This window comes from Pseudonocardia sp. Ae717_Ps2, assembly GCF_001932475.1.
Lineage (GTDB): Bacteria > Actinomycetota > Actinomycetes > Mycobacteriales > Pseudonocardiaceae > Pseudonocardia.
In genome coordinates, this window is the sequence record NZ_MCIS01000001.1 from 5,937,659 (window position 1) to 5,993,475 (window position 55,817).

The following is a 55,817-nucleotide window of genomic DNA, read 5'->3' on the forward strand; positions in this document are numbered from 1 at the left end:
CGCCGGATCCACCCACGAGGTCACCGCCGGGACCGAGCTGCGGTTCGCCGCGGGCGCCCCGGTGCCGGTCACACGCGGTGCCCCGACCGACGACGAGAGCTGGCTGCGCCCGTTCGCCGGCTCCGATCAGCACCAGCTGCTCGCGACCTACTCGCTGATCCTCGCCACGTTCCTCGGGACCATGGGCCTGCCGCACGTGCTCGGCCGCTTCTACACCAACTCCGACGGCCGGGCGGCGCGTCGCAGCGCCGTGCTCGTCCTGGCGATGCTGGGCGGCTTCTACGTCCTGGTGACGCTGCTCGGCGTGCTGTCGCGGGTCTACACCCCGCAGCTGCTGGTCACCGGCCGCACCGACGCGGCGGTCCTGCTGCTCCCGACCGCGATCCTGGGCAGCGGGCTGCTCGGCGCGCTGGTGGGCGGCCTCGTCGCGGCGGGGGCGTGGGCCGCGTTCCTGTCGACGGCGTCGGGCCTGCTGGTCAGCCTGGCCAGCGTCGTGTCCACCGACGTGCTGCCCCGGCACGGCCGGATGACCCGGCGCTTCCCGCTGGCGACGGTGCTCGCCGGGGTGCCGCCGACGATCGTCGCACTCGTGCCGACCGGCCTGAACTTCGCCGAGGCCGTCGCGCTGGTGTTCGCCGTCGCCGCGTCCACGTTCTGTCCGCTGCTCGTCCTGGGCATCTGGTGGCGCGGGCTGACCGATGTCGGCGCGATCGCCGGGGTGGTCGTCGGCGGGGTGGTGTCGGCCGGTGCGGTCGTCGCGGCGCTCGCCGGGGTCGACGTCTCCGGGCTTGGTCCGCAGGCCGACTGGATCGGGGTCCTGCTGTACCGGCCGGCGATCGTCAGCGTGCCGCTGGCGTTCGCGACGATGGCGCTGGTGTCCCGGTTCACCCGGGCGCGCCGCCCCGTCGACGCGGGCCAGGTGCTCCTGCGCCTGCACGCACCCGAACGGCTGGGTCTCATGCGGGACCGATTGGACGACAGGGCCTGACGGGTCTCCGCCGAACGGGTCTACACAGCGTCACCGTTCGGACGGGTGGGTTCGTCCGGACCGGGGTTCTCGTCGGTATCGGCACGCAACGACGTTCCCCGACGCGATACCCGGTCGTTGTTCCGGGTGAAGTGTGTCCCCCGGGGACGCGCCGCGGTCCCCCGGCCACGACGCGGCCCGGCTCCCCGCAGCACGACCCGAAAGGAACCGGCGCCATGAGCAGCCCTGCAGAGCGCTCGGCCGGCACGATCTACCAGCAGGTCCAGGCGAGTCCCGAGTTCCGGGCGTACCGCAGCCGCCTCCGGCGCTACGTGTTCCCGATGACCGCGATCTTCCTCGCCTGGTACCTCGCCTACGTCGGTCTCGCCAGCTACGCCCCCGAGTTCATGTCCATCCGGGTCGTCGGCACGATCACGGTCGGGCTGCTCGTCGGCCTCGGCCAGTTCGTCTCCACCTTCCTGATCACGACCCTGTACGTCCGGTTCGCCGAGCGTGAGATCGACGGCCCGAGCGCCGAACTGCGCGCTCGGGTCGAGCAGGCGGAGGTGCGCGCATGACCACGTCCGTACTGGCCCAGGCCGAGTCGGTCGGCTCGGTCACCGCGAACCTCGGGTTCTTCCTGCTGTTCGTGATCGTGACGCTGATGATCGTGCTGCGGGTGAGCCGCACCAACGCCACCCGCGCCGACTACTACACCGGTGGGCACGCCTTCACCGGCCCGCAGAACGGCACCGCGATCGCCGGTGACTTCCTGTCCGCGGCCTCATTCCTCGGCATCGCCGGGGCCATCGCCCTCTACGGCTACGACGGCTTCCTCTACTCCGTCGGCTTCCTCGTCGGCTGGCTGATGGCGCTCCTGCTCGTCGCGGAGCTGCTGCGCAACACCGGCCGCTTCACGATGGGCGACGTCCTGGCGTTCCGGATGCGTCAGCGCCCGGTCCGCGCGGCCGCCGCGACCTCGACGCTGGTCGTCTCGCTCTTCTACCTGATCGCGCAGATGGCCGGGGCCGGCGGGCTGATCTCGCTGCTGCTGCAGATCCCGAAGACCGACAAGCTCTCGCAGGCGCTGGTGATCGTCGTCGTCGGCGGCCTCATGGTCGTCTACGTGCTGTTCGGCGGGATGAAGGGCACCACCTGGGTGCAGATCATCAAGGCCGGCCTGCTGCTCACCGGCGCCGCGGTGCTGACCACCTGGGTGCTCGGCCGCTACGGGTTCAACCTGTCCGCGGTGCTGGAACAGGCCACCCGGAACTCCGAGCGCGGCGAGGCCATCCTCAACCCGGGCCTGCAGTACACGAACAAGATCGACTTCATCTCGCTCGGTCTCGCGCTGGTGCTCGGTACGGCGGGCCTGCCGCACATCCTGATGCGCTTCTACACCGTGCCTTCGGCCAAGGAGGCCCGCCGCTCGGTGGTCTGGGCGATCTGGCTGATCGGCATCTTCTACCTGTTCACGCTGGTGCTCGGCTACGGCGCGACGGCGCTGCTGCCGCCGGGGACGATCACCCGCGCGAACCAGAACGACGCCGCGCCGCTGCTGGCCTACGCGCTCGGCGGCGAGATCATGCTCGGCCTGATCTCCGCGGTGGCGTTCGCGACGATCCTCGCCGTCGTCGCCGGTCTGACGATCACCGCATCGGCCTCGTTCGCCCACGACGTCTACGCCAACGTGCTGCGCCGTGGCACCGCCACGCCGGACGCCGAGGTGAAGGTCGCCCGCACGACCGCGCTGGTCATCGGCCTGGTCGCGATCGGCGGCGGGATCGTCGCCAACGGGCAGAACGTCGCGTTCCTGGTGGCGCTGGCGTTCGCCGTCGCCGCGTCGGCGAACCTGCCGACGATCCTGTTCTCGCTGTTCTGGAAGCGGTTCAACACGACCGGCGCGCTGTGCAGCATCTACGGCGGCGTGATCGTCTGCGTCGGCCTCATCGTGATCTCCCCGGCCGTGTCCGGGTCCCCGACCTCGATGGTGCCGAACGTGGACTTCGCGTTCTTCCCGCTGTCCAACCCCGGCCTGGTGTCGATCCCGGTGTCGTTCGCGCTGGGCATCATCGGCACCTTCCTCGGCGGCCGCGAGCGCTTCAACGCCGCCCGCTTCGCTGAGATGGAGGTCCGCTCGCTCACCGGTGCCGGTGCGGTCCGCGCGACCACCGCGCCGAAGGAGGCGCCGAAGCCGACCGCGGTCCCCGCCGAGGACCTCATCGGGATCCCGCGGCGCGAGACCGAGGGCTCCGGTCGGCACCGCTCGCAGCCGCGTCCGCAGCCCCGGCCGAACCCGGGGCAACGGCCGCAGACCAGCCGCCAGGCCGGCGAGCTGTTCGGCAACACCGGTCTGACCGGTGTCCAGCCCGTGGTCGGCGCCGACGGACGTCCGGACCGGTACGGGACGGGCCGCCCGCCGGGACCGCAGGGCACCGGCGGGTACCGGCCCGCGCAGGCCACCGGCGGGTACCGGGCCGCGCAGCCGCCGCTGGACCCGAACGAGGTGACGATCCCGCACGGGTCGCTCTACCGCGACGACGGCCGCTGAGCCACGCCGCTCACGGCGGGTTGACGGGGTGGCGTGGCAGGATGGCGCCATGTCCGACCCGGTTCCCGCCGTGAGCGTGTCCGCTCTCCCCGCCGACGCCCCGATGCTGGACGTCCGCGAGCTCGACGAGTGGACCGCCGGGCACGCCCCGCACGCCCGTCACCTGCCGATGTCCGAGCTGGCCGCCCGGATGGGCGAGGTCCCCACCGACGACCCGCTCTACGTCGTCTGCCGCTCCGGCGGCCGGTCGGCCCGGGTCGTCGCCTACCTGACCCAGCAGGGCTTCCCGGCGGTGAACGTCGAGGGCGGCATGCAGGACTGGGCCGCCCAGGGCCGCACGATCGTGACCGACGACGGCAGCGCCCCCCGGATCGCCTGACCCGTGTCCGCGCCGGCGCCCCGACGGCCGGGCCCGCCGTGCCCACGCTGCGGCCGGACGGCTCCCCCCGGTGGGGGCGCGTTCTGCCCGTGGTGCGGTCGCTACCTGGCCGCCCTCGACTGGGTCGCGACGACGCCCGGTGGCCCGGCCGCCGAGCCCGCCGCCCGTCGGGACCGCTACACCGGTCCGCCCCGCTACCGCGCCGTCCCGCGCTGGGGCCTCCCGGTGGGGCCCTGGCGGATCGCGCCGGTACCCGGTGAGGGCCCGCTCCGGCCGGTCGACCGGGCCCGCGCGCTGGCCGCGCAGCTGGTACCCGTGCTGTGGGTGGTGGTCGTCGTGTCGGGGATCGCCGCCGTCGCCGAGGTGTGGCGGTACGTGCTGCTGCTGTTCAGCCGGTCCGACGCGTTGTCCCCGGAGGCCGTCGGAGTGTCCGACGCGCTGGTGTGGTTCGGCGGCTGGTCCTCGGTGGTGGCGACGATCGCCGCCGGGGTGTTGATGATCTCGTGGAGCCTGTGGACCTACCGGGCGGCCGCGGACCGTGCGGGGACGCGCGCCTGGCGGAGCCGCCGGTGGGTCGTCGCGGGCTGGGTGGTGCCCGGCTGGAACCTGGTCGCGCCCGGTTCGCTGCTGGCCGAGACCGAGCACGCCGCACTGGACCTGCCACCGGAACGGCGGCCGTCGCCGTCGCGGGAGCTGCTGGTCTGGTGGGCGCTGTGGGCGGCGTGCGTCGTGCTCGGCGCGGTGGTCCTGGTCTGGCGGTTCCGCACCGGCACGCAGGCGCTGGCCGACGGGGTCGTCCTGCACGCCTGGGCCGACGTGCTCGCCGCGGTCACGGCGTGGCGCACGATCCGGGTCGTCCGCATGCTCACCGCTCTGCTGGAGACGCGGCCGCAGGGTCCCCGGCAGCTGCTGGTGTCGGTGCCGGCGGGAACGGCGGGCGCGGCGACGGCGGTCCCGATTGGGACGGCGGCCCCGCAGGCAGCGCCGACGGCGGCATCGGGCCCGACCGGGGCGGCGGACCCGGCGGGCTGAACCCGGGCGGGCCCGGCGGACCGAACCCGGACGGGCCCGGCGGGCCGAACCCCGGCGGACCCGACGCCGGGGCGGCGTCCGGCCGGACCGCAGGAGTGGGCGACGGAACCGGTGCCGGGTGGTCCGGCGCGGGCGCGGAGGTGGTCGGCGTGGCCGCCCAGCCCGCGGATCCGGGGCGGACCGCCGTCGACGGGCCCGCGGTCAGCGCCGCGTCGGAGACCTCCTCCAGCAGCTTGCGCACCCGCCGCACGGCCCGGTCGGGGCCGCGCACGACCACCGACAGGGCCAGCCGCCCGCCGTGCGGGTCGGCGACGGTCCGCAGCACGTGCCGGTCCGGGCCGGCCTCCAGGACGAGCCCGAGCCGCCCGCCCGCGTTGGGGGCGAGGGCCAGCGCGATCCTGACGAGCTCGGCGTGCGCCGCGCCGCGGACCTCGTCGCGGTGGTCGTGAGCCGCGGGGACACCCCGGCCCGTCCGCCCGACGGCGGTGTCGGGCCCGCAGACGTCGAGCACCATTCCGCTGTCCACGTCGAGCAGGGCCGCCGAGCGGATCCGCGGGTCGAAGAACAGCGGACCCAGCACGGCGGCCAGCCCGTCGGTGCGCACGGCGACGGCGTGCCGGTGACGTCCCATGGGAGGCGTGGTCGCGGGGGCCTCAGCGCTGCTGGGCGGGGAAGAACGCCTGGCCCTGCGGCTGCGGCGCCCCGGCCTGCGGCGAGGTCATCGCGAACTGCTGCTCGATGACGCGCAGGTCGCGGCGGGCCATCGCCAGGTTGGCCTGGGCACGGTTGAGCACGAGGTAGAAGAACAGCTGCTCGTCGGTGCCGCGGATGATCCGGATCAGGTGGTACTGGGTGTCGAGGGTGATCAGGATGTCCTCGATGTTCTCGCGCAGACCCAGCTTCTGCATGACCTCGAGCTTCGTGCGGACGACCTCGGAGTTCCCGGGCGCGGCGACGTCGAGGTCGAACTCGGGGCTTCCCCCGCGCGATCCCAGCGTCATCCCGCTCTCGAAGTCGACGATCGCGACCGCGAACGCGCCCTTGATGTTGGCGGCCATGTCGAGGGAACGATCGATGTTGTTCATGTCAGGAGCCTTCCGCGCGGCAATCGCCGCGACGATCTCGGGGGAGTCTGCGCCGCGATCCGTTCCGCATTTCACGAAGAATGATCTCGGATCTTTCCGGCGCCGGGGCCGACAACGATAACGCGCAATTCCGGAGCGTCAACACCCCGACGCCGACGACGGGTCCAGCCGGCGCAGCGCGGCGAGGATCCGGGACATGGTGCCCAGGTCGTCGGCCCACCTGCCGCCCTCGGGGGTGGCTCCGGCGTGCGCGTCGTCACCGTCGGCCGTGTCGGGGGGATCTGCCGCGTCGGAGGTCTCGGCGGGTCCGGGCGCGCGCCGGGGGAGCGGGACGGCCGGAGCCGGGGTGCGCTCGGCGCCCGGCACCGGCGTGGGCGACGGCACCGCGATCGTCGCCGGTGGGGTGTCCACCCGCCCGGGAGGTGACGTGGCGGGGGTGACCGGCCGGACCCGCATCACCGGGCGGGTCGCGACCGGCGCCCCGATGGTGGCTTTGACCTGCTGATCAGTCGATGTCGATGTCGCTGTCGGTGTCGGTTCCGGCGTTCGTGCCGGTGTCGCGCCGGCCGGACGCAGGGCCCGGCGGGCCAGCGCGACCGGGCTGCCGGACCGGTCGAGGTGGGCGTAGGCGAGCAGCGGGGCCGCGCCGTCGCGGGGCAGCGCCCGCAGGAGGTGGTGATCGCCCTCCCGGGTGGTGACCACCGCGTCCTCGAACACCGGTCCCGGTCCGCCGACCTGCGCGGCGCCCCAGTCGAGCACCTCCGCGAGGCCGGGCACGGCCCGCTCGCCCGCGGCCGCGACGAGCTCCCCCGTGGCGGGGTCGGCGACGCAGGCGTAGCCCGTCCCCGGCACGCCGAGAACGGTGCGCAGAAGTTCCGACCACGATTCCATTGCCGACGATTCCACCACGTCCGCGGGTGGCCGTCGACGGCGGTGCGCGTCTTTTCCGATGCACCTTCCCGTCCGTGATTGCGCGGCGCCGTCGACAACGATCCGACGGCTTCCAGGAATGGACCGTTCGGCTCTGGAATTGTTACGGCATTCGGTTCACCGGGTGCTGCCCGTGGTCAGCCGCAGCTCCGCCCAGCCGCGCATGACGAACCGCGGGCGCCGGACCGGCTCGCCGTCGACGGCGGCGTCGGGCAGGCGTTCCAGCAGCGCGCGCAGCACCTCGGCGATCTCCAGCCGGGCCAGCGGGGCGCCCAGGCAGTAGTGCACCCCGGCCCCGAAGCCCAGGTGGGGGTTGGGGGAACGGCCGACGTCGAGGCGGTCGGCGTCGTCGCCGAAGACCGACGGGTCGCGCCCGGCCGCGCCGAGCAGCGTCGCGATCCGGGTGCCCGCGGGGACCACGTGGCCGGCGATCGTGGTGTCGACGACGGCGGTCCGCTCGAACAGCTGCAGCGGGGCGTCGAAGCGGATCAGCTCCTCGACGGCCGTTCCGACCAGTCCTGGGTCGTCGAGCAGCCGTCGCCACTGGTCCGGGTGCCGGAGCAGGGCGTGCACGCCGTTCCCGACGACGTTGACCGTCGCCTCGTGGCCGGCCATCAGGAGCAGCACCGCGGTGCCGACCAGTTCGTCCTCGTCGAGCCGGGTCCGCTCGCCGGTCTCGTCGTCGCGCACCGCCAGCAGGTCGGCGAGCAGGTCGCGGCGACCGGCCGGGTCGGTGGCGATCCGCCCGGAGCGGCGCTCCTCGACCAGCTCCCGCAGCAGGGCCGTGAAGTCGGCCGACGCCTGCTCGGCCGCGCGCCGGCCGTCGTCGCCGGGGTCGGGCTCGTACATCCGCACGATCGCGTCGGACCAGTCCCGCAGCGGCGCCCGGCGGTCCTCCGGTACACCGAGCAGGTCGGCGATCACGGCCACCGGCAGCGGGGCGGCGACGAGCTCGACCAGGTCGGCGGGGGCGCCGTCCCGGACGCGGGCCACCAGATCGTCGACCAGGGCGCCGGCCCGCGCCCGCACCAGCGGGGCCAACCGCTCGGTGTGGCCGCGGGCGAACGCCGAGGCCACCAGGCGCCGCAGCCGGGTGTGCGGCTCGCCCTCCCGCTCCAGCAGCGAGTTGCGGTGCAGCAGGTTGAACGCGGCCAGCTCGGCCGCGGGCTCGGCGTCGGACCAGATCCGGCCCAGCCCGCGGTCGCGCAGCACGGCCGAACAGGCCGCGTGCGTCACCGCGACCGGAACGCCCAGACCGGGGTGGTCGTGGACCGGTCCGGCGGCGCGCAGGGCCGCGTAGGTGGGGTAGGGGTCGGCGAGGAAACCGGGGTCGGCCGGATCGAAGGCATGCACGACCCGCTACCTTGCCCGGCGATGGGTAAGAAGACGCGCAACCGTGCCAGCACCGCCGACGCGGGGGACAACCCCCGCCGGCCGTGCCCCTGCGGCTCCGGCAAGCGGTACAAGGCCTGCCACGGCGCCGGTGACGACGTGATCGTCATCCGGCCGTTCGAGGGCCTCGCGGCAGAGCCCGACCTCGTCGCCATGCGGGAGTTCCTCCCGTCGGCGACGGCGCCCCTCCCGGTCCGTACCGGCGGGCCGGTCACGCTGGCCTCGGTGCTGCCGGGCGCGTCCGCCGCGATCGTGCGCGACAACGGCGAGGTCCTGCTCGGCATGCAGGTCCAGACCCGCTCCGGTGACCTCTCGGCCGACCTGGCCGGGGCGCTCGCCTGGGCGCGCTCGGCCGAGCCGGGATCGTCGCTGCCGGTCGTCGGCGCCGGGCGCCACACCGGTGAGCGGCTGCAGGACGTGCTGGAGCCCGGCACGCCGCTGGAGCCGACGGTGCACGCCGACTTCGCGTGGTGGCTGCCGTCGGAGAGCCCTGACCCCGAGGCGCAGGCGATGCTGGAGCGCGCCAACTCGGTGATCATGCCGACCGAGGCGGTGACCGCAGACGGCGTGCGTGGGGCGTACTGGGTCGACACCGGCTCGAAGGCGCACGTGCGCTGGGTACGGACCGAGGACGAGACGACCCTGATGGCGGCGCTGGCGCGGCTGTCCGGCGAGGGCGGCCTGGAGCTGGGCGAGGGTTCCCGCTACGCCGGGTCGTTCCGGGCGCACGGGCTGCTCGTCCCGGTCTGGGACGTCGACCGGGAGATGCACTCCTCGGAGTGGGCGGGTCCCGCCGCGGAGTTCGCGAAGCGACTCGACGAGGCGGTGGCCGGGCTGGACGCCACGCCGCTCACCGAGTCCGAGCACCGGGCGCGCGACGTGCTCGCGGGCAAGCAGATCACCCTGCGGTAGTCGTGCGGACGCTCCGGCGCCCCCCTGCTCGGGGGCGCCGGAGCGGCGCTGCGGACCGACGGACGGGCGCTTACAGGGCGCCGCCGGCGACCGGCGGGGTGGCCGGGTCGCCGCCCCCGCCGTTCGTCATCTCGCGGGCGACGAAGTCCTCCACGTGGAAGAGGTCGTCCCCGGCGCGGCGGACGATGGTGAGCAGCGTCGTCATCGAGGCGACCTCCTCGACCTGCTCCTTGAGGAACCACTGCAGGAACTGCTCGCCGAGGTAGTCGCCCTCGTCGCGGGCGGTACGGGCCAGCGTGGTGATCTGCTCGGTGACCTGCTTCTCCTGGGTCAGCGCGAGCGAGACGAGCTCCTCGACGGAGGAGAACTCGTTCTGCACCTCACCGACCGGTGGGATGGTCGGGGTGAGGTCGTTGTCCATCTGGTACTGGACCATCATCAGCGCGTGGTTGCGCTCCTCGAGCGACTGCGCGTAGAAGTGCGCGGCGAGCTGCGGGAGGTCGGCGTCGTCGAGCCAGACGGCGATGGCCAGGTACTGCTGGCTCGCGGTGAACTCGCTGCGGACCTGGTCGCGCAGCAGGGCGTGGAACTTCGATTCGTCGGTCATGACATCCAGGTTACCGACCGTCGGCGTTTCCTGGAACGGCTCCAGAAAGGGCGTCCGTCTCAGTTGGACAGGGTCACCTTTCCCCTGGTGAGGGCCGCTTTCCTGAGTCAGAACGGGAGGACGCCACCCAGCAGCGCGTACCCCACGAACGCCACGACGTCGATCAGCAGATGGGCGCCGACGAGCGGCCACAGCCGGTTCGTCCGCTGCCAGTAGCGGGCGAACACCAGGCCCATGACCAGGTTGCCGACGAACGCGCCGATCCCCTGGTACAGGTGGTAGCACCCGCGCAGGACGGCGGCCGCGAACGCCGAGCGGTTCTCCGACCAGCCGAGCCGCCGCAGCCGGGTGAGCAGGTAGCCGATCATGACGACCTCCTCCGCCCAGGAGTTCGCCGTCGCGGACAGCACCAGCACCGGGATCCGCCACCACTGGTCGGTCAGCGTGCTGGGCGCGACGTCCGGGGTGATCCCGGCGAGCCGTCCGACCAGGTAGAGCCCCAGCCCGGGGATGCCGATCAGCGCGGCGAGGCCCGCGGAGTGCGCCGCGTCGCGCCACGGCCGCCGCCCGTCGAGCCCGACCCGGCCCAGCGCGATGCCCGCCCGCAGCAGCAGGTACGCGGCCAGCGCGCCCCATCCGGCCAGCTGCAGCGCGCGGACCAGCTGGAACGCGAGGTCGATCCACGCGTCGGTGGACGCCGGCGCGTTCAGGGTGACCTGCTGGTCGGCGAGCGGGGCGGGGTTCAGGAGGGCCTCGAGCAGCGACAGCGCGCTGCGCACCGCGGAAAGGCCCAGCGTCACGGTCAGGACGACGGCGATCTCCAGGCCGATCAGCCGTCGCTCGCGGGGGTCGGTGGCGACGCCCGGGAAGGACGGGGGCGCCGGGCTGAGCCAGTCCCGCAGGGACCCACGCGGTCGTGCCGGGGCCGGTCCGCTCGTCATGGGCCGATCATCGCACCGGGTGCCGGACGGCTCCGGGGGCCGAGCCGTCGGGCGGCGGTCGGTGCGTGCCGCAGCCCGGCGACGCACGGTGCGCGCGGTGATCGATGGCCCGTGATCCACTCCGCGCGCGGTGATCCGTTGTTCGCGCGTGTCCGGACGCGCGCGGGCCGCGAATCAGCGCGCGCCCTGCGGATCACTGCGCGGGCTGCGGATCACTGCGCGCCCTGCGGATCAGCGCGCGCCCCGCGGATCACCGCGGGCTGCGGATCACTGCGCGGCCGGGGACCGCGGGCGGGTGGCGGGCGGCGTGACCGGGCGCTCGTCGGGGCCCGGCCGTGGCCATGCCGGGGTGCGTACCCTGGTCCGCGTGATGCGGCTGCTGCTGTCCCCGAGGTGGATGGTCTGGCACGTCCTCACACTCGGCGCGATGGTCACCTGCACCTGGCTGGCCATCTGGCAGTGGGGACGAGCGGGTTCGGCGATGGGCTCGGCCCTCAACGTGGGCTACGGCCTGCAGTGGCCGCTGTTCGCCGTCTTCTTCGGCGTCATGTGGTGGCGCTTCCTGAGCATGGAGATCGCCGACCTGCGCGCGGCCTCCGGCGGCTCCGCGGGGGCGGCGGACACGGATCCGGCGCAGCAGGCCGCAGGCGCGGCCCCGTCGCCGGTCGCCGGGACCACCCCCTCCGCGCTCACGACGACGGCCAGGACGACGGCCAGGACGACGGTCAGGACGACGCCCGCTGCGCCGACGGCTACGACACCGGCCGCGACGACAGCCACCACACCGGCCAGCACGCCCGCTGCGCCGACGGCTACGACCCCCGACGGGACGACCCCCGACGGGACGACGGCCGCCGCCGAACCGGCCGGGACGACGGCCGCCCCGGCCGGGCCGTCGCCGTTCACGTCCCGCCCGGCGAACGCCGTCCCGCCCCGCAGCACCGACCCGCAGCTGCGGGCCTACAACGAGGAGCTGGCCCGCCTGGCGGCCCGGCACCGGGAGGAGTCCACCCCGTGACCGTCGCGACCGCCCTGAAGGCCTACCGGATCTCCGCCTGGGTCACCGGCGTCGGCCTGCTGCTGCTGACCTTCTACGCGATGCCGGCGAAGTACTTGTTCGGCGATCCGCGCCCGGTCGCGCTGATCGGGATGGTGCACGGGTTCCTGTACATGATCTACATCGTGTGCACGCTGATCCTGGCCGAGCGTTGCCGCTGGAAGCCGGTGTTCGCCGTCGTCATCCTGGCCGCGGGCACGATCCCGGTCGCCTCGTTCGTCGCCGAGCGCAAGGTGACCCGGAAGGTGCAGGCCGAGCACCTGGCACCCGCCGGGCCCTGAGTCCGGCTCAGCGGCCCCCGGCCGGGCAGCCCACCAGCTCGGCGAACCGGCGTTGCAGCTCCTCGGGGGTGTCGGCGGGCGCGGAGAACGCCAGCCGCACGTCCTGGGTGCCGGTCGCGGTGGGCACCCGCACGCGGAGCCCGAATCGGTCCACGCCGACCGGACGGATCCGGCCGCCGACGAACCCCAGCCCGTCGGGCAGGTGACGGCGCAGCGCGCACAGCATCTCCGGGTGGGCCCGGTCCAGGTGCTCCAGCCATGCCTGCTCGACCCGGCAGAACGGGTCGGGCTCGGCCGCCGCGAGCTCGGCCGGCGAGACCGGTGCGCAGCCCTCGGCGTCGGAGTACACCGCCGATGACGGGCGCAGCCGCAGCAGGGTCGCGCCGCGCCCGGCGTCGAGGAGGTTGGGGTGCGGAGCCTTCTCGGCGAGCCGCAGGGCCCGCTCCCGGCCGGTCGTCGGGTCCGGCTCGTGCAGCGTCCCGACCAGCCACAGCAGCTCCCGGACCGGCTCGTCGAGCGGAACCGGCGTGCTGCCGGTCAGCTCGAGCATCACCGGGAGCCCGCCCGCGGTGAGCCGGGTGCGCTCGCGGAGCACGTGGTCGTCGGGCAGCAGCAGGTCGGTTGTGCCGTCCGGCCAGGTGTAGTGCATCAGCGGCGCACACGGTTCCGGCTCACCGGTGCCGACGAGTGCCGCGCGGCCACCACGGGTGACGAGGCTGCGGGCTCGCTCGGCGACGGCGGGCGTCGGGGGGCGGCGCACTCGGGTCGTTCCCACTCTCACCTCCGATTAGGTAACCCTTACCTAAGCAGGAGGAAGTGTCGCCTGTCCAGTGCCGCGTGACACAGGGGGACAACCCCCTCTGCGTGCGCTCCGTGACCCGACCGTTAGCGTCTGTCGACGTGATGACCGTGCCCTCGGGTTCCTCAGCCGACCCGTGGCCGATCCGTCCGCTGCTCGCCGCGCTGGTCGACGACACCAGCCTGCTGCAGCCGAGGACCGTCGCACCGGGCGTCGACGCCGTCGTGTCGCGCTATCTCGCCGCCCGCGACGGCCACTACGGAGGCCTCGTCGGACGGCTGGTCTGCCCCGCGTCGCAGCTGCCCGCCGTCGTCACCGAGCTCGCCCGTTCCGCGCCGAGCCGGCCCGCGGAGATGGCCCTCGTCGTCGACACCGGGCTGGGCGCGGTGCCGAAGGCGCTGTCGACGGTGTTCTCGCGCTCCAGCCTGCTCACCCCGAGCACCGTCGAGTGCGTCGCGCCGCCGGACGTCGACGGGGTCTGGCTCGAGCGCGTGTCGGAGTTCGTGCCGGACGAGGTGACCCCGGTCGTCGAGCCGCGCCGCCCCGTCGAGGGCGACGCCGACGGCACGCTCGCCTGGCTCGCCGCCGTCCGCAAGGTCGCCGAGCACGGCTGCACCCCGAAGATCCGCCTCGGCGGGCCGCGCGCCTCCGACGTGCCGGAGATCGTCGACGTGCACAAGTTCCTGCTGGCGGGCCTGGAGAGCGGCACCGGCGGGATCTCCGCGCAGGGCATCGACCGGATCGTCCGCGAGGACCCGTCCGCCTCGACGCCCCGCGGCCGCCACGGCCTGCTGAACCTGATCGCCGCCGTCGCGCGGATGACCGGGGTCAGCGCCTCGCCCGACCCGGCCGAGGACGCCCTGTCCTGCACCGACGGCGAGAAGCTCGCCCGGGAGCTCGACGAGCTGCCCGAGGCCGCCGTCGAGCAGGTCCGCACCGTCCTGCCGCGCTGCGGGGTCGACCCCGATCCGGTCCCGATCGCCGACCTCGTCGCCCTCGGGCTGCTGGACTGATCAGGACGCATCGGATGCGGATCGGATTCCTGGGGCCGCACGCCACGTTCACCGAGCAGGCCCTGCTGACGCTGCCCGAGTCCCGTGGCGCCGAGCTGGTGCCGCTGCCCGGCGCCCCCGCGGTGCTGGCGGCCGTCCGCGACGGCTCCGTCGACGCCGGCTGCGTGCCGATCGAGAACACCGTCGAGGGCGCCGTCCCGCCGGTGCTCGACGGGCTCGTGGCCGACCCGCCGCTGGTGCTCGCCCGCGAGGCCCGGATCGCGGTCCGGTTCTGCCTGATGGGCCGCACGGGCACCACGCGGGACGCGATCCGCTCGGTCGCCTCCCACGGCCACGGCATCGCCCAGACCCGCGGCTGGCTCGCCGAGCACCTGCCCGGCGCCGAGGTCCGGGTCAGCTCCTCCACGGCGGAGGCCGCGGCCCAGGCCGCCCGGGGCGAGGTCGACGCCGCCGTCGCCGCCCCGCTCGCCGCCACCCAGCACGGGCTGGAGGTGCTGGCCGACGACATCGCCGACAACGCGGGCGCCGTCACCCGGTTCGTGCTGCTCACCCGCCCCGGCCCGCCGCCGCCGCCGACCGGCTGGGACCGCACCACCATCGCCGCGACGACCACGAACCGGCCCGGAACCCTGCTCGGCCTGCTCACCGAGATCGCGGTCCGCGGGATCGACCTGACCCGGATCGAGTCCCGCCCGGTGAAGGACCGCCACGCCGAGTACTGGTTCCACCTCGACTGTTCGGGCCACGTCGCCGACCCGGCGATGGGGGAGGCCCTGGCCGCGCTGCACCGTCGCTGCGACCGGCTCATCTACCTCGGGTCGTTCCCGCGATCCGATCCCGCACCGGCCGCCCCCGCGGCCGGGGTGGGGAGCCCCGTGGCGGCGCTCGGCGTCGCCACCACCGACGACTACGCCGCGTCCGAGCGCTGGCTCGCCGCGGTCCGACGGGGAGCCGACACGTGAGCCACCCGACCGACGACGAGCACGACGGCGCCGCCTCCTTCGCCGCCGTCGGCACCGGCAGCCGGACCGCACAGGTCCCGCCGGACGACGGCACGCTGCGCCTGGTGCTGGTCCGGCACGGCCGCACCCCGTCCAACGTGCGGCACCGCCTCGACACCGCGCTGCCCGGCCCCTCGCTCGACGAGCTGGGCCGCGCCCAGGCCGAGGAGGTCGCCGGCCTGCTCGCCGGCTGGCCCGTCCGGGGCCTGTACGCGTCACGGGCGACCCGCGCGCAGGAGACCGCCGCCCCGATCGGGCGCGCGCTCGGCCGCGGGGTCACCCTGCTGAAGGGCCTGCACGAGGTGTCGGTCGGAGACCTCGAGGGCCGGGAGGACGACGACGCCCGCGCCGCGTTCGACGAGGTCTTCGAGGCCTGGTGGGACGGCGACGTCGACCGCGCCATGCCCGGCGGCGAGTCCGCCCGCGACGTGTGGGACCGGGCGCTGCCCGACCTCGCCGCGGTGACCTCCGGCGTGTCGGAGGGCGCGGTCGTCGTCGTCAGCCACGGGGCGGCGATCCGGGTCCTGTCGCTGGCGCTGCTCGGCGGGCACGACGGCTCCGGGCCCGGCCACTCCGACGTCACCTACGGCCGCGAGCGCCCCGTCCCCAACACCGGCCGGGTCGTGCTGCGTCGCGACCCCGACGGCTGGGTCCCGGAGTGTGGGACGCGATGCCCGGCGGGCGGCGCGCCACCCACCGGTAGCGGCCGGGCGGCTCAGCCCCAGCCGAGCTCGTGCAGCTTCTCCTCGGAGATGCCGAAGTGGTGCGCGATCTCGTGGACGACGGTGATCGCGACCTCGTCGACGACCTGCTCCTCGTCGTCGCAGAAGTCGAGGACGGCGTCGCGGTAGACGGTGATCCGGTCCGGGAGCTCGCCGGCGTAGTCCGCCGTGCGCTCGGTCAGCGCGACGCCCTCGTAGAGCCCGAGCAGGTCCGGCTCGTCGGGGTGGCGCGGCTCCACCAGCACCACGACGTTGTCCATCGCCGCGGCGAGCTCGGCGGGCACGAGGTCCAGCGCCTCGCCGACCAGTTCGTCGAACCGGTCGGCGGGCATCACCACCGGCACGTCAGTTGTCCGACAGCCCGGGCAGGCCGGGTGGGATGTCGAGGTCGGGCCGCCCGGCACCGCTGTCGGGCGCGGCGGGCTGTTCGGCGTCGGGCTGCTGGACCGGGGCCTGCGAGCCGGGGGCCGGAGTGGCCGCACCGTCGGTGGGTGCGCCCCCCGGGGTGCCGGGCGTGGACGGCGCCGGGCCGGCGGGCTGCCCGGACACGACCAGGTTGCCCTTCACCGAGCCGGTGATCGAGGCGAAGCCGCTCTTGTCCGGCAGCAGGGTGCCGATGTTGCAGTTGACCTTGCGGCTGCCCGCCTTCCAGGACTCCTCGGAGAGGTTGCCCCAGTAGACGATGAGCCCCTTGGCGTCGATCACGGTGTCGTTTCCGGCGAAGGTGTTGGCGGCGGTGGTGCAGGCGGGCTGGAGGAACTTGTCCTGGTCCTCGACGGTGGGCCAGGCGTCCGGGAACTGGGTGCCCAGGTCGACCAGCCCGACGGCCTCGGCGGCGTGCGGACCGGCGCAGTCGGTCGGGTCCCCGACGGTGCGGCCGTCGATGGCCAGGCAGGTGCCCACCGGCTGGACCGCGGACTGGTCCTGCGCGGCGACCTTCCCGGTGATCGGGAACATCTCCCCGCTGCGCGAGGCCATCTGCAGGCCGCAGCGCATGCCCTTGTCGCCGCCGTCCCAGCGCTGCTGCGACGGCTTGAGCGCGCCCACCCGGAACTTCCCGTCCGGGTCGAACTTGCCGTTCAGGTACTTCGTGACCACCGGGGTGCAGCGGTCGGCGACGAGCTTCTGCCAGGCCCCGTCGGCCGGGAACGTCGGCTGGTCGGTCAGCACGACCCGCCCCGCCTGCTCGAACAGGTGCGGCCGGGCACAGTCGACGGCGGCGGTGTCGGTCGCGTCGGACCGGGTCCAGTTGAGGCAGGTGCCCGGGGTGTCCGGTGGGGGCGGCAGCGGCGGCGGCTCCTCCACCTTCGGGACCCCGGAGGACGCGAACGACCCCAGGACCGGCACCTCGGCGCCGAGCAGCGAGTCGACCGACGCGACGGTCAGCATCAGCAGCGCGCCGACGAGGATCCCGATCCCGACCCGGCGGGCCCCGAGGAACCCGCTCCGCCCGGTGCCCGCCCCTCCGGAGGCGTCCGACGACCGTCGCCGACGGGTCGGGACCACCGGGGTGGCCGACGGCCGGGACAGCACCGAGGTCGTGCCCTGCCCGCCGTGGACGGCGGTGCGGCCGGTCGCGTCGGGCCGGTCGGAGCCGGCGGGGGAGCGGGAATCCATGACGTCCCCATCATGCAGCCGGGGTCGGTCCGGCTTCACCCGGCCGGTGCCCCGGCGCGGCGGTCGGTCGGCCGGATGCTGTGAACGAGCAGGTCCGTCCGGTGCGACGGGGTGGCGCGACCACTCGTCCGGGTGGTCGTGGGCGAACCGCCGCCGAATCGTCATCCGGGAACGACCGGTGGTCGTCGGTCGGTCCCGGTACGGTGCGCGCGGGGGGACAGGAGTGACGATGGGGGACCAGCGATGACCGACGGACCGCGCACCGCCGGCGGCCCGGACGACAGCACGCCGCCCGCCGGTACGCCGAGTGCGACACCGGGCGGCGCGCAGCCGTCGGGCTCGCAGCCGGCGCCGGCACCGCAGACCGACGGATCGGCGCCGGCGCCGTGGGCGAACCCGCCCGCCGAGCAGCCCGCCGAGGCCCCGCGCGGCCGGATCCGGCAGCAGGACGGCAGCACCACGCCCCGCGAGCCCACGCTCGCCGAGAAGCGGGCCCGCGAGCAGAAGCTGCGCGCGGACCGCGAGGCGGTGCGGCTGAAGGAGGCCCGCTCCAAGACCACCAAGCGGGTGCTGATCGGCGCCGGCGCGACCGTCGGTGTCGTCGCCCTGATCGCAGCGGTCTACGCGGGCTCAGGTGGGGCCTCGGAGGATGAGCGGGTCGCCGACGCGCGCTGCGTCGACGACCAGGGCGTCGTCGTGCCGGACGAGAACTGCTCTGGCACCCAGAGCCAGGGGCAGGTGTCCACCGGTGGCGGCGGTTTCGCCTTCGTGCCGATCTTCCTGGGCGGCGGCGGCCGTCAGTACCACTACAACTACGGCGGCGCCGGCGGAGTCGGGCAGGTCGCGACCGGAGGGACCGTCTCCCCGCCGCCCAGTGGCACCACGGTCCGCAGCGGCACGACCGGCTCGACCATCGGCTCGGCGACCCGCAGCGGCACGATCTCCCGGGGCGGTCTCGGCGTGGGCGGCGGATCGTCGTCGTCCTCGGGCGGGTCCGGCTCGTCCAGCGGGAGCTGAGGGCGTGCGACGCGAACGCGGCACCCCCCGCCCGGACTGGCAGCGCACCGTCGCCGAGCAGGGGCTCGCCTTCGGTACCCCCGGCCGGGACGGCTCGGGCAACGAGCGGCCCTACTGGGACGAGTCGGTGCACTACGTCTTCGAGATGGACGAGATCCTGTCCCTCGAGGCCGACGTCGAGGTGCTCCAGTCGATGTGCCTGTCGGCCGTCGACCACGTCGTCACCACCGAGCGGTTCCGGGACTTCGCGCTGCCCGAGTGGTGCTGGGAGCAGGTCGCGCAGTCCTGGCGCCGCTCGGACCCGCACCTCTACGGCCGCTTCGACCTGCGCTACGACGGCTCCGGACCGGCCAAGCTGCTGGAGTACAACGCCGACACCCCCACGTCGCTGCTGGAGGCCTCGATCCTGCAGTGGCACTGGCTGCAGGACGTCCACCCCGGCGACGACCAGTGGAACTCCCTGCACGAGAAGCTCGTCGAACGCTGGGGCGAGCTGAAGGGGCTGCTGCCGTCGTCGGAGGTGCACGTCACCTGGTCCGGCGCCGAGTCCACCGGCGAGGACCACATCACCGTCGGCTACCTCCAGGAGACCGCCGCCGAGGCGGGCCTGGACACCGTCGGACTGTCCATCGAGGACATCGGCTGGGACTCCGCTCTGGACCGCTTCGTCGACATCGAGGAAGCTCCGATGTCGACGGTCTTCAAGCTCTACCCGTGGGAGTGGATGCTGACCGACGAGTTCGGCAAGCACGTCACCCGCAGCCTCCCCGAGACACTGTGGCTCGAGCCGCTGTGGAAGACCCTGCTGTCGAACAAGGCGCTGCTCGCGGTGCTCTGGGAGATGTACCCCGGGCACCCGAACCTGCTGCCCGCCTCGCTCGGCAACCCCGGGATCCTCACCGAGTACGTCCGCAAGCCCCTGCTGGGGCGCGAGGGCGCCAACATCGCGATCGTCGCCCCCGGCTACGAGACCGCCACCGGCGGCGTCTACGGCGACGAGGGCTTCGTCTACCAGATGTTCGACCCGCTGCCCGAGTTCGACGGGTTCCGGCCCTGCCTGGGCGCCTGGCTGGTCGGTGACACCGCCGCCGGGCTCGGCATCCGAGAGACCGCCGGCCTGATCACCGACGACGGTGCGGCCTTCGTGCCGCACCGCATCCCCGAGTCCTGACCGTTCCGCTCTGCTCCGCTCCCTGCACACCCCCGCTCCCGGAGGTACCTCCCGTGATCCTCGCCCAGGCGTTCGACGCCACGTACTGGGGCTTCCTCGGCCGCGGTGTCGGCGCGATCCTGCTCTACGCCGTGATCGGCACCCTGCTCATGCTGATCGGCTTCTGGGCCATCGACCTCACCACGCCCGGCAAGCTCCCGGCGATGGTGCGCGGCGGCCTGCCGAACGCGGTGACCATCACCTCGGCCGGCATGCTGTCGATGGCGTTCATCATCGTCACCGCGATCTACGGCTCCTACGGCTCGCTGCTGCAGGGTGTCGTGTCGTCACTGGTGTTCGGCCTGATCGGGATCGTCGCCCAGGTCGCCGCGGTGCGGCTGCTGGAGTGGGTGACCGGCATCGACATCGGCGAGGTCATCCAGTCCGACGAGCCGCGGGCGGTCGCGAAGGTCGTCGCGGCCGCGCACGTCGCGCTCGGCCTGATCGTCGCGGTCGCGGTCTTCTAGACGCCCGTCCCGGCCGGGCCCGCGTCCCGGCGCCGCTCAGGCCAGGGCGGTCAGCACTTCGACCCTGGCCTGCGGCGGCGGCATCGCGGCGATCTCCGCGCGCACGTCGCGGGCGGCGGCGGCGAGCTCGCCGTCGTGCAGCAGCCTGCGCAGCGCGTCGGCGGTGAACGGGCCGCCCAGCCCGGCGCCGCGGGCCGCGACCAGCTCCGCGTTGTGCCGTCGGTCGCCCGGACCGGGCAGCGCGAGCTGCGGGACGCCCGCCGCCAGCGCGGCCAGCACGTGCGCGGCGCTGCCGTCGTGCAGCACCGCGGCGCAGGCGGGCAGCAGCTCGTCGAGCGGGACCCGCCCGACCGTGCGCACACCGCGTCGGCCGTGGCGCAGCAGCCGCGCCGGGGGCCGGACGAGCACGAGCTCGCAGTCCGGCCCGTCGTCGCGCAGGTCGTCCAGCGCGCGGACCGCCGAGGCCTGCAGATCGCCCCGCAGCGGCCCGCCGCCGCGCAGCACCAGCACCCGCGGCCGCACCGAGGGGCCGCTCAGCCACGCCGGCAGCGCCGACCGGGCCGAGCCGCGGGCCCGGCCCGGCCGCACGGCCAGCGCGTCGCGCGCGCCGACCAGGCTCGACGGGGCGATGGTCAGGGCGATCGCTGGCGGCGGGACCCCGCGCAGCCCGTGCCGCAGCCGGGCCCGCTGCAGCGGTCGGGAGTCCAGCAGCGTGCGGACCAGCGCGAACCCGTCGAGCAGACCGTTCTCGTGCAGCACCGCGGGGACGTCGTGCCGGGCGGCCGCGAGCGCCCCCGCGACGGCGAGGGGCTCGTAGACCACGACGTCGGGCCGCCACTGCTCGGCGACGGTCACCAGCGCGTCGGTCAGCTCCTCGTTCACCGGGCCGAACAGCGAACGCACCCCGGCGTCGCCGCCGCGCCCGGCCAGCTCGGCCCGCGCGGTCACCGGGTGCGCGACGAGCGAGCGTGCGGCGAGCCTGCCCACCCGCAGGCTGCGGGCGACGTCGATGAACGGCAGCGGGTCCGCCCCGGGGAGCGGGTGCGCGTCGCCGCCGCCGGCGAGCAGCACCTCGTGCCCGGAGTCCCAGAGCGCGTGGGCGAGCGGCAACAGCGGTGTCAGATGCCCCGACAGCGGGGCCGCCACCACCAGAACACGCACCGTCCGAGGGTAACCGCCACGCGGTCGTCCGGGGGCCGTCTCCGGGCGGTTCCGTACGCTCTGGGTGTGATCGTCGAGAACGCGCCCCGGCTCGTCGCCACCGACGTCGACGGGACCCTCCTCGACGACGGCGGCGTGGTCACCCCGCGCACCGTCGCCGTGCTGGAGCGGGCGGTCGCCGCCGGCGCCGGGTTCGTGCTGGTGACCGGCCGCCCGCCGCGCTGGATCCCGCCGGTGCTCGCGCGGCTGCCCGAGGGCCTGGTGCGGCTGTGCGTGTGCGCGAACGGCGCGGTGCTCTACGACGCCGTCGACGACGTCGTGCTCGGCACGCACACCCTGGATCCGGCCGCGATCGGCGAGCTCGCCGCCCTCGCCGCGGAGCTGTTCCCCGGATGCGGGTTCGGCGTCGAGCGCGTCGCGAACGCCGAGGGTGACGACGGCGTTCGGGGCGTCGTCGACCAGTTCCTCACCGACCCCGGCTACGTGCACGCCTGGGGCGAGCACGACGGCGGCTCCACCAGCCGCGAGGACCTGCTCGGGCACCCGGCGACGAAGGTGCTGATCCGCTCCCCGGAGCTGACCAGCGAGCAGATGATGACCGCACTCGCGCCGAAGGCGGGCGGGCTGGCCGACCTGACGTTCTCGCACCCGTCCGGGCTGATCGAGGCCTCCGCGCCCGGGGTCACCAAGGCGACCGGCCTGGCCGAGGTCGCCCGCCGGCTCGGCGTGACCGCGGCGGACACCGTCGCGTTCGGCGACATGCCCAACGACCGGGAGATGCTGCGCTGGGCCGGGCTCGGCGTCGCGATGGGCAACGCCCACCCCGACCTGGCCGGCCTCGCCGACGAGGTGACCGCCTCGCACACCCACGACGGGCTCGCCGAGATCCTGGAACGCTGGTTCTGAGCGCACCCGGCGGCGTTCACCTGCCTGTCGACGAGCGGTCATGCGCGGTCCGCCACCCCGCCCCGGCCCGTCCCACCACCCCGCCCGCGCGTACCATCACCGGCTGTCATCGCCCGCGAGCCGGGTGCCAGCGCCCGCGCCAGGAGGCCCCCACCCGTGGCTGACACGGCAGACACCCTGGACCGGTCCGGTCCGCAACCGCCCGCCGACGTCCCGCCCACCGGCGAGGTCGCCGTGCTGGCGTCCGTGCAGGGCGTTCTTGCGAACGACACCACCGTGCGGGTCGCCCGCGGGATGTCGCTGTTCGGCGAGCACGCCGCCGGCTGGCTGGCGATCGGCGTCCTGGGTGCCGCGCTGGACCGTCCCCGCCGTCGCGAGTGGCTCGGCTCCGCCGCCGCCGTCGCGTTCGCCCACGGCGCCTCGATCGGGATCAAGCGCGTCGTCCGGCGCCGCCGACCCGACCACCCCGCGGTCCGGGTCCTGGTGGGCACCCCGAGCCGGCTGAGCTTCCCGTCCTCGCACGCCACGTCCACCACCGCCGCCGCCGTGCTCTACGGCGGCCTGCTGGGCAGGCGCTCCCGCCCGGTGGCCGCGGCGGGTGTGGGCCTGATGGCGCTGTCGCGCCTGGTCCTCGGCGTGCACTACCCGACCGACGTCGCCACCGGCACCGCGCTCGGCGCGGCCGTCGCCGGTACCGCGCGACGCGTGATCTCACGCAACCCCACCACCGGAGGGTGAGCGCATGACCAGCACCGACCCCACGAAGGTCGACCACGACGACTCCGAGAAGGAGAAGGTCGCCCGGGCCGCCGACCCGCAGACCCCCGTCGTCCCGGACGCCCCCGACGACGCGGGCGCGCCGGAGGGTCACGAGGACGAGGCGGCCCCGACCGCCGTCGCCGCCGAGCACGCCCCGCACGTGCCGATGGACCCGTCCGAGCGGACCACCGCGATGGTCGCCCGCGGCCTGCTGAAGACGATGCGCCCGCGCCAGTGGGTGAAGAACGTCCTGGTCTTCGCCGCACCGTTCGTCAGCGGCCAGCTCTTCGACGTGCCGGTCCTCGTCGACTGCCTGATCGCCTTCGTCGCGTTCTCGCTGGCCGCGTCCGGCGTGTACCTGGTCAACGACGCGCTCGACGTCGAGGCCGACCGCGCGCACCCGACCAAGCGCCGCCGCCCGATCGCGTCCGGCATCGTCCCGGTGCCGCTGGCCTTCGTCGCGGCGGGTGTGCTGTTCGCCGGCTCGATCGCGCTGTCGTTCGCGGTGACCTGGCAGCTGATCATCGTGCTCGCCGTCTACGTGGCGGTGCAGCTGTCGTACTGCCTGTGGCTCAAGCACCAGCCGGTGCTCGACATCTGCATCGTGGCCTCCGGCTTCCTGATGCGGTCCATCGCCGGTGGTGTCGCCACCGGGATCCCGCTGTCGCAGTGGTTCCTGCTGGTCACCGGGTTCGGGTCGCTGTTCATGGTCGCCGGCAAGCGCTACGCCGAGATCAACCTCGCCGAGCGCACCGGCGCGAAGATCCGCAAGTCGCTGGAGAACTACACGGCGTCCTACCTGCGCTACATCTGGTCGCTCTCGGCCACCGTCATGATCGTGATGTACGGGCTGTGGGCGTTCGAGATCCGCGAGGACCACAACTCGGTCTGGTCGGTGCTGTCGATCGTGCCGTTCGTGGTCGCGGTGCTGCGCTACTCCGTGGACGTCGACCGGGGGACCGGCGGCGAGCCGGAGGAGATCGCGCTCGCGGACCGGGCGTTGCAGGTCCTGGCGCTGGCCTGGATCGCGATGCTCACCCTGGCCGTCTACAGCTGACGCCGACGCCTCCCGGGCCCGGTTCCCCGCACGGGGGCCGGGCCCGCGGTGCGTCAGTACGCGGGGTGTCGGCGCCCGGTGTGCCAGGACCAGGTGTGCGCGAGGCCCTCGGCCAGCGGGGTCGGTGCGGGCAGGCCGAGCGCGGCGATCCCGCGCGACGGGTCGAGGCAGCTGCGGCGCAGCTCCCCGGGCCGGGCCGGCAGGAACTCGGGGGCGAACTCCTCCGGCGTGAGGCCGGCGATCGTCCCGATCGTCGCGGCCAGCTCGACGATCGTGGACTCGGTGCCGGTGCCGACGTTGAACACCTCACCGGCCAGCTCCCCGGCCGCGAGCCGGTCGGCCGACGCGAGCGCCGCCCGCGCGACGTCGCCGACGTAGAGGAAGTCGCGGGTCTGACCGCCGTCGCCGAACACGGTCGGCCGGGACCCGGTGCGGGCCCGGTCGCAGAACAGCGAGACCACACCGGCGCCGCCGGCCGGGTGCTGGCGCGGCCCGTAGACGTTCGCGAACCGCAGCACCAGTGCCGGCAGACCGTGCGTCCGGACGAAGAACCGGGTGTAGCGCTCCGCGGCCAGCTTGCTCATGCCGTACGGCGACTCCGGCTCGGCCGGCTCCGCCTCGGTCGTCGGCAGGGGGGCGCCGTCGCCGTAGATGGCTCCGCCGGTGGAGCACACGACGACCGCGCCCGCACCCGCGTCGCGGGCGGCCTGCAGCACGCTCAGGGTGCCGAGGACGTTGACCGAGGCGTCGTGCGCCGGGTCCGCCATCGAGCGGCGCACGTCGATCTGGGCGGCCAGGTGGAACACCGCGTGCGGGCGGTACTGCGCGCCGAGCGCGGTGAGCGCGGCGGTGTCGCGGATGTCGAGCTCGGCCACCGTGACGCCCGGGGCGAGGTTGTCCCGCGTCCCGGCGGAGAGGTCGTCGACGACGAGGACGTCGTCGCCGCGGGCGAGCAGGGACTCGACCAGGGTGGAGCCGATGAAGCCGGCTCCGCCGGTGACGAGCGCGCGCATACCTGCCTTCCTCCGGGGCGGACGGTGTGTGCACCCGGCTGCGGCACACGGTAACCGCGGGTGCCCCGGGCGCCTCAGCCGGTGGAGCGGGCGGGCTCCGTGCCGCAGGCGGTGATCCGGTAGAGCGTGCTGCCGCCGCCGGAGAGGACGGACTCGAACCCGGGTGCACGGTCGATCTCGGACAGCCCGGGATAGGTGTCGGCCCGCGCGTCCCACGGCCACCAGGTGACCGGGCCGTCGATGACGTAGCCGACGCCGGTGGCCCGCACCGCGGGACAGACGACGGGGTCGCGGGCGGCGTCGTGCAGCCGCAGCCGGATCAGCTCCTGGTCGGGCGTCCAGGTCCCGGATAGGTGCGGGAAGAGCACCCCGCGCCCGGTCAGCGGGTAGAGCAGGCCGTTGCCGGTCCACGGGTTCGCCGCGACGATGGCGCCCGGTTCGGTCGCCCGGCCCGCCGCCTCCAGGAACTCCCGCTGGCCGGGCTGCAGCACCCGGCCGGTCTCGTAGCGGTAGGCGTCGGCGATCACGGCGGCGTGCACGCCGATGCGGAACCCGTCGGTGAGCAGGACCAGCGCCGCGGCGAGGACGGCGACGACCGGGACGGCCGTCAGCTGTCGTCGCTCCGGGGTGGTCTCCGCCTGCCGCACCGCGGTCACCGCACGGACCACCAGGCCCGCCGCGCCGAGCACACCCAGCGTCGCCAGCGGCACCCCGGTGATCGGGACCATCGCGGCGAGCCGGTGCGAGTCGTTGTACCAGGCTCCGGTCAGCGCGGTGACCAGGTCGCCCTCCCGGGCGACGGCGAGGGTGTAGAGCAGCGCCGAGGTCAGGTGGGCCGGCACCAGCCACGCGGTGCGGGCCTGCCGCAGCGCCAGGACGGCGCCGACCACGACCAGCACCGACACCACGACCAGCTCGGGCCGCTTGTTCGTCCCGTTCCACAGCACACCGGTCAACGCCTCGCGAGCCCCCATCGAGGCCTGCCAGTCGAACATCCGGACGCTGGCGAGGAAGGGCGACCACGCCAGCAGCCACACCACGGCGGCGACCGCGGCGAGCGCACCCGCCGGGCCGAGGGCCGCCGTGGCGAACCGGCGCTCGCGCACGTGCCGGACCGCGCTGACCCCGGCCGCGACCGCCACCGGGGACAGGCCCAGCACGAGCAGGCTGACCGCGGCGTTCGGATGGGCGAGCGCCAGCGCCGGGACGGTCGTCGCACCGAGCAGCAGCGCCCGGGCCCGGCCGACCACGCTGTCCCGGGTCAGACCCAGCACGGTCACCACGGCGGCCAGCCCGGCGGGCACCAGCGCCAGCCCGAGCAGGTTGGGCCACAGGACGCCCCAGTTCATCAGCAGCCACGGCATCGCGGTGAACGCCGTCGCGAGCACCGGGGTGACCAGCAGGGCACCGGCCCGGCGCCCGACGATCTGGCGGACGAGCAGCGTGCAGGACAGCGGCCACACGACGGCCGCGGCGGCGAACGCGGCGAGGTTCGACGCGGCCGGGATCGACGCGCCGGTGCTCGCCACGACGAGCGAGACGACGTCGTGCCAGGCGGCGGGGTAGGCCGACGGCACGCCGGGGCTGTTCAGCTCGCCCAGCGTCAGTGACGACGCGTCGCCGGTCTGCAGGATCCGGGCGACCGCGCTGTAGTGGTAGATCGCGTCGTAGGTCGGGGAGACCGCGTCGACGGGGCCGAACGCGAGCACCACGGTCAGCCAGCCGATCGCGACGGTGACGGCCACGCCGACCGCCAGCGCGATCCCGCCGAGGGGGCCGTCGGGTCCCGTGCGCAGCAGGAACGGCGGACGGCCGGCGGGATCGCCCGCGTCGTCACCCGGTCCGGACCGGGACCGGCCCGCCCGCCGCCGGAGCCCCGCGGTCACCGCGGCGCACAGCAGCGCGAGCACCGCGGTGACACCCAGCACCGGCCACGGTCCCCACGGCACCCCGGCCCGCCCGGCCAGCACGGCGGTGGTCGCGATCAGCGCGACCGACACCAGCGGCCCGGCGCCCCAGCAGACCGCTCCGCGCAGTCCCGCGGCGCGGGCGACGAGCGCCCCGGGCAGGACGCACCAGGCCGCGGTCACCAGGGCCACGGGGACGGCCTGTGCCCACGTCATCCCCGGCTCCGCGCGTCGTCGATCGGCAGCCGCATCCGGCGCACCCTACGAGCGTCGTGCCGCGCGGCGGGACGCGCGGTCGCCGTGTCACCGTCCGCGACCGGATCGTGTCCCGTGCGGATCGCCGCTCAGCTCCTGGTGGAGCGGGCCGTCCCCACCTCGTCGGCGGCGGGCTCGGTGACGGCCGCCCGGTGCCCGTTGGTCCCCGCAGCGCGCTCCTCCAGGGCGGTCAGCCGCTGCTCCAGCTCGCTCTCCCGCCGGGTCAGCTCCGCGTCCCGGACGGCGATCTGGCGGGCCAGGTTCGTCAGGTGCTGGCTGATCTCCCGGTCCCGCAGGTAGGTGTTCAGCATCCCGAACACGAAGGCGACGACGAGCAGGTAGACCAGCAGGTCCGTGCCGCGGCCGATGCCCACCGCCCGGGCCAGGTAGGTCAGGTCGTTCGGGCGCAGGACCGCGTAGATGTTCAGCACGATGAACGCGCCGAAGGCGATCCGCTTGCTCGCCCGCACGCCGACGCTCTGGCCGCTGCGCACGAAGTAGACGAGCGCGCCGACCGCGGCGGCCAGGAGCAGGATCTGCAGGATCACGGTGTTCGCCTCCTGGGTCATCGCTGCCGTACCGACAGGTCGAACAGGATGTTCACCCCGTTGAACAGCGACTGGCCCTTGGATCGTGAGTACTCGGTGTAGCGGATCGTGACCGGGACCTCGCGGATCCGCCACGACGACCGGGCCAGCGACGCGACGATCTCCGACGCGTGCGCCATCCCGTTCATGGTGATCCGCAGGTCCTCCGCGACCGCCCGGTTCATGGCCCGCAGCCCGTTGTGGGCGTCGGTGAGCTTGAGCTTGCGGCTGGCCGGCGACAGCGCCGCGACGGTGCGCAGCACCAGCCGCTTGAGCGGCGGGACCGGCTCGGTCGACTCGAGGAAGCGCGAGCCGAGGACGACGTCGGCCTCGCCGCCGCGCAGGATCGCGGCCATCCGGACGGCGTCGGCGACGTCGTGCTGGCCGTCGGCGTCGAAGGTGACGATCCGCTCCGCCCCGCGGAGCAGGGCGTAGTCGATCCCGGTCTGCAGCGACGCGCCCTGCCCGAGGTTGATCGGGTGCCGCACGAGGTGCGCCTCGGTGCCGGCGATGCGTTCGGCGGAGGAGTCCCGGCTGCCGTCGTCGACACACACGACGTTCGGGAAGGCCGTGCGGATCTCCGCGACGACCTCGGCGATGACGGTGTCCTCGTTGTACACGGGGACCACCACCCAGGTGCCGGTGTCGGCGACCACGTCCCACTCCCTCGTCACTGACCGGCGGCCGTTCACGGCCGCACCGCAGAGGCTATCGGTCCGGGTATCCGAGCCGTGCGACGGTGGGTCACGATCGGGGCGAAGGTGATGTTCCGTACCGTTCGTGACATGGACCCGAGAACCCTGCTCGAGGTGATGCTGGCCGATCTGGACAGCGCGCCGGAGCTGTACCGGCCGACGGACTTCTGGCGGACCGGGCTCGAGAAGGTGGTCGCCGACCTGCGGGAACGCGGGTTCACGGAGTTCCGCAGGCACCCGTCGGCCACGTTCTTCTACGCCCCGCAGTACGCGCCGGTGTCCAGGCCGGCGGCGATGCTGTCGCGAGCGTTCGGGATGCTGGGCGGCCCCGGCACGCTGCTGCGCGGGCGGATCGACCAGGTTCCCGTCGCCCGGGCCCACCACGCCACGGTGACCGCCCTCGACCCCGCCGACCGGTCGCCGTCGCTCGCCGGGTTCAGCGAGTCGACCGCCGGCGCCCCCGCCGAGCAGCTCGAGTTCGACGGCCGCCGGTTCAGCCGGTCGTCGCTGAACTACCTGCGCGGGCTGGTCATGCTCAAGCGGGCCGTGCCCGACCTCGACGTCTCGACGGTCCTGGAGATCGGCGGCGGGTTCGGCACGCTCGGGGAGATCCTGCTGTCGGGCAACCCCGGACTGCGCTACATCGACGTCGACATCCCGCCGGTCGCCGCCGTCGCCACGCACTACCTGCGCGAGGCGCTCGGGCCGGAGAAGGTCGGCGACTACGCGGCCACCCGCGAGCGCGAGAAGATCGTGATCGACGAGCTGGAGCACCCGGCGACCGTGCTGTGCTCCTGGCAGCTGCCCCGGCTCACCGGGACCGTCGACCTGTTCGCCAACTTCATCTCCTTCCAGGAGATGGAGCCCGAGGTGGTGGCGAACTACGCGAACCTGGTCACCGACCTGGGCGCCCGCTGGCTGCTGCTGCGCAACTCCCCGACCGGCAAGCCAGGAGTGCGCGAGCCCATGCTGCGGCGCCACTACCTGGAGATGTTCGACCGGTTCGAGCTCGTCGACTCCGACGCCGGGCTCTACGGCCAGGACTCCGAGGGCACGGTGTCCGAGGTGATGGTGCTCGCGCGGCGCTCGTAGGGTGGCGCGCATGCGCACCCCGGACCCGATCGAGATCGGCGGCCACCTCGTGGGACCCGGCGAACGGCCGTTCGTCATCGCGGAGGTCTCCGGCAACCACAACGGCTCGCTGGACCGGGCGCTGGAGATCGTCGACGCGATCGCCGGGACCGGGGCGCAGGCGGTGAAGCTCCAGACCTACCGGGCCGACACGATCACCATCGACGCCGACGGCCCGGCCTTCCGGATCCGTGACGACCACGGTCTGTGGGGCGGGCGGAACCTCTACCAGCTCTACGAGCAGGCGCACACGCCCTGGGAGTGGCACGAGCCGCTGTTCGCCCGTGCGCGGGAGCACGGCCTGGTGCCGTTCTCCAGCCCGTTCGACCCGACGGCGATCGAGCTGCTGGAGTCCCTCGACGCGCCGGCGTACAAGGTGGCCTCGGCCGAGCTGGTCGACCTGCCGCTGATCCGGGCGATGGCCGCGACCGGCAAGCCGATGGTGATCTCCACCGGGATGGCGACGCTGGCCGAGATCGACGCCGCCGTCGCCGCCGCCCGCGAGGGCGGTGCGACGCAGATCGTGCTGCTGGCCTGCACCGCCTCCTACCCGGCGGACCCGGTCGACGCCAACCTGCAGACGATCCCCGCGTTGCGCGAGGCGTTCGGCGTGCCGATCGGGCTGTCCGACCACACCCCGGGCATCGGGGTGCCGGTCGCCGCCGTCGCGCTCGGCGCGGTCGCGATCGAGAAGCACGTGACGCTGCGGCGTGACGACGGCGGCGTCGACTCCGACTTCTCCCTGGAGCCCGCCGAGCTGGCGTCGCTGGTCACCGAGACCGACATGGCGCGCCGCGCGATGGGCCCGGCCCGGTTCGGCCCCCGCGAGTCCGAGCGCGACACCCTCGCGCTGCGCCGCTCGCTGTGGGTGGTCGCCGACGTCGCCGCGGGCGAGAAGGTGACCGCGGACAACGTCCGGTCGATCCGCCCGGCGGGTGGTCTGCACACCGACACGATCGGCACCGTCCTGGGCCGGACCTTCACCCGCGACGTCGCCCGCGGCACCCCGCTGACCTGGGACCTGATCTGAGCCGACCGCTCAGTGCAGGGTGCCCAGCGCCGCCTTGGTGAAGGGCACCAGCTCGGACTCGCGGCCGTCCAGGACCTTGCTGCCCCACTCGGGGTCGGCGAGCAGCGCCCGGCCGACGGCGACGAGGTCGAACTCGTCGTCCTCCAGCCGGTCGAGGAGCTTCTCGACACCGCTCACGTCGGCGCGGGCGTCGGCGCCGGCGAACATCGCCGGGTCGAAGACCTGGTCCAGGCCGACCGAGCCGACGGTGATCGTCGGCAGCCCGGTGACCTTGCGGGCCCACCCGGCGATGTTGAGCTCGGCGTCGGCGTCGGGGAACTCCGGCTCCCAGTAGCGGCGCCCGGACGCGTGGAACGCGGTCACCCCGGCGTCGGCGAGCGGGGTCAGCACCTCGGTCAGCTCGTCGGGGGTGGCGGCGAGACGCGCGTCGTAGTGGTTGCCCTTCCACTGGGAGAAGCGGAACACGACCGGGTAGTCGGGCGCGACGCGTTCGCGGACCGCGGCGACGATCTCGGCGGCGAAGCGGGCGCGCTCGGCCCGGCCGCCCGCGTAGCCGTCGGCGCGGCGGTTGGTGCGCTCCCAGAGGAACTCGTCGATCAGGTAGCCGTGCGCGCCGTGCAGCTCGACGCCGTCGAAGCCGATCCGCTCGGCCTGCGCCGCGGCCTCGGCGAACGCGCCGACGATTCGGTCGATCCCGGCGAGGTCCAGCGCCTGCCCCGCGCCCTCGGTGCCGTCGAGCGCGACGCCCGACGGGCCGACGGACGGGGCCTCGGGGAACGGCGGCTTCCCGGCCTCGCGGGTGATGCCGACGTGCCAGAGCTGCGGCATGATCCGGCCGCCCGCGCCGTGCACCGCCTCGACGACCGTCGCCCACCCGGCCAGCGACGCCTCGCCGTGGAAACGCGGGACGTCGGCGGAGTCGCCCGCGGACGGGTCGTCGATGTAGGTCCCCTCGGTGATGATCAGGCCGGTCCCGGCGGCAGCCCGGCGGGCGTAGTAGGCCGCGACGTCGTCGCCGGGGACACCACCGGGGGAGAAGTACCGGGTCATCGGGGCCATGACGATGCGGTTGGACAGCTGTGCGGAGCCGAGCGAGTACGGACGGCCGAGCAGCCGTGCGGCGCGGGTGGACACGAGGCACTCCAGGGGGATGAGCCGTCCAGGCACGTCGGCGGGTCCGGGCGGAGGCGTCAAATGGTTCCTGTCAAAGATACAGATGGGCCGGCGAACTGCAACAGTGACCATCGCCTTTTCGTCCGGGCGGGTAGTCTGGGGCTCTGACCGGGGAGGTGACGTCGTGCTGGACATTCGGTTCTCCCGTGCCCTGCAGGCGATGCTCTACCTCGCCGCGGCCGCGGAGGGCGACGGGTCGACGGTCAGCTCCGGGCGGCTCGCCGAGGCCCTCGGGACGAACCCGAGCCTCGTACGCAGGCTGCTCGTACCGCTCGGGGCCGCGGGCCTGGTCGAGTCGACGAGGGGGCGCAGCGGTGGTGCCCGGCTGGCCCGGCCGGCCGGGGAGATCACCCTCGCCGAGATCCACCGCTGCGCGGTCGGGGAGAAGCCGCTCTGGGCGTGCAGCCCGGAGACCGAGCACGTCTGCCCGGTCACGCCGCACGCCGCGGCGTACTTCGCCGGGCTGACCGCCGACGTGGAGCAGGCGGTGCAGGCGTCGCTGGAGGGGCGGACGCTGGCCGACGCGCTGCGCGAGATGCGGGATCTGGAAAGCGTGCCGCGCTAACCGTCCAGAAAGTCCCTGACCAGGGCGTTCACCTCGTCCGGGGACTCCCGGTTCGACCAGTGGCCCCGCCCGGGCAGCAGCACGAACCGGGCGCCGGGCACGGCCTCGGCGGCCGCGCGCGTGGTCGCCACGGGGACGCCGGCGTCCCGGTCGCCCTGCACGAACAGCGCGGGGCAGCGGATCTCCGACAGCCGGGGGCGCAGGTCGACCCGCATCCGGCGGAACCCGATCGAGCCGTTCTGCCAGTCCGAGCTGCCCGCGTTCCCGGACCGGGCCTCGGCGAGGACGGCGTCGACGATCTCGTCCAGGTCGGGCACGCGGCCGGCGTCGCCGAACAGGGCACGGCGGGCGAACGCGGTGACCGCGGCCCGGCTGCGGAAGGCCAGGTTCGGCAGGGTCCGCGACAGCAGGGGCACCCGCGCGGTCAGCCACAGCAGCTGGTGCAGCCCGGGCGGGAAGCTCAGCGTCCCGGCCGGGGCCAGCGCGACGACCCGTTCCACCCGGTCGGGGTGCTCGATCGCGGTCGCCAGCGCGAGGGCGCCGCCCTGGGACAGCCCGACGACGGCGGCGCGCTCGATGCCGAGGTCGTCCAGCACGTCGACGAGCGTGCGCAGCAGCACCTCGTGGGTCGCCCGGCCGTGCCACGGTCGGCTGCGCCCCTGCTTCGGCCAGTCGGGGGCGACGACGCGGTGCTCGCGCGCGAGGTCGGGGATCAGGTGGCGCCAGCTGAGCAGCGCGTTGTCCAGGCCGGCGCCGGAGAGCAGCAGCACCGGCGGGCCGGCGTCGCCGGCGAGGTGGACGTGCAGGTCGCCCTCGGGACGGGGGATCACGTGGTCGCGCAGGTCGGTCATCGGTCGTCATCCTCGTCGCCCCACCCGCGTGCGGCCAGTGCCTCCCCGAGTGCGTCGGCGTGCCGCAGCGTGCGCACCAGGAAGGGCACCGCGAACGCCGTCGGCGACCGCTCCGCCCCACGGGCCCTCGCCGCCTCCCGGACCTGCCCGGCGATGCCGGACAGCGTGGCGATCGACTGGAGCGTCAGTCCGACGAGAAGGCCGAGGCGCTCCGGCGCCACCCCGAACCGGCGCAGCGGCCCGAGCCCGCGTTCCACGGCGCCGACCAGGTCGTCCACCCGGGTGGTGAGGGTGAACAGGGTCGCCGCACCCAGCGCGGCGACCAGACGCAGGACCACCACCAGCGTCCGTTCCGGGCCGATCAGCCACCACTGCACCGCGCCGAGCAGCAGTGCCAGCAGCGCCAGCGTGCGCAGCACCGGCCGGACCCGGTGCCACGGGATGCGGGCGAGCAGGTACCCGGCGGCGACGAGGGCGCACAGCGCGCCGAGCACCCGCGGGTCGCCGGTGAGCACCGTCCCGGCCGCGAGCGCCAGCACCACGAGCAGTGACGGCCCGGCCGGCGCCCGGTGCAGCGGGCTGGTGCCCGGTGAGTAGAGACCGAGCGGGGTCACGAGCCGCAGAGCCTGCGGTAGTACGCCACGGCCGGGCCCGGCTCGTCGTCGGCGACGACCCGGCCCCCGTCGAGGACGACGACGCGGTCGAACCCCGTCAGCAGGTCCAGGTCGTGGGTGGCGAGCAGGACCTGCTGGCGCAGCCCGGCGAGGCGGTCGGCGAAGGCCCGCTGGTTGCGCAGGTCGAGCAGGGTGGTCGGCTCGTCGCAGACCAGTACGTCCGGGTCGAGCACCAGCACCGCGGCCAGCGCGAGCAGCTGCTTCTGGCCGCCGGAGAGCTGGTGGGCGGGGTGCTCGACGTGGTCGCCGAGCCCGAACTCCGCGAGCGTCGCCTCGGCCCGCCGGGCGCGTTCGGCGCGGTCGCGCACGGTACGGCGCAGCGAGAACGCGACGTCCTCGCCCGCGGTCGGCATGACGATCTGGGAGTCCGGGTCGGAGAAGACGAACCCGACCCGGCGGCGGACGGCGGCGCCCTCGCGGGCGGGGTCGCGGCCGTCGACGGTCACGGTGCCCTCGGTCGGGGTGACCAGGCCGTTGACGGTGCGGGCCAGGGTGGACTTGCCGGAGCCGTTCGCGCCGACCAGCCCGATCCGGCGTTCGGGCAGGGCGAGGGTCACCTCCCGCAGCACGGTGCGCTCGCCGTAGCGGTGCCCGACGCCCGAGAACCCGATCACCGGACCACCCGCCAGCTCGTCGCGACGCCGAGGCCGCCGCCCGAGGACAGCGCGGCCAGCCCGGTCTCGCCGCGGCCCTGCACGACGAGCCGGTGGAACAGCCGGACGACCAGCACCGCGCCCGAGGCGCCCCAGGGATGGCCCAGGGCGATCGCGCCCCCGTCCGGGCTCGCCCGGTGCTCGTCGATCCCGGCGGCGTCGAGACAGGCCAGGGCCTGTCCGGCGAAGGCCTCGGTGAACTCGACGGCGTCCGGGGCGGCCGGTCGGTCGCGCAGTGCGGCGAGCGCCGGGACGGCGCCGAGGCCGAGGTCGGCGGGCGGGCAGCCGCGGGTGGCGGCCGAGACCAGCGCGAGCCCGGGCACGCCCAGCTCCCGCCGCCGCCACTCGGGCACCAGGGCGACGGCGGCGGCCCCGTCGTTCACCCCGCAGGAGTTCGCGGCGGTGTGGGCGCCGCCGGGGGTGAACGCGGGCCGGAACCGGGCCATGCGGTCGGCGGTGAAGCGCTCGCGGGGACGCTCGTCGGCGGTGCGGGACGCGACCGGGACGAGCTCGTCGTCGAAGCGGCCCGCCCGCTGCGCGTCGACGGCGCGGGCGTGGCTGCGGGCGGCGAACGCGTCGAGCCGGGCGCGGGACAGACCCGCCCGGGCGGCGACGTCGTCGGCGGCCGGACCCATGTCCGGGTCCGGGTCGCCTGCCGGGGCGAACGGCGCACGGGTGTAGACGGTGCCGTCGGCCCGGGTCCGGGTGGGCGCGGTCGACGGGGACTCGGCACCGCCCGCCAGGTACCCGACACCGTCGCCGGCGCGGACGGCCGCGGCGGCGGCGAGGATCGCGGACAGCCCGCTCGCGCACTGCCGGTCCACGGTCATGCCGGGCACGTCGTCGCCGAGCCCGGCGGCCAGCGCCGCGACCCGGGCCGGGTTGCCGCCGGGGCCGAAGACGTTGCCGAGGAGCACGTCGTCGACGTGGCCGCCGAGGGTCCCGGCCAGCGCCGCGAGGACGGGGGCCGCGAGCGCGTCGACGGTCACCGCCCGCAGCGACCCGCCCGCGGTGCCGATCGGGGTGCGTCGCGCGGCGACGACGACCGGGGTGGCGTCGTCGGGGCCGCTCACTCCGGGTCCCCGAGCGGTACGGCGTCCAGGCTGCCGTCGCGCAGGGCGGCGTCGACGGTGGCGCGGGCGGGCTTGCCCGATCCCAGCCGGGGCAGTGCGCGGGTGACCAGCCAGCGACGCGGGCGCTTCGCGGGGGACAGGGCGGTCCGGGCCGCGGCCCGCAGGGCGCGCCGGTCCGGGACGTCGTCGCGGGCCTCGACCACGGCGGTGACCACCATGCCCAGGGACGCGTGCGGGGTCCCGGCCACGACGACGTCGTCCACCCCCGGGACTCCCCGCAGCACCTGCTCGACCTCCTCGGCGGCGACCAGCGTCCCGCCGGAGGAGATGGTGGTGGCGGCGCGGCCGAGGACGGTCAGACCGCCGTCGGCGGTGAGCTCGGCACGGTCCGCGACGGTCGTCGGTCCGGGGGCGGCCGGTTCGAGCACGCCGCGGGTGAACCGGCCGCGCACCGACTGCGGGCTGTCCACCCACAGCACGCCGTCGTGCACGGCGAGCCGCACGCCCTCGACCGGGCGCAGCGGGCCGTCGTCGCGGCGGGTGGCGATCAGCGAGTGCTCGGCCGAGCCGTAGTACTCCAGCAGCGTGGTGGTGGGCAGCAGCCGCGCGCACCGCTCCCGGACCCCGGGCGCGACGTGCGCGCCGCCGCACACCACGACCCGCGGCACCTGACCGCCCGGACGGCGCTCCCGCTCGTCGAGCAGCGCGCTGAGCTGGGCGGGGACGAGGTGGACCGAACCGCCGTCGGGCAGGTCGGTCGGGTCGAGCCGGCCGCGGGTGACCAGGCCCAGGCCGTGGTGCAGGGCGTGCAGCGCCCCGAACAGGTACAGCGTCGACGACGGTGGCCCCGGCACGAGGACCGGGCCCGGCAGCCCGCCGAGGAGGTCGAACCCGATCCGCCAGGAGCGCCGGTCGCGGCCGAGCACGCTGGGGACACCCGTGCTCCCCGAGGTCGTCGGGAGCAGGAACAGCCCCGGTGTCCGCGGTCCCCCCTCGGCGGTCGCGGCCCGGCCGTCGGTACCGACGACGTGGTGCGGCGCGGCGTCGGCCAGCACCGCGGCGCGTTCCCGGACGGTCCAGCCGGTGTCGGCCAGCAGCGACGCCGCGCCCAGCCGGTCCGCGGCGAGCAGGTGGGGCAGGACCGCCCACCGGGCCCGGGTGGGGGTGTCGAGCACGACGCGTTCCCCGGCCCGCACGCCGAGCCGGGCCAGGCGCTCCCCGGCGACGGCGACGGCGTCGGCCAGCCCCCGGGGCAGCCACGGAGCGGGGACGACGGGCGCGGAGCCGTCGTCGTGGTCGGGGGGGGTCGACGCCGGGGGAGTCGATGCCGGTCCCGCTCACCGGACCCGGGGCTCGGACGACGCGGACCGGACCGGCAGCAGGTCCGGCAGGGCCCGGTGCACCAGCGACGCGACCAGCGCGGCCAGCACGATCTTGACCAGGTCACCGGGCACGAAGACCAGGGACTGCACGATCCCGCCGGTGACGTCCCCGATGTAGACGCCCAGCCAGGGCATGCCGATCACGTAGTCGGCGAGCAGCCCGGCCACGCAGGCCAGCAGCAGCACGGGCAGCGACCGCGACCGGAACCGCGTCACGACCAGGCCCGCGACCAGCGCGGACAGCAGCCAGCCGACGAGGAACCCGCCGCTGGGTCCGAAGAACGCGGCGCCGTTGCGGCCGCCCGACAGCAGCGGGAGCCCGACCGCGGTGAGCACCAGGAGCAGCGCGACCGACGCCGTGCCGAGCCGCCACCCGAGGATCACGCCGGCCAGGATCGGGCCGACGTTCTGCAGGACGATCGGCACCCCGGCCACTCCGGCGAAGCCGGGGAACAGCCCGAGGACGGCGATGAACGCGGCGAACACGACCACGCGGGCGAGATCGGCCGCGGGGAGCGCAGGACGGGATCCGGACACGCGCGAAGGGTAGGTCACGTCGGCGTGCCGGAGGTGCGTCGTGCGGGTTGCATCACGGCTCCGACCTGTCAGAGCACGCGGTGGAGTGTCCGGAATCCGTCGGCGTCGGGGGCGCCGGGCTCGCCGTAGCCCGCGCGGGCGAACAGCCGGGCCGAGGCGTCGTTGCCGGTGTGCACGACGGCGGTCACCGCGGTCCCGGCGCCGGTACAGGCCCGCAGCGCGTCCTCCCCGGCCCGCAGCATGGGCAGGGCCAGCCCCTCGCCACGACGCTCCGGGGCGACGGTGATCGAGACCTCCCAGCCGCTCCCGTCCCGGTCCCAGCGGACGGTGCCGACCGGCCCCCTGGCGTCGGCGACGACCAGGAGCAGCCGGTCGTCGCGGTCCAGCGAGCTGGCGAGCCAGCGGCGGTGGGTGGCGAGGTCGACCGCGTCGTGGCTGCGTGACCAGCGACGGGTGTCGGGGTCGTTGCGCCAGGCCAGCAGCAGCTCGGCGTCGCCGGGACGGGCGGGGCGGGCCCGGACCACCCGGGCGAGCACCCGGCCCTCGGCGGCGACGCGTGCCTCCCGGCCGCCGGACGTGCCCACCGCGGTGGCCACGGCGTCGACGACCCGGCCCGCGCCCTCGCCGTCGACGACGGTCGCGGCCCGGTCGGCGAGCGCGGCGCGGTCGCCCGGGCTGGTCAGCAGGGCACGCAGCACGGCCGCGGCGGCGGCCGGGTCGACGAGGTCCGCGGTCCCGCCCAGCCCGGCGGCGGCCCCGGCGTCGACGACGGTCCGGTAGCCCTCGGTCTGGTTGTCCGCGGCCCGGACCAGCGCCATCGGGACACCCACGCAGCACAGCTCCCACACCGTCGTCCCGGCCGCGCTGACGACGAGGTCGGCCTCGGCCATCGCGGCGGGCAGGTCGGGCAGCGGCGGCACCGCCCGGAACGTGGCCGGCCCGTCGGCGGGCAGGTCGAGGGGCCGCCCACCGGGGACGACGACGTCGACCTCGGCGGCGACGTCCGCGGCGGCGAGGGCGGCGACCACCCGGGGCAGCAGCCCGGCGGCGTCGGTCCCGCCCATGACGACCAGCACGCGGGGCGGCCCGGCGCCGGGGGCGTCGGCGGCGCGCAGGGCCCGCCGGGTGCGGGCACGGCGGGCGGTCAGCCGCAGCGGGGCGTAGCCGGGGCCGCGGAGCAGGACGGGGGAGCCGTCGTCGGGGCGGGGGTGGTCCTCGGCTCCCATGTTCGGGTCGACCACCACGTCACCGGGACGCCGGCCGGTCGCGAAGTCCTCCACGGTGGACAGCACGACCCCGGCGTCGTTCAGGGCCGGACGCAGGTCGTCGCCGAGCAGGTAGTGGTCGACGTGCACGGCGTCGATCCGGTGCTCACGGGCCAGCGCCGCGAGCCCGCCGGCGGTGTCGGCCGGGGGCAGGACGGGGCCGGGCTCCCGGACCAGCCCGGACCACAGCCAGCCCAGCCCGTCGAGCCGGCCCGACCAGAACACCTCGTGCCCGGACAGCAGCGCCGCCTCGGCGACCGCGGCACACCGCACCGCGTGCCCCACCCCCGTCGACGGTCCGGCGTCGCAGCGCAGCAGCAGACGCATCCCGCTCACCCCTCGGCGAGGGACTTCTGACGGACGTGCGCGTTGCGCTCCACCAGGTCCGGCCGCGACCGCAGCACATCGACGACCGTCCGCCACCCGGTGCGCCCGTCCAGGGCCTCGACCAGCCCGGTCAGGGCGTGCAGGTCGTCGACGGTGTCCAGGGTGACGCGCAGGTCGTCGGCGGCCGGGGCGACGACGAGCCCGAGGCAGCGGAACCGGTCCGGGTCTCCGTAGAGGCCGGAGGTCACGTGGATCCGGTCGTACCCGGTCGCGGTGCCGGCCAGCGCGCGCAGCGCGTCGACGCGGGCGAGCTCGACGTCCAGGCCGCGCGGCAGGGTGCGCACCAGGGTGGTGGCGACGTAGTCCTGCTCCGGCGCGGACCGCCAGGCCGCGGCGACCAGCGACACCAGCGCCGGGTCGAGCAGCGGGCAGTCCGCCGTCAGGCGCACCACGGCGTCGCAGGGGTGCTCGTCGACGGCCTGCACGAAGCGGGCCAGCACGTCGTCCTCGGAGCCGCGCACCGCCGGGACGCCGATCGTCGCGGCGCGCTCGGCCACGGCGTCGTCGCCCGGGGCGGTCGAGGTCGCGACCACGACCCGGTCGACGCCGGAGGCGGCGCGGGCGGCCGCGACCACCCGGTCGAGCACCGGTGTGCCGCCGAGATCGGTGAGCACCTTGCCCGGGAGCCGCGTCGACCCCGTCCGCGCCTGGATGACCGCGTTGACCCGCACCCGTACCTGCTTCGATTCGTCCGATCGATCGCGTGCCATCATGCCGGGCGGACGAAATTCCGCAGATCTGGAGGCGTGATGTCGGTACTCAAGGGCTCGTCGGTCCTGGTCACGGGCGGGACGGGGTCCTTCGGGAAGGCCTTCGTCCGCACCCTGCTCGACCGTTACGAGCCGCGCCGGCTGGTGATCCTCTCGCGCGACGAGCTCAAGCAGTACGAGTGCCGGTCGCTGTTCGACAACGACCCGCGGCTGCGCTGGTTCCTCGGTGACGTCCGGGACCAGCCGCGCCTGCGCCGCGCGATGCACGGCGTCGACTACGTCGTGCACGCCGCCGCGCTCAAGCAGGTGGACACGGCCGAGTACAACCCGTTCGAGTTCATCCGGACCAACGTCGAGGGCTCGCAGAACGTCGTCGAGGCCGCGATCGACGCCGGGGTGAAGAAGGTCGTCGCGCTGTCCACGGACAAGGCGTCGAGCCCGATCAACCTCTACGGCGCCACCAAGCTGTGCGCGGACCGGCTGTTCGTGAGCGCGAACCACTACGCCGCCGCCTACGAGACCCGGTTCGCCGTGGTCCGCTACGGCAACGTGCTCGGCAGCCGCGGGTCGGTCGTCCCGCTGTTCAAGAAGCTCGCCGCCGACGGCCAGTCGCTGCCGATCACCGACAAGCGGATGACCCGGTTCTGGATCACCCTGCCGGACGCGGTGCAGTTCGTCATCGACTCCTTCGACGCGATGCAGGGCGGCGAGCTGTACGTGCCGCGCATCCCGTCGATGCGGATGACCGACCTCGCCGAGGCCATCGCCCCCGGCGCCGCGACCCACGAGATCGGGATCCGACCGGGCGAGAAGCTGCACGAGGAGATGATCGCCGCGGACGACTCGCGGCGGACCCTCAAGCTGGCCGACCGCTACGTCGTCGAGCCCTACATCGCCGGCTGGGGCTACACCTCCCCGGCCGACGGCGAACCGGTCCCGGACGGGCAGGCGTACCGGTCGGACACCAACGACCTGTGGCTGTCCCCCGAGCAGCTGCGCGCGATGGTCGAGGCGCTCGACTGATGGGCGGCGCCTGATGCTCCCCTACGGCCGGCAGTCGATCTCGTCGGAGGACGTCGAGGCGGTCACGGCGGTCCTCGGGACCGACTGGTTGACCACCGGCCCGGCCGTGACCCGGTTCGAGGACGACCTCGCGGCCGTCTGCGGGAACCCCGCGGTGGCCGTGACCAGCGGGACCGCGGCGCTGCACGTCGCCTACGCCGCGGCCGGGGTCGGCCCGGGCCAGGACGTGGTGGTCGCCCCGCTGACCTTCGTCGCGACGGCGAGCGCCGCGGCCCTGCTCGGCGCGAACGTCGTGTTCGCCGACGTCAGCCCGGACACCGGGAACCTCGACCCGGACGCGGCGAAGGCCGCGCTGACACCGAACACGACCGTCGTGGCCGGGGTCGACTACGCCGGCCACCCGATCGACACGGGACCGCTGCGGTCGCTGGCACACGACGCCGGCGCCCTGCTGCTGGAGGACGCCGCGCACTCCGTGGGCGGCACCTGGCACGGCCGCCCGGTCGGTGACCTGGCCGACCTGACCACGCTGAGCTTCTTCCCGACCAAGAACCTCACCACCGCCGAGGGCGGCGCGGTCGTGTCCCCGCGCGAGGACCTCGTGGCGGGTGCCCGGTCGTTCCGCAACCACGGCCTCGTCCGCGACAAGGACGCGCAGCGCTTCCCCGACGAGGGCCCGTGGCACCAGGAGGTGCACGCGTTCGGGCTGAACTACCGGCTGCCCGACCTGCTCGCCGCGCTCGGATCCTCCCAGCTCACCCGGCTGGCCGCGTTCACCGCGCGGCGCAGGGAGATCCACGCCCGCTACGACGCCGCGCTCGCCGACGTGCCCGAGGTCCGCACCCCGGTCCGTCGCAACGGCGCCGAGCCCGCCTGGCACCTCTACCCGCTGCGCGTGCTCGACGGCCGCCGCCGCGCGCTGTTCGAGTACCTGCGCGAGCACGGCATCGGGGTGCAGGTCAACTACATCCCCGCCTACTGGCACCCGGTCTTCGCCGACCTCGGCCATCGCCGCGGCCTGTGCCCGAACGCCGAGGAGTACTACTCCCAGCAGATCTCGCTGCCGTTGTTCCCCGATCTCGCCGACGCCGACGTCGACCGGGTCGCCGGTCTGGTGCGCACCTTCTTCGGACACAGCGGGTGACCTCGGTGGACGCGAGTCGCGAGGTGCTGGGGCGCGGCTCGCTCTACACCCTCGGCAGCGTCGCACCGATCCTCGCCAACGTCGTCGTCACCCCGTTCGTGACCCGGCTGCTCGGCGACGCCGAGTACGGCGTCGTCGCGGTCGGGCTGATCCTCGTGCAGGTCGGCGCGATGGTCGTCGGGTTCGGGCTGGCGTCGTCGATCACCCGGCACGGGATCCTGGAGAGCTCCGGCGCCGACGGCGCACGCGCCCTGGTGCTGCAGGGCAGCGCGCTGTCGCTGGTGGTGGTCGTCGTCGCGGTGCTGGCCGGTCCCTGGTGGAGCCTCCCGGTGCTGTCGGTGCCCTGGCGGGCCGGCCTGGTCTTCGCCGGGCTGGCCGCGGCCGGTTTCGTGGTGGTGCTCAACGCCCAGGCGTTCCTGCGGGTGCAGGACCGGCCGGTGCCGTTCGTCGTCATGTCCGGGGTGGCGACGCTCGGCGGACCGCTCGCCGGGCTCGCGCTCGTCGCGTGGCGGGCGAGCGACGCCGACGACTACCTGTTCGGCCTGCTGCTCGGCTACCTCGCGGCCGCGGTGATCGGGCTCGTGCTCGCGCTGCGCGGCGGCCGCCCGCGCACCGCGCGGGGCGACTTCGGCCGGGCGCTGCGGATCGGGCTGCCCGCCGTCCCGCACCTGGTCGCGCTGCTGCTCGTGCAGAACGCGCTCGTGCTGATCGTGAGTCGTTACTTCGGGGTCGCCGACGGCGGCCGCATGCAGATCGCGCTGCTCCTCGGCTCCGCCCCCGCCATGATCGTCTCCGCGCTGAACAACGCCTGGGCGCCGGTCATCTACCGGACCGCCCCCGATGCCCGCGGCGCCGCGCTGGAATGCACCGCCCGCGACGTCGGCGTCGTCACCGCCGCACTGGCCGGCGGGGTCGCGCTGCTCGCCCCGTTCCTGCTGCGGATCCTCGCCCCGGCCTCGTTCGCCCCCGAGCAGCTGGTGCCGGTCACCGCGGTCGCGACGCTCGGCGCCGTGGTGAGCGTCGTCTACCTGGCCAACGTGCACCTGGTGTTCGCGTCCGGCCGCAGCGGCGGGCTCGCCATCGCGAGCCCGGTCAGCCTGGTGCTCGGGGTGGTCGCGGCGGTGCTGCTCGCCCGGACCGGGTCGCTGACCGCGGTCGCCGCCGGGTTCCCGCTGATCTATCTGGCCCTGGCGGCCGGGACGTCGCTGCTGCGTCGGCGGGTGTCACCGACCCGCTGGCGGGAGGCGGTGCTGGCCGGGCCGCTGGCCGTCGGCGTCGTCGTGTGCGGGGCCGGGGTGCTGCTGCCGTCCGACGGCGCGCTGTGGCTGTCGGTGCGGTTCGTACTGGCCGCGCTGCTCGGGGTGGCCCTGCTGGTGCTGGTCCGCCGGATCTTCCGACCGTCATGATCGCCGGGAGTGGAGCGCGGGGAGCAGTCGGCTGCGTCCTCCGCTCCGCTCCGCTCCCGGCGATCATGGTCAGGCGTCGAGGGGCTCCTCGGTCGCGATCGGCGTGGGCAGTCCGCGCGGCAGCGGCTTCGGCAGCGCGGCCAGCGGGTGGCGCAGCCACAGCAGCGGGTTCGAGCTGCCCGCCGACATGGCCTGCGTGCTGGCCGCGGAGCGCTGGGTCAGCCCGAGCACCATCGCGGCCTTCGCCAGCGGCGACGCCGCGTAGTACTGCAGGCCGGGCCCGACGCTCGGGGTGCGGCCCCAGCCGAGCACGGTGCGCAGCGCGTCCGGGTCGAGCAGGTGCTCGGCGCCGAGCTCGCGGCGGGCGAGCGCGGTCGCGGCGGCGTCGGCCTCCGCGGCGCCGGACTCCGGGCGGGCCCCGTCGGTGGGATCGACCGTGTGGAACTCCGGCCAGGTCGCGCGCAGCTCGTCCACCGCCGACGACGACTGGGCCCCGAACGTCAGCGGGTCACCCCACACCCCGGCGGGGGTGCCGACGGCGGCCGCGTACAGCACGGCCGTCGACAGCCGGTTCGACGAGACCCGGCTCGCGTTCCCGACCAGGTGCATGATCCGCAGCAGGAAGTGCGGGTCGTCGCGCCGCCCGGCGGTGACCAGGGTGTGCCCGGCGTCGCGCCAGGCGGTGGTGATCTCCGGGTCGGTCATGTCCTCGTGGTGCAGGCACACCGTCGACGGGCCGTCGACCCTCGCGACCTGACGAGCGAGGTCGGCGTGCGTGCCGGTCACGCGGACGAGCCGGGTGCCGTGGAACGGGACGAACACCGGCCCGAGCCGGTCCGACGGCGTCCAGCCCTGCGCGCGCAGCAGCGCCTCCAGGTAGAGCACCGGGGCACCGATCGGCGTGGTCTCGCGGTCCTCGTCGGCGGGGGACCAGCCGCGGCAGCCGTGCGACCACACCAGCAGCCGTCGCCGGCGGGGGTCGGTGCCGACCGTCGGGAAGTCCGCGAAGTGCGCGGCGACGGGGGAGACCGCGGTCCAGCCGTGCTGCAGCAGACCGGCGATGTGCCGGGGCCGGGACAGTCCGGCGTAGGCGGCGAGGACGGCCGAGTGGCCGTAGTAGTGGTTCTGGATGTCCATCGCCGTGCTCCGGGTCGTGGCTGGTGTCGTGGCCGGTGAGGCCGGGTGATCCTAGCCAGGGTGCGGCTCGCTACCGTCGGGCGCGTGCCCGTCGACGTGATGCTCCCCTTCTACGGCGACCCGGAGCTCCTGCGCCGCGCGGTCCGCAGCGTGCAGGCCCAGCGCCGCACCGACTGGCGGCTCACCGTCGTCGACGACGGCTACCCCGACGACTCGATCGGGCCCTGGTTCGCGGGCCTGGGCGACGACCGGATCCGGTACCGCCGCAACGCGACGCGGCTCGGCGCGCAGCCGAACAACCGGTACTGCATCGAGGCGGTCGAGCTGCCGTACTTCGTGATGATGGGCGCCGACGACCTGATGGAGCCCGACTACCTCGACACCGTCCTGGCGCTGCACGAGCGCTGGCCGGACGCCGCGGTGGTGCAGCCGGGCGTGGCCGTGATGGACGCCGACGACCGTCCGGTTCGCCCGCTCGCCGACCGGGTCAAGGCGCTGCTCGCGCCGTCCGGATCCGGCCCGCGGGCGGTCGGCGGCGAGGACCTTCTGGTGAGCCTGCTGCGGGGGAACTGGCTGTACAACCCGTCGCTGTGCTGGCGGACCGACGCGGTGGCGCAGGTCGCGCTTCCGGAGTCCGCGGACGTGTTCGACCTGGCGCTGCCGGTCGCGGTGATCGCCGACGGCGGGACGATGGTCGTCGACGACCACGTCTGCTTCCGCTACCGGCGGCACCGCTCCAGCGACTCGGGATCGGGTGCGGTCGCCGGGAACCGGTTCGCCGAGGAGCGCCGCTACTTCGCGGCGGAGGCGGACCGGATGGAGGCCCGGGGTCTGCCCCGTGCCGCCCGTGCCGCCCGCGCGCACGTGTCGTCGCGGCTCAACGCCGCCGTCCAGCTGCCCGGGGCGGTGCTGCGCCGCGACGCCGCCGCGCTGCGTGCCCTGGCCGGGCACACCCTCGGCCTCAGCTGATGCCGAGGATCCGCTCCAGCCAGCGGGAGTAGCCGGGGTCGAGGCGGGCGTCGGTGACCGCGCGACCCTCGGCGAGGCGCCGGTCCAGCGCCGCCCTCACCTGCGGGGCGACGTCCGGCTTCGCGAACACGAGCTGGAAGTACTCGGGGCGCATCTGCGCGACGCCGACGAGCTCGCGGCCGGCGAGCACCCGTGTGAGGTCGGTGCGCCACGACCCCGGCGGCGGCACCGGCGAGGAGCTGGTGACCACCACGACCTGCGGGTCGTCGGCCAGCAGCACGTCGGTGGGGTTCGCGCCGTGCGCGATCCGTTCGTCGTTGAGTCCGATGTAGTCCGTGGTCCGCCAACCGGAGAAGTACGGCATCGCGCCGGCGTCGGACACCGCGAGGGTCCGCTCGCCGGCCGGGAGGTCGGTGTCGGCGAGGGCGAGCCCGATCGCGATGTGGGAGCGACGCAGGTCGTCGCCGTAGTTGACCATGGTCCGGGCGTCCGGGGCGAGGACGCCCGCCGCCGCCGTCCACACGACCCCGACCGCGGCGGCACCGGCCGCGACCCGCCGGACCTCGACGGTGTCCAGTGCCCACGCCGCGGCCAGGCAGAGCATCGGGAACCCGTGCCAGGCGAACCGGGACAGGTAGTCCATCGCGGGCGCCGACAGCGCCGGGATGATCCACAGCGCGGTGCAGCTCGCCAGCACCAGCGCGGCCGGGGCCGCGGTGCGCGGCCGCAGCAGTGCCGCGACGGCGAGCGCGAGCAGCGGGAGCAGGGTGGCCGCCGTCGTCTGGATCCAGCGGCCGTCGGTGGCGGCCTCCACCCCGACCTTCACGTAGAACGTGTTCGGCAGCAGGTGCCCGAAGTACGTCCATCGCGCGGCCAGGTAGACACCGCCGACCACCGCGGCGCCCGCTGTCGCGACCCACACCGACCGGTCGGTGCGCCGCACCCACAGGAGCACCGACAGGGCGGGCAGCACGCCGAGCACGCCGTCCGGGCGCAGCGTCCCCGCGAGCAGCAGCAGGGCCGGGATCTCCCAGCTCCGCACCGCCGCGTCCCGGTCGCGCAGCAGCCGGGCCGCCAGCACCGTCGCGCGCAGCACGACCAGTGCGAACGGCGCGGTCTCCAGGCCGGAGTCGACGTGCACCCAGGTCGGCAGGAACAGCACGAACGAGCCGGCCGCGAGCACCGCACCCGAGCGGGTCCGCGGCTCGGTGATTAGTACCCACACGATCGCCGCGGCACACGCGGCCGCGGTCAGCTTCGAGACCACCGGCAGCGGCACGCCGAGCCACACCCACGGTGCGTGCCACACCATCCAGGTGAAGTTCGTGAACCCCTCCACCGGGTCCTGGCCGGGGTTCCAGGTCGGGCCGGAGCCGTGCGCGAGTTTCGCGCTGTAGCGGTAGGTGATGTACGCGTCGTCGACGGTCACCGACCAGCACGCCCACACCCCGACCGCGAGCGCGACGATCGCGGCGGCCAGCAGCACCGGCCGGTCGGTCGGCCACCGGCGGGCGCGCGCGGCCGGGTCGCGGCGGCGCCCCGTCGGCCACCCCTCGGACGGGGTGTCCGCGGTGTCGCGGTCGTCGGTCGCGGTCGACATGTGCGCGATTCTCGCGCACCGACGAGATCGCGGCCTCAGGGCACCGCGGGGACGCCGGCCCGCACCAGCACCGCGTACGGGCCGACGTCGCGCCGCTGCCAGGCCGGGTCGTCGAACAGCTGCGGTGCGAACACCGCGGGGTCGGCACCCTGGCGGGGGTCGGGGAAGCGGTCCTGCGCCAGCGGCAGCCGCAGCGTCCCGTCGGCGGCCCGTTCCAGCACGAACACCGACGGCGCCCGCACCGGGCCGCGGTCCAGCGCGGCGAGCAGTCGGCCCGGGTCGGTCGCGGCCGCCCACCGGCGGAGCTCGTCGGTGCGGGCCGGGTAGTCGGCGAGCGGGTTCGCGTACTGCGGCTGCGAGGCCTGGAACGCGAAGTACGGCGTGTAGCTGAGCAGGGTCGCGTTCGCGCTCGCGACGACGACCTCCCGCGGCGGGCGACCGGTGAGACCGTCGATCGTGGTGCGCAGGTCCCCGAGCCAGGCGTTCGCGTCGGCCGGGTCCCGCGAGCCGTCGGGCCGCGTCCCGTCGGGGCGGTAGTCCTGTGCCGTCCCGGTCCACGCGTAGTCCTGCGGGACCGACTGCACCTGCCCGACGACGACCGCCGCGCCCAGCACGGTCACGACCGTCGCCGTGGCCCCCACCCGTGCCCCGCCCGCGCGCAGCCGCCCGACCACCTCGGCGACGGCCCACACCGCTCCGCAGGCCAGCGCCGCGGTCAGGATCGGCTGGATCCGGAAGGCCAGCAGCGTCGTCCCGGCGGCGAGCGCGACCGTCGAGAGCAGGTACCAGGCGTAGCCGCAGAGCGCGGTGACCGCCAGCGCCCTGGCCACCGTCGAGGTGCGGGCGCGGACCACGATCCACACCGTCCCGACCAGGCACAGCGCGCCGACGGGGGTCGCCTCCAGCATCGGCAGCGGCCACTGGGCGCCCGCCTCGGCGAGGAAGTGCTGGCCCGCGCTGTAGGTGGGCCTCCCGGACGAGGCGAGCACGTAGGGCAGCCAGTGCACCATGGCCGGTGGCAGCGCCGCGGCGAGGACCACCGCCACGGTCGTGCCGAGCCCGGCCGGGCCGGTCGTGCGGGTGACGAGGCCGTCCACCGCGAGCACGGCCAGGACGAATCCCGCGAAGGCCAGGATCTGGGTGTGGGAGACGGCGGCCAGGCCGAGTACGAGGCCGACCAGGAGTGCGGTGCGGACCCAGGCCCCGCGCCGCCGCACCAGCCGCAGCCCGAGCACGGCCAGCGGCGGGACGAGTGCCGCGGTCAGCCACGAGTACGGCGAGTACGCGGCCAGCGTCACGAACCCGGCCAGGGTGGTGGCGACGGCGGCCCCGACCGCCCGCGGCCGGGACGTCACCAGCGCCCACAACGCGTAGGTCAGCACGGCGGTGACCGCCAGCGTCGCGATCGAGTACGGCTTGTGGAACGCCCAGGCGTCGACGCCCAGCAGCGCCGCCGCCCGCCCCCCGAGCCAGAACCACGCGGCCGGGTAGTACGGCGGCATGTCCGCGTAGGCGAAGTCCGCGAGCCGCGCCGAGTCCGCGAACCGGGTCAGGAACGCGACCCGGAACTGCTGGTCGCCGCCGACCCCGAACAGGTAGTGCGGGGTGTTCGCCAGGAACAGCGTCAGCGGCACCGTGGGCAGTGCCGCCAGCCCCACCCACGCCAGCGGCGCGGCGACCAGCGGGGACCGGACCCACACCGCGGCCGCGAGCACCGCCGCGACGAGCGCCCCGCCGGTCGCGGTGAGCGCCAGGCCCACGTTCGACCCGGCCGGGACGGTGATCCGGTCGGCGACCAGCAGCCCGACGGCCACCACCCCGACGGCGACGACCGGGCCGACGACCAGGTCGGCCGCGGCGAGGAGCCGTCGCGCCACGGTCAGTGCTGCTTCTTCTTCACGGCGACGACGAGGAACGCCTTCGAGATCGCCCACAGCGGCGGGAACCGGCGCAGCGCCGCCACCCCGAGCGAGTACAGCCGGGATCCGCCGCCCTCGGCGAGGCTCACGTCGCCGGGCACGGTGAACCGCGCGTCGAGGTCGGGTCGCTGCGCGAGGAGCCGGCGCATCCGCAGGTAGCTCGGGGCGTAGCTGGCGTCGGTGTAGTCGCTGCCGCGTCCCGACCAGCGCAGGTAGCGGGTCGCCAGCGGCAGCGGCAGCCACGCGAGGAACGGCAGCGAGTAGTGCGCCTCGATCGGCCACCACCGGTTCGGCACCAGGATGTAGGCGACGCCGCCGGGCCGCAGGCAGGACGCGATCCGCTCCAGCGCGTCGGGCTGGTCGTCGAGGTGCTCCAGGACGTTGTCGAGCACGGCCACGTCGAAGGCCCCGGCGTCGTCGCCGTGGCCGAAGTCGCCGATGCCCTGGACACGGAACGTGAAGTTCTCGCGGCCGCCCTCGGCGGCCAGGCGGGTCGCCTCGGCGGCCAGAGCACCGTTCGGCTCGATGCCGACGACCTCCCGGCACAGGCCCGCGAGCTCGAGTGCGGTGTAGCCGTACCCGCAGCCGAGATCGACCACCCGTGCGTCACGGAACGGCACGTCGAGAGCGGGTTCGGTGGTGATGGCGATCTGCTTCGCGAAGCCGGTCGCGAGCCTGCGGCGCTCGACCATCCGCAGGGAGCGTTCGTACTCGGGGAGTTCGGTCACGTGGGCTCCGTCGAGGGCGTCGGGGGGTCACCCACCGTACGGGGACGGGGACGGGGCGTCGGGACCGGGCGGGGCGAACGCCTGGGCCTGCGGGGTGGCCGGCGCGCCCGGTGTGCAGGCCGTCAGCCGCCAGAGTTCCTGGCCTCCGCCCGTCGCGACGAGCTCGAACCCGGGCACCGGTGCGATGTCGTGCAGACCCGGGTACCAGCGGGCGCCGCCGTGGTTCGGCCAGAACGTGATCGGCCCCGTCAACAGCCAGTCGACGCCCAGGTCGGCGGCCGCCGTGCAGACGGCCGGGTCGGTCCCGACGTCGCGGAACCGCGTCGCCAGCAGTGTCTGCTCCGGGGTCCAGTTGCCGATGAGGTGCGGGAACAGGACCCGGCGGCCGGTCAGCGGGAACAGCAGTGCGTCGCCGGTGAACGGGTCCGCGGCCACGACGTCGTCGGGGCCGACGATCCGGCCGACCTCGTCGAGGAACTCGCGCTGCCCCGGTTCGAGGAGCGGGTCGGAGGGCTGCTGGTACGGCCCGGCCAGGACGTCGGCGTGCGTCGCCACCGACATCCCGCCGGTCGTGGCGACGACGACCGCGAGCAGCGCCGCCGCGAGCGCGGGCGCGACCACCCGGCGCCGCGCCAGGGTCGCGGTGCGCGGGATCCGCAGCAGCACGTGGCGCAGGACCGACGCGAGGGCGCACAGCCCGACCACGGCCAGCACGGCCCCGGTGACGGGCACCATCGCCGCCAGCCGGTAGGAGTCGTTGTACCAGGCACCGGTGAGGGCGGCGGAGGTCTTCCCGTCGTCGGCCGCGGCCAGCACGTAGAGCGCGCCGGAGGCGAGGTGCGCGGGTACCAGCCACGAGGTCGCGACGTGCCGCAGCGCGGCCACCGCGCCGACGACGACCAGCACCGACAGCACGACGAGCTCGGGACGGCCGTTGGGGGAGTTGAACAGCACCTGCCCGATCGCCGTCGGCACGTCGGTGAACGCGGGCCAGTCGAAGCTGCGGACCCCGGCGGTCAGCGGCGAGGCCGTCATGAACCACAGGACGGCGGCGACGATCCCGGCGACGCCGACCGCGGCCAGCACCGGCTGCCAGAACCGGCGGGTGAGCAGCCGTCGCCGGGCGAGCACGCCGATGCCCCACAGCACCGGGAAGAGGCCGAGCACCGCGAGGCTGAACAACGCGTTCGGGTGGGCGAGACCGAGCGCGGGGAGTGTCAGGACCAGGGTGAACGCCGCCCCGCCCGCGCCGATCACGCTGCGCTCGGCCACCCCGACGACGGCCAGCAGCAGCGTCAGGTACCCGGGCAGCAGCGCCACCCCGAGCAGGTTCGGCCACAGCACCCCGAACGACATGAGCGCCCACGGCAGCGCGGTGAACCCGGTCGCGAGCACCGGCGCGGCCAGCGCGGCACCGGACGAGGGGCCCATGACCTGACGGGTCAGCGCCGCCACGGACAGCGGGAACACCACCCCCGCCACGACCCAGGCCGTCAGGTTGGTCGCGACCGGGACCCCGCTGCCGGACAGCATCGCGACCAGCGACACCAGGTCGTGCCAGCCCGCCGGGTACAGCGCCACCGCCGACGACGGGTTCGTCAGCGACCCCAGCGTCAGCGACGACGCGTCGCCGGACTGCAGGATGTGGGCGACGGCGTTGTAGTGGAAGACGCCGTCGTAGGTCGAGGACAGGCCGTCCACCGGGCCGAAGCCGAGCACCACCGTCCACCACGCCAGCCCGGCCGCGACGACGACGCCCGCCGCGGCGGCGATCCCCGCCCGGCGGCCGTCGGCGCCCGCCCGCTGGGCCGAGGTCCGCCACACCTGGGGCATCGCGGCCGTCATCGGTTCGGGGCGCTTGGCGAACCGGCCCCTCGGGGTGCGGACGCGGTCCAGCGCGGCCCGGAGCCGCCGGCCCGGGGCCCACGACCGCAGCGCCGTCCGCCAGCCACGGTGCAGCGCGCTGCCGGGCGGGCGCCGGGCGACGAAGACCCGGAACAGACCGCCGAGCAGTGCGAGCACGACCGCGACGCCCAGCGGCACCCACGGCCCCCAGCGCACCCCGGCGAGGGTGCCCAGCACGGCCGTGGACGAGATCACCGCGGTCGACACGACCGGTGCGAGACCCCATGCCGTGACGCCCCGGACCCCGCACGCCCGCAGCACGAGCAGACCGGGCCCGACCACCCAGAACACCGCGACGAGCGCGGTGGGCAGCGCGGACAGCCAGGTGGGTCCGGCCATCGAGGTCGCGGCTCCTCTCCCGGCGCCGGTCCCGGAGCCGTCGACGACCCACCGGACCCGATTCCCGGCGCTGGCCGGTCTCGGAGACTACCGGCGGCCGTGCGGCCCTGCCGGTCCCGTGCCCGACCGGGTGATCAGGAGCCGACGACCCGGCCGGCGTCGCAGGCGGTGATGCGCCAGAGCGCGTTGTCGCCGTCGCGGGCGAGCAGCTCGAACCCGTCGGCGTCGGCGAGGTCGTCGAGGCCGGGCCACTGCAGCGCCAGCGGGTCCGGCTGCCAGAACGTCGGCGGCGCCGTGATCACGTACCCGGTCCCGGTCTCGGCGACGGCCGCGCACACCGCGGGGTCGTTCGACGCGTCGCGCAGCCGCTCGGCGATGACCTGCTGGTCCGGCGACCACACCCCGGTGAGGTGCGGGAACAGCACCTGCCGGTCGGTGAGCGGCCACAGCATCGCGGTACCGGCCCACGGGTTCTGCGCCACCACCGCGTCCGAGGGCAGCAGCTCACCCGCCTCGCGCAGGAACTGCGCCTGCTCCGGGCCGACCAGTACCTCCTCCGGCGTCTGGTAGATCGCGGCGAGCGAGTCGACGTGCGAGCGCTGGTAGAGTCCACCCGAGGTGACGACGACCGCGATCACGCCGATCGCGACGAGCACCGCGGCCCGCGGCCGGGGCAGCCCGGCGACGGCGGGTGCGGCCCGGGTGAGGCGGTCGCGGACCAGGCAGGCGAGGCTCCGGGCCAGCGAGCACAGCGCGACCAGTCCGAGCGCGGCGAGCGGGGCCGCGGTGACCGGGACGAGCGCCGCGATCCGGGGCGAGTCGTTGTACCAGACCCCGGTCCACACCGAGGACCACGTGGTGGCGCCGACGACGTAGAGCGTGCAGACCATCAGGTGCGCCGGGACCAGCCAGGACGTCCGGGCCCGGCGCAGCGCCCACACCGCGCCGGCCACCGTGAGCACCGCGATCGACCAGGCCGGGGCGTTGTCCTCGGGGCTGTGCAGCACCGCGTTCCACACGGCGTCGGTGACCGAGAACTCCGGTTCCCAGTAGTAGCCGCGGATCCCGTCGAGGGCGGGGGAGGCGAACATGAACCAGCCGACGCCGCCGAGCGCGGCGAGTACGACCGGCACCGCCGTGGCCGCGCGCACGGTCGGCCACGTGCCGCCGCGCAGCCCGCGGCGCACCGCGCCCACGAGTCCCCACAGGATCGGCGGCACCGCGACGACCACCGCGCCGAACAACGCGTTCGGGTGGGCGAACCCCAGCGCGACGATGGCGGCCACCGCCGGGAACCAGCGCGCCACCCGCCCCGGGGGGAACGGGCCCGGCCGGGCGGGGGACACTGGGTCCGGCCCGAGTCCCGGACGCGCGGCGAGCGCCGTCGCCGCCAGCGCGGCCGGGACCAGCGAGACGCCCAGCAGGTTCGGCCACAGCGCGCCGTAGGTGACCAGCGTCCACGGGAACGCGACGAAGCCGAGCGCCAGCACCGGGGCGGCGAGCGCCGCACCGGCCGAGCGCCCGACGAGCGTCCGCACGAGGAACAGCATCGACAGCGGCCAGACCAGCAGCGTGGTGACCAGCGCGACCACGTTCGACGCGACGACGATCTCGCCGGGGCCGGGGGCCAGCGGCGCCACCAGCGAGACGACGTCGTGCCAGGCCGCGGGGTAGAAGCCGGGGGAGTTGACCAGGCCGCCGACGGTGAGCGACGAGGCGTCGTGCGTCCCGAGGATCCGGGCGACGGCGTTGTAGTGGAAGTTCGCGTCGAACGTCTGCGACAGCGCGTCGGGCCGGGCCATCCCGCGGACGGCCGCGCTGAACCCCAGCGCGCCGGCGGTCACCACCCCGGTCAGTGCCGCGAGCCCGGTCCAGCGCCGGTCGGGTCCACCGCGGAGCAGCGTCCGGACCGACTCCGCCGCCGCGGCCCGCACCACGGTGGGTCGCGGCAGCAGCGGGAGGCCGAGCACCAGCCGTCGCACACCGACCACGAGCAGCGCGAACGCCGCCGCCGCGATGGCCGGGGCGGCCCCGCTCCAGGGCACGCCCAGCATGCTCGCGCCGACCGCGGAACCGGCGATCACGCCGACCGACAGCATCGGGGCCGCGCCCCAGGCGGCGATCCCGCGCAGACCGGCGGCGAGGCCGACCACCAGGCCCGGGAGCGTGACCCAGGCGGCGGCCAGGACCACCAGGGGGATGGCGGACGACCAGCTCACGCCATCTTCTCCTCGGGCCACGACGGTGCCGGATACGTCCGCTTCTCCGACCTGCCTGCGAGGGTACCGAAGCCGCCGGGTGCCCCGGATCACGCCTGCCCTACCCTTGATGGCCGTGAGCGTCGACAGTGCCGACCTGAACGGTTACGACCTGAGCAGCTACGACCTGATCGTCGTCGGGTCCGGGTTCTTCGGACTCACGGTGGCCGAGCGGGTCGCCGAGGGCCTCGGCAAGCGCGTCCTGGTCCTGGAGCGCCGGAACCACATCGGGGGCAACGCCTACTCCGAGGCCGAGCCGGAGACCGGCATCGAGATCCACCGGTACGGCGCGCACCTGTTCCACACCTCGAACGAGCGCGTGTGGGCCTACGTCAACCGGTTCACGAGCTTCACGAACTACCAGCACCGCGTGTTCGCCCGGGTCGGCGAGCAGGTCTACGCGTTCCCGATGAACCTCGCGCTGATCAACCAGTTCTTCGGGAAGGCGCACACCCCGGACCAGGCGCGCGCGCTGATCGCCGAGCAGTCCTCCGAGGTCGAGACCGGGCAGGCGACGAACCTGGAGGAGAAGGCGATCTCGCTGGTCGGCCGCCCGCTCTACGAGGCCTTCGTCAAGGGGTACACCGCCAAGCAGTGGCAGACCGACCCCACCGAGCTGGACGCCTCGATCATCACCCGGCTCCCGGTCCGCTACACCTACGACAACCGGTACTTCAACGACACCCACGAGGGACTGCCGACCGACGGCTACACCGCGTGGCTGGAGCGGATGGCGGCGCACGACAACATCGACGTCGTCCTCGACACCGACTTCTTCGCGGTGCGCGAGCAGCTGCCCGCCGACGTCCCGGTCGTCTACACCGGCCCGCTGGACCGCTACTTCGACCACGCCGAGGGCGAGCTCGGCTGGCGCACCCTGGACTTCGAGATGTCGGTCGAGCCGACCGGCGACTTCCAGGGCACCTCGGTGATCAACTACAACGACGCCGAGGTCCCCTTCACCCGCATCCTCGAGTTCCGGCACATGCACCCGGAGCGGGACTACCCGAAGGACAAGACGGTGATCGTGCGCGAGTACTCGCGCTTCGCCGAGTCCGGGGACGAGCCGTACTACCCGATCAACACCCCCGACGACCGGGCGAAGCTGGAGCGCTACCGCGAGCTGGCGCGCAAGGAGACCGCGAACCGGAACGTGCTGTTCGGCGGGCGGCTCGGGACCTACAAGTACCTCGACATGCACATGGCCATCGGATCGGCGCTGACGATGTACGAGAACCGGCTCGTCCCGCACTTCACCGAGGGACGCCCGCTGGCGGGCACCGACTCGGAGGACTGATCGCCCGGCCGGGTGGCCCGGGGGTCATCGGCAGCTGTCCGCCTCCGGGCACGGTGTCCGCTGACTGACGGCCGCCGGGGGCGGGTCGGCCCCCAGTGCCGTGAGGTCGTCGAGCAGGTCGGCGCGGGCGAGGGCCAGCGCGTCGAGCCGGTGCCGGCGGCCCGGGACCCGTTCGTCCAGCAGGATCTCGAGCCGCTCGGTCTCGACCGCGTGCAGCCGTCGCCGGATCCGGGCTTCCCGGTCGTCGTCCGACGCGGCGGTCCCGGTCGGTGTCGTCGTGCTCCGTCGCCACCATCGCATTCGTCTACTAAACCGGTTAACCTTACGGATCACAAGAGGCC

At 74.9% G+C, this 55,817-nt stretch carries 52 protein-coding genes and 2 pseudogenes (1 of these 54 cut by a window edge); 25 read left to right on the top strand and 29 right to left on the bottom strand.

Annotation, left to right across the window (positions count from 1 at the left end; translation table 11 throughout):
* From Ae717Ps2_RS27435 to Ae717Ps2_RS27455, 5 genes and pseudogenes are all read left to right on the top strand, one after another.
* Nucleotides 1–988: the 3' portion of a cation acetate symporter gene (locus Ae717Ps2_RS27435; protein ID WP_075334049.1), read on the top strand. The gene continues 770 nt to the left of window position 1, outside the view; only the last 988 of its 1,758 coding nucleotides appear in the window; its start codon lies beyond the left edge, outside the window; the stop codon is at nt 986–988.
* A gap of 215 nt (nt 989–1,203) precedes the next feature.
* Nucleotides 1,204–1,545 (top strand): DUF485 domain-containing protein, encoded by a 342-nt coding sequence (locus tag Ae717Ps2_RS27440; RefSeq protein WP_020627290.1) that lies wholly within the window; start codon nt 1,204–1,206, stop codon nt 1,543–1,545.
* Nucleotides 1,542–3,134: pseudogene (locus Ae717Ps2_RS27445) on the top strand (cation acetate symporter); the annotation flags it as partial. The gene Ae717Ps2_RS27440 and the pseudogene Ae717Ps2_RS27445, both read left to right, overlap by 4 nt.
* A gap of 433 nt (nt 3,135–3,567) precedes the next feature.
* Nucleotides 3,568–3,897, top strand: a complete 330-nt coding sequence (locus tag Ae717Ps2_RS27450; protein ID WP_020627288.1) for a rhodanese-like domain-containing protein — start codon at nt 3,568–3,570, stop codon at nt 3,895–3,897.
* A gap of 3 nt (nt 3,898–3,900) precedes the next feature.
* Nucleotides 3,901–4,929, top strand: a complete 1,029-nt coding sequence (locus tag Ae717Ps2_RS27455) for a DUF4328 domain-containing protein (protein WP_075309195.1) — start codon at nt 3,901–3,903, stop codon at nt 4,927–4,929.
* A gap of 653 nt (nt 4,930–5,582) precedes the next feature.
* Here Ae717Ps2_RS27455 and Ae717Ps2_RS27465 read toward each other — a convergent pair.
* The 3 genes from Ae717Ps2_RS27465 to Ae717Ps2_RS27475 form a co-directional block, all read right to left on the bottom strand.
* Nucleotides 5,583–6,014 (bottom strand): hypothetical protein, encoded by a 432-nt coding sequence (locus Ae717Ps2_RS27465; protein ID WP_020625014.1) that lies wholly within the window; start codon nt 6,012–6,014, stop codon nt 5,583–5,585.
* Nucleotides 6,015–6,152: 138 nt separating this feature from the next.
* The gene (locus Ae717Ps2_RS27470) at nt 6,153–6,866 is read right to left on the bottom strand and encodes a hypothetical protein (protein WP_075334050.1); all 714 of its coding nucleotides are present in this window, start codon (nt 6,864–6,866) and stop codon (nt 6,153–6,155) included.
* Nucleotides 6,867–7,061: 195 nt separating this feature from the next.
* Entirely contained in the window at nt 7,062–8,297 is a 1,236-nt protein-coding gene (locus Ae717Ps2_RS27475; RefSeq protein ID WP_020625015.1) for a cytochrome P450, read from the bottom strand.
* 21 nt (nt 8,298–8,318) lie between these two features.
* Between Ae717Ps2_RS27475 and Ae717Ps2_RS27480 the strand changes: the two genes are divergently transcribed.
* Nucleotides 8,319–9,248 (top strand): DUF5926 family protein, encoded by a 930-nt coding sequence (locus Ae717Ps2_RS27480; protein ID WP_020625016.1) that lies wholly within the window; start codon nt 8,319–8,321, stop codon nt 9,246–9,248.
* A gap of 70 nt (nt 9,249–9,318) precedes the next feature.
* Here Ae717Ps2_RS27480 and Ae717Ps2_RS27485 read toward each other — a convergent pair whose 3' ends face one another.
* Together Ae717Ps2_RS27485 and Ae717Ps2_RS27490 are read right to left on the bottom strand one after the other, a co-directional pair.
* Nucleotides 9,319–9,855 carry a ferritin gene (locus tag Ae717Ps2_RS27485; protein ID WP_020625017.1) on the bottom strand — a complete coding sequence of 179 codons (537 nt, stop codon included), beginning with the start codon at nt 9,853–9,855 and terminating at the stop codon, nt 9,319–9,321.
* A 107-nt stretch (nt 9,856–9,962) separates the two neighbouring features.
* Entirely contained in the window at nt 9,963–10,796 is an 834-nt protein-coding gene (locus tag Ae717Ps2_RS27490) for a CPBP family intramembrane glutamic endopeptidase (protein WP_075309191.1), read from the bottom strand.
* A gap of 370 nt (nt 10,797–11,166) precedes the next feature.
* On the opposite strand from Ae717Ps2_RS27490, the gene Ae717Ps2_RS39415 reads away from it, so the two are divergent.
* Both Ae717Ps2_RS39415 and Ae717Ps2_RS27500 read left to right on the top strand, forming a co-directional pair.
* Nucleotides 11,167–11,814, top strand: a complete 648-nt coding sequence (locus Ae717Ps2_RS39415; RefSeq protein WP_369804884.1) for a hypothetical protein — start codon at nt 11,167–11,169, stop codon at nt 11,812–11,814.
* On the top strand, nt 11,811–12,134 hold the full coding sequence (locus tag Ae717Ps2_RS27500) for a DUF3817 domain-containing protein (protein WP_020625020.1): 324 nt from the start codon (nt 11,811–11,813) through the stop codon (nt 12,132–12,134). The genes Ae717Ps2_RS39415 and Ae717Ps2_RS27500 overlap by 4 nt, the downstream gene beginning before the upstream one ends.
* Nucleotides 12,135–12,141: 7 nt before the next feature.
* On the opposite strand, the gene Ae717Ps2_RS27505 is transcribed toward Ae717Ps2_RS27500, so the two are convergent.
* Complete coding sequence (locus tag Ae717Ps2_RS27505; RefSeq protein ID WP_060713812.1) at nt 12,142–12,909, bottom strand: DUF2470 domain-containing protein; 768 nt, start codon at nt 12,907–12,909, stop codon at nt 12,142–12,144.
* A 128-nt stretch (nt 12,910–13,037) separates the two neighbouring features.
* On the opposite strand from Ae717Ps2_RS27505, the gene Ae717Ps2_RS27510 reads away from it, so the two are divergent.
* The 3 genes and pseudogenes from Ae717Ps2_RS27510 to Ae717Ps2_RS27520 form a co-directional block, all read left to right on the top strand.
* Nucleotides 13,038–13,946, top strand: coding sequence for a hypothetical protein (locus tag Ae717Ps2_RS27510; protein WP_020625022.1), 909 nt, complete (start codon nt 13,038–13,040; stop codon nt 13,944–13,946).
* A 14-nt stretch (nt 13,947–13,960) separates the two neighbouring features.
* Nucleotides 13,961–14,908 carry a prephenate dehydratase gene (pheA, locus tag Ae717Ps2_RS27515; protein WP_075334052.1) on the top strand — a complete coding sequence of 316 codons (948 nt, stop codon included), beginning with the start codon at nt 13,961–13,963 and terminating at the stop codon, nt 14,906–14,908.
* Between the two features lie 104 nt (nt 14,909–15,012).
* Nucleotides 15,013–15,489 (top strand): annotated as a pseudogene (locus Ae717Ps2_RS27520) (histidine phosphatase family protein); the annotation flags it as partial.
* Nucleotides 15,490–15,662: 173 nt separating this feature from the next.
* On the opposite strand, the gene Ae717Ps2_RS27525 reads toward Ae717Ps2_RS27520, so the two are convergent.
* Both Ae717Ps2_RS27525 and Ae717Ps2_RS27530 read right to left on the bottom strand, forming a co-directional pair.
* A complete protein-coding gene (locus Ae717Ps2_RS27525) occupies nt 15,663–16,013 on the bottom strand; it encodes a metallopeptidase family protein (protein ID WP_198932241.1) in 351 nt (116 codons plus the stop codon).
* A gap of 1 nt (nt 16,014) precedes the next feature.
* Entirely contained in the window at nt 16,015–17,286 is a 1,272-nt protein-coding gene (locus Ae717Ps2_RS27530) for a septum formation family protein (RefSeq protein ID WP_075334054.1), read from the bottom strand.
* Between the two features lie 243 nt (nt 17,287–17,529).
* Between Ae717Ps2_RS27530 and Ae717Ps2_RS27535 the strand changes: the two genes are divergently transcribed.
* From Ae717Ps2_RS27535 to Ae717Ps2_RS27545, 3 genes are read left to right on the top strand one after another with little or no spacing between them, the layout of a single operon-like run.
* Nucleotides 17,530–18,303 carry a hypothetical protein gene (locus tag Ae717Ps2_RS27535; RefSeq protein WP_020625027.1) on the top strand — a complete coding sequence of 258 codons (774 nt, stop codon included), beginning with the start codon at nt 17,530–17,532 and terminating at the stop codon, nt 18,301–18,303.
* 4 nt (nt 18,304–18,307) lie between these two features.
* Nucleotides 18,308–19,474 carry a glutathionylspermidine synthase family protein gene (locus Ae717Ps2_RS27540; RefSeq protein WP_075334055.1) on the top strand — a complete coding sequence of 389 codons (1,167 nt, stop codon included), beginning with the start codon at nt 18,308–18,310 and terminating at the stop codon, nt 19,472–19,474.
* A 53-nt stretch (nt 19,475–19,527) separates the two neighbouring features.
* Nucleotides 19,528–19,980: a DUF350 domain-containing protein gene (locus Ae717Ps2_RS27545; protein ID WP_020625029.1), complete on the top strand. Its 453-nt coding sequence runs from the start codon at nt 19,528–19,530 to the stop codon at nt 19,978–19,980.
* Nucleotides 19,981–20,016: 36 nt separating this feature from the next.
* Here Ae717Ps2_RS27545 and Ae717Ps2_RS27550 read toward each other — a convergent pair whose 3' ends face one another.
* Nucleotides 20,017–21,141: a nucleotide disphospho-sugar-binding domain-containing protein gene (locus tag Ae717Ps2_RS27550; protein WP_075309183.1), complete on the bottom strand. Its 1,125-nt coding sequence runs from the start codon at nt 21,139–21,141 to the stop codon at nt 20,017–20,019.
* Between the two features lie 66 nt (nt 21,142–21,207).
* On the opposite strand from Ae717Ps2_RS27550, the gene Ae717Ps2_RS27555 reads away from it, so the two are divergent.
* From Ae717Ps2_RS27555 to Ae717Ps2_RS27565, 3 genes are all read left to right on the top strand, one after another.
* Nucleotides 21,208–22,047, top strand: a complete 840-nt coding sequence (locus Ae717Ps2_RS27555) for an HAD family hydrolase (RefSeq protein WP_075309181.1) — start codon at nt 21,208–21,210, stop codon at nt 22,045–22,047.
* Nucleotides 22,048–22,203: 156 nt separating this feature from the next.
* Nucleotides 22,204–22,785, top strand: a complete 582-nt coding sequence (locus Ae717Ps2_RS27560; protein ID WP_139318874.1) for a phosphatase PAP2 family protein — start codon at nt 22,204–22,206, stop codon at nt 22,783–22,785.
* A gap of 4 nt (nt 22,786–22,789) precedes the next feature.
* On the top strand, nt 22,790–23,863 hold the full coding sequence (locus Ae717Ps2_RS27565) for a decaprenyl-phosphate phosphoribosyltransferase (RefSeq protein WP_020626827.1): 1,074 nt from the start codon (nt 22,790–22,792) through the stop codon (nt 23,861–23,863).
* Nucleotides 23,864–23,916: 53 nt separating this feature from the next.
* On the opposite strand, the gene Ae717Ps2_RS27570 is transcribed toward Ae717Ps2_RS27565, so the two are convergent.
* From Ae717Ps2_RS27570 to Ae717Ps2_RS27585, 4 genes are all read right to left on the bottom strand, one after another.
* Nucleotides 23,917–24,876 (bottom strand): NAD-dependent epimerase/dehydratase family protein, encoded by a 960-nt coding sequence (locus Ae717Ps2_RS27570; protein WP_075309179.1) that lies wholly within the window; start codon nt 24,874–24,876, stop codon nt 23,917–23,919.
* 74 nt (nt 24,877–24,950) lie between these two features.
* Entirely contained in the window at nt 24,951–26,999 is a 2,049-nt protein-coding gene (locus tag Ae717Ps2_RS27575; protein WP_075309177.1) for a DUF6541 family protein, read from the bottom strand.
* A gap of 128 nt (nt 27,000–27,127) precedes the next feature.
* On the bottom strand, nt 27,128–27,586 hold the full coding sequence (locus tag Ae717Ps2_RS27580; protein WP_226361410.1) for a DUF2304 domain-containing protein: 459 nt from the start codon (nt 27,584–27,586) through the stop codon (nt 27,128–27,130).
* A 17-nt stretch (nt 27,587–27,603) separates the two neighbouring features.
* A complete protein-coding gene (locus Ae717Ps2_RS27585; RefSeq protein ID WP_020626830.1) occupies nt 27,604–28,281 on the bottom strand; it encodes a glycosyltransferase family 2 protein in 678 nt (225 codons plus the stop codon).
* Nucleotides 28,282–28,410: 129 nt separating this feature from the next.
* On the opposite strand from Ae717Ps2_RS27585, the gene Ae717Ps2_RS27590 reads away from it, so the two are divergent.
* Complete coding sequence (locus Ae717Ps2_RS27590; RefSeq protein WP_075309173.1) at nt 28,411–29,412, top strand: putative sugar O-methyltransferase; 1,002 nt, start codon at nt 28,411–28,413, stop codon at nt 29,410–29,412.
* A gap of 10 nt (nt 29,413–29,422) precedes the next feature.
* The gene (pseI, locus tag Ae717Ps2_RS27595; RefSeq protein ID WP_075312573.1) at nt 29,423–30,481 is read left to right on the top strand and encodes a pseudaminic acid synthase; all 1,059 of its coding nucleotides are present in this window, start codon (nt 29,423–29,425) and stop codon (nt 30,479–30,481) included.
* 9 nt (nt 30,482–30,490) lie between these two features.
* On the opposite strand, the gene Ae717Ps2_RS27600 is transcribed toward pseI, so the two are convergent.
* Nucleotides 30,491–31,615, bottom strand: coding sequence for an NADH:flavin oxidoreductase (locus tag Ae717Ps2_RS27600; RefSeq protein WP_075309171.1), 1,125 nt, complete (start codon nt 31,613–31,615; stop codon nt 30,491–30,493).
* Nucleotides 31,616–31,778: 163 nt separating this feature from the next.
* On the opposite strand from Ae717Ps2_RS27600, the gene Ae717Ps2_RS27605 reads away from it, so the two are divergent.
* The gene (locus Ae717Ps2_RS27605; RefSeq protein ID WP_020626834.1) at nt 31,779–32,219 is read left to right on the top strand and encodes an Rrf2 family transcriptional regulator; all 441 of its coding nucleotides are present in this window, start codon (nt 31,779–31,781) and stop codon (nt 32,217–32,219) included.
* Here the strand turns inward: Ae717Ps2_RS27605 and Ae717Ps2_RS27610 are convergent.
* From Ae717Ps2_RS27610 to Ae717Ps2_RS27645, 8 genes are all read right to left on the bottom strand, one after another.
* The gene (locus tag Ae717Ps2_RS27610; RefSeq protein ID WP_075309169.1) at nt 32,216–33,070 is read right to left on the bottom strand and encodes an alpha/beta fold hydrolase; all 855 of its coding nucleotides are present in this window, start codon (nt 33,068–33,070) and stop codon (nt 32,216–32,218) included. The two genes, Ae717Ps2_RS27605 and Ae717Ps2_RS27610, sit on opposite strands and share 4 nt — an antisense overlap.
* Nucleotides 33,067–33,684 (bottom strand): energy-coupling factor transporter transmembrane protein EcfT, encoded by a 618-nt coding sequence (locus Ae717Ps2_RS27615; protein ID WP_075309167.1) that lies wholly within the window; start codon nt 33,682–33,684, stop codon nt 33,067–33,069. Before Ae717Ps2_RS27615 ends, Ae717Ps2_RS27610 begins: the two co-directional genes overlap by 4 nt.
* Entirely contained in the window at nt 33,681–34,358 is a 678-nt protein-coding gene (locus tag Ae717Ps2_RS27620) for an energy-coupling factor ABC transporter ATP-binding protein (protein ID WP_075309165.1), read from the bottom strand. Before Ae717Ps2_RS27620 ends, Ae717Ps2_RS27615 begins: the two co-directional genes overlap by 4 nt.
* On the bottom strand, nt 34,355–35,470 hold the full coding sequence (locus Ae717Ps2_RS27625) for a thiolase family protein (RefSeq protein ID WP_075309163.1): 1,116 nt from the start codon (nt 35,468–35,470) through the stop codon (nt 34,355–34,357). The genes Ae717Ps2_RS27620 and Ae717Ps2_RS27625 overlap by 4 nt, the downstream gene beginning before the upstream one ends.
* Nucleotides 35,467–36,645 carry a hypothetical protein gene (locus Ae717Ps2_RS27630; RefSeq protein ID WP_233147695.1) on the bottom strand — a complete coding sequence of 393 codons (1,179 nt, stop codon included), beginning with the start codon at nt 36,643–36,645 and terminating at the stop codon, nt 35,467–35,469. The genes Ae717Ps2_RS27625 and Ae717Ps2_RS27630 overlap by 4 nt, the downstream gene beginning before the upstream one ends.
* A 162-nt stretch (nt 36,646–36,807) precedes the next feature.
* Nucleotides 36,808–37,389, bottom strand: coding sequence for a biotin transporter BioY (locus Ae717Ps2_RS27635; RefSeq protein ID WP_075309161.1), 582 nt, complete (start codon nt 37,387–37,389; stop codon nt 36,808–36,810).
* A gap of 68 nt (nt 37,390–37,457) precedes the next feature.
* On the bottom strand, nt 37,458–38,981 hold the full coding sequence (locus Ae717Ps2_RS27640) for a bifunctional UDP-2,4-diacetamido-2,4,6-trideoxy-beta-L-altropyranose hydrolase/GNAT family N-acetyltransferase (RefSeq protein WP_075334057.1): 1,524 nt from the start codon (nt 38,979–38,981) through the stop codon (nt 37,458–37,460).
* Between the two features lie 5 nt (nt 38,982–38,986).
* On the bottom strand, nt 38,987–39,712 hold the full coding sequence (locus Ae717Ps2_RS27645; RefSeq protein ID WP_233147696.1) for a cytidylyltransferase domain-containing protein: 726 nt from the start codon (nt 39,710–39,712) through the stop codon (nt 38,987–38,989).
* Between the two features lie 78 nt (nt 39,713–39,790).
* Here Ae717Ps2_RS27645 and pseB point away from each other — a divergent pair, with 78 nt between their 5' ends.
* The 3 genes from pseB to Ae717Ps2_RS27660 are packed head-to-tail and all read left to right on the top strand — an operon-like array spanning nt 39,791 to nt 43,324.
* Complete coding sequence (gene pseB, locus Ae717Ps2_RS27650; RefSeq protein ID WP_075309157.1) at nt 39,791–40,774, top strand: UDP-N-acetylglucosamine 4,6-dehydratase (inverting); 984 nt, start codon at nt 39,791–39,793, stop codon at nt 40,772–40,774.
* A gap of 13 nt (nt 40,775–40,787) precedes the next feature.
* Nucleotides 40,788–41,918 carry a DegT/DnrJ/EryC1/StrS aminotransferase family protein gene (locus Ae717Ps2_RS27655; RefSeq protein WP_075309155.1) on the top strand — a complete coding sequence of 377 codons (1,131 nt, stop codon included), beginning with the start codon at nt 40,788–40,790 and terminating at the stop codon, nt 41,916–41,918.
* A gap of 5 nt (nt 41,919–41,923) precedes the next feature.
* Nucleotides 41,924–43,324 carry a lipopolysaccharide biosynthesis protein gene (locus Ae717Ps2_RS27660; protein WP_158071551.1) on the top strand — a complete coding sequence of 467 codons (1,401 nt, stop codon included), beginning with the start codon at nt 41,924–41,926 and terminating at the stop codon, nt 43,322–43,324.
* Between the two features lie 69 nt (nt 43,325–43,393).
* On the opposite strand, the gene Ae717Ps2_RS27665 is transcribed toward Ae717Ps2_RS27660, so the two are convergent.
* Entirely contained in the window at nt 43,394–44,461 is a 1,068-nt protein-coding gene (locus Ae717Ps2_RS27665) for a hypothetical protein (protein WP_075309151.1), read from the bottom strand.
* Nucleotides 44,462–44,545: 84 nt separating this feature from the next.
* Between Ae717Ps2_RS27665 and Ae717Ps2_RS27670 the strand changes: the two genes are divergently transcribed.
* Nucleotides 44,546–45,430 carry a glycosyltransferase family 2 protein gene (locus Ae717Ps2_RS27670; RefSeq protein WP_075309149.1) on the top strand — a complete coding sequence of 295 codons (885 nt, stop codon included), beginning with the start codon at nt 44,546–44,548 and terminating at the stop codon, nt 45,428–45,430.
* Here Ae717Ps2_RS27670 and Ae717Ps2_RS27675 read toward each other — a convergent pair.
* The 5 genes from Ae717Ps2_RS27675 to Ae717Ps2_RS27695 form a co-directional block, all read right to left on the bottom strand.
* Nucleotides 45,423–47,030 (bottom strand): hypothetical protein, encoded by a 1,608-nt coding sequence (locus tag Ae717Ps2_RS27675; RefSeq protein WP_075309147.1) that lies wholly within the window; start codon nt 47,028–47,030, stop codon nt 45,423–45,425. The two genes, Ae717Ps2_RS27670 and Ae717Ps2_RS27675, sit on opposite strands and share 8 nt — an antisense overlap.
* A 35-nt stretch (nt 47,031–47,065) precedes the next feature.
* On the bottom strand, nt 47,066–48,907 hold the full coding sequence (locus Ae717Ps2_RS37485) for an arabinofuranosyltransferase (RefSeq protein ID WP_158071552.1): 1,842 nt from the start codon (nt 48,905–48,907) through the stop codon (nt 47,066–47,068).
* 2 nt (nt 48,908–48,909) lie between these two features.
* A complete protein-coding gene (locus Ae717Ps2_RS36475; protein WP_075309145.1) occupies nt 48,910–49,677 on the bottom strand; it encodes a class I SAM-dependent methyltransferase in 768 nt (255 codons plus the stop codon).
* A 27-nt stretch (nt 49,678–49,704) separates the two neighbouring features.
* Nucleotides 49,705–51,921, bottom strand: a complete 2,217-nt coding sequence (locus Ae717Ps2_RS27690; protein WP_075309143.1) for a DUF6541 family protein — start codon at nt 51,919–51,921, stop codon at nt 49,705–49,707.
* Nucleotides 51,922–52,055: 134 nt separating this feature from the next.
* Nucleotides 52,056–54,140, bottom strand: coding sequence for a DUF6541 family protein (locus Ae717Ps2_RS27695; protein WP_075309141.1), 2,085 nt, complete (start codon nt 54,138–54,140; stop codon nt 52,056–52,058).
* A gap of 109 nt (nt 54,141–54,249) precedes the next feature.
* On the opposite strand from Ae717Ps2_RS27695, the gene glf reads away from it, so the two are divergent.
* Nucleotides 54,250–55,476: a UDP-galactopyranose mutase gene (gene glf / locus Ae717Ps2_RS27700; protein WP_020624452.1), complete on the top strand. Its 1,227-nt coding sequence runs from the start codon at nt 54,250–54,252 to the stop codon at nt 55,474–55,476.
* A 24-nt stretch (nt 55,477–55,500) separates the two neighbouring features.
* Here glf and Ae717Ps2_RS27705 read toward each other — a convergent pair whose 3' ends face one another.
* Nucleotides 55,501–55,776 carry a hypothetical protein gene (locus Ae717Ps2_RS27705; protein WP_075309139.1) on the bottom strand — a complete coding sequence of 92 codons (276 nt, stop codon included), beginning with the start codon at nt 55,774–55,776 and terminating at the stop codon, nt 55,501–55,503.
* Between the last annotated feature and the right edge of the window lie 41 nt (nt 55,777–55,817).

What these genes read in the sequence shown, in the direction of transcription:
- Ae717Ps2_RS39415 (WP_369804884.1), top strand. Translation starts at nt 11,167, where the DNA reads ATGCGGCTGCTGCTGTCCCCGAGGTGGATGGTCTGGCACGTCCTCACA.
- Ae717Ps2_RS27565 (WP_020626827.1), top strand. Translation starts at nt 22,790, where the DNA reads ATGACCAGCACCGACCCCACGAAGGTCGACCACGACGACTCCGAGAAG.
- pseB (WP_075309157.1), top strand. Translation starts at nt 39,791, where the DNA reads ATGTCGGTACTCAAGGGCTCGTCGGTCCTGGTCACGGGCGGGACGGGG.
- Ae717Ps2_RS27640 (WP_075334057.1), bottom strand. Translation starts at nt 38,981, where the DNA reads ATGCGTCTGCTGCTGCGCTGCGACGCCGGACCGTCGACGGGGGTGGGG.
- Ae717Ps2_RS27535 (WP_020625027.1), top strand. Translation starts at nt 17,530, where the DNA reads ATGACCGACGGACCGCGCACCGCCGGCGGCCCGGACGACAGCACGCCG.
- Ae717Ps2_RS27665 (WP_075309151.1), bottom strand. Translation starts at nt 44,461, where the DNA reads ATGGACATCCAGAACCACTACTACGGCCACTCGGCCGTCCTCGCCGCC.
- Ae717Ps2_RS27570 (WP_075309179.1), bottom strand. Translation starts at nt 24,876, where the DNA reads ATGCGCGCGCTCGTCACCGGCGGAGCCGGCTTCATCGGCTCCACCCTG.
- Ae717Ps2_RS27575 (WP_075309177.1), bottom strand. Translation starts at nt 26,999, where the DNA reads ATGACGTGGGCACAGGCCGTCCCCGTGGCCCTGGTGACCGCGGCCTGG.
- pheA (WP_075334052.1), top strand. Translation starts at nt 13,961, where the DNA reads ATGCGGATCGGATTCCTGGGGCCGCACGCCACGTTCACCGAGCAGGCC.
- Ae717Ps2_RS27485 (WP_020625017.1), bottom strand. Translation starts at nt 9,855, where the DNA reads ATGACCGACGAATCGAAGTTCCACGCCCTGCTGCGCGACCAGGTCCGC.
- Ae717Ps2_RS27530 (WP_075334054.1), bottom strand. Translation starts at nt 17,286, where the DNA reads ATGGATTCCCGCTCCCCCGCCGGCTCCGACCGGCCCGACGCGACCGGC.
- Ae717Ps2_RS27610 (WP_075309169.1), bottom strand. Translation starts at nt 33,070, where the DNA reads ATGACCGACCTGCGCGACCACGTGATCCCCCGTCCCGAGGGCGACCTG.
- pseI (WP_075312573.1), top strand. Translation starts at nt 29,423, where the DNA reads ATGCGCACCCCGGACCCGATCGAGATCGGCGGCCACCTCGTGGGACCC.
- Ae717Ps2_RS27590 (WP_075309173.1), top strand. Translation starts at nt 28,411, where the DNA reads ATGGACCCGAGAACCCTGCTCGAGGTGATGCTGGCCGATCTGGACAGC.
- Ae717Ps2_RS27450 (WP_020627288.1), top strand. Translation starts at nt 3,568, where the DNA reads ATGTCCGACCCGGTTCCCGCCGTGAGCGTGTCCGCTCTCCCCGCCGAC.
- Ae717Ps2_RS27655 (WP_075309155.1), top strand. Translation starts at nt 40,788, where the DNA reads ATGCTCCCCTACGGCCGGCAGTCGATCTCGTCGGAGGACGTCGAGGCG.
- Ae717Ps2_RS27490 (WP_075309191.1), bottom strand. Translation starts at nt 10,796, where the DNA reads ATGACGAGCGGACCGGCCCCGGCACGACCGCGTGGGTCCCTGCGGGAC.
- Ae717Ps2_RS27480 (WP_020625016.1), top strand. Translation starts at nt 8,319, where the DNA reads ATGGGTAAGAAGACGCGCAACCGTGCCAGCACCGCCGACGCGGGGGAC.
- Ae717Ps2_RS27690 (WP_075309143.1), bottom strand. Translation starts at nt 51,921, where the DNA reads ATGGCCGGACCCACCTGGCTGTCCGCGCTGCCCACCGCGCTCGTCGCG.
- Ae717Ps2_RS27510 (WP_020625022.1), top strand. Translation starts at nt 13,038, where the DNA reads ATGACCGTGCCCTCGGGTTCCTCAGCCGACCCGTGGCCGATCCGTCCG.
- Ae717Ps2_RS27440 (WP_020627290.1), top strand. Translation starts at nt 1,204, where the DNA reads ATGAGCAGCCCTGCAGAGCGCTCGGCCGGCACGATCTACCAGCAGGTC.
- Ae717Ps2_RS27705 (WP_075309139.1), bottom strand. Translation starts at nt 55,776, where the DNA reads ATGCGATGGTGGCGACGGAGCACGACGACACCGACCGGGACCGCCGCG.
- glf (WP_020624452.1), top strand. Translation starts at nt 54,250, where the DNA reads ATGGCCGTGAGCGTCGACAGTGCCGACCTGAACGGTTACGACCTGAGC.
- Ae717Ps2_RS27675 (WP_075309147.1), bottom strand. Translation starts at nt 47,030, where the DNA reads ATGTCGACCGCGACCGACGACCGCGACACCGCGGACACCCCGTCCGAG.
- Ae717Ps2_RS27465 (WP_020625014.1), bottom strand. Translation starts at nt 6,014, where the DNA reads ATGAACAACATCGATCGTTCCCTCGACATGGCCGCCAACATCAAGGGC.